Origin of the sequence: Streptomyces sp. SID5469 (assembly GCF_009862865.1) — a bacterium.
GTDB lineage: Bacteria > Actinomycetota > Actinomycetes > Streptomycetales > Streptomycetaceae > Streptomyces > Streptomyces avermitilis.
Genome location: NZ_WWIN01000001.1, coordinates 3,608,043 through 3,665,713 on the forward strand (window position 1 = coordinate 3,608,043; position 57,671 = coordinate 3,665,713).

At 71.2% G+C, this 57,671-nt stretch carries 29 protein-coding genes, 1 tRNA gene and 2 pseudogenes (2 of these 32 cut by a window edge); 6 read left to right on the forward strand and 26 right to left on the reverse strand.

Annotated features, from left to right (window positions below; translation table 11 throughout):
- The 5 genes and pseudogenes from GTY58_RS39610 to GTY58_RS15235 form a co-directional block, all read right to left on the reverse strand.
- A protein-coding gene (locus tag GTY58_RS39610; RefSeq protein WP_193427513.1) for a type I polyketide synthase crosses the window boundary here: on the reverse strand, window positions 1-18,311 show its 5' portion. Its footprint begins 136 nt before the window's first position; 18,311 of the gene's 18,447 nt are visible here — the first part of the coding sequence; the start codon lies at window positions 18,309-18,311; its stop codon lies off the left edge, out of view.
- Between the two features lie 180 nt (window positions 18,312-18,491).
- A pseudogene (locus GTY58_RS15220) lies at window positions 18,492-18,848 on the reverse strand (cytochrome P450); the annotation flags it as partial.
- Window positions 18,849-19,276: 428 nt separating this feature from the next.
- Window positions 19,277-22,177 (reverse strand): LuxR family transcriptional regulator, encoded by a 2,901-nt coding sequence (locus tag GTY58_RS15225; protein ID WP_137865244.1) that lies wholly within the window; start codon window positions 22,175-22,177, stop codon window positions 19,277-19,279.
- A gap of 147 nt (window positions 22,178-22,324) precedes the next feature.
- The gene (locus tag GTY58_RS15230; protein WP_159029021.1) at window positions 22,325-25,123 is read right to left on the reverse strand and encodes a LuxR family transcriptional regulator; all 2,799 of its coding nucleotides are present in this window, start codon (window positions 25,121-25,123) and stop codon (window positions 22,325-22,327) included.
- Between the two features lie 668 nt (window positions 25,124-25,791).
- Window positions 25,792-26,553, reverse strand: a complete 762-nt coding sequence (locus GTY58_RS15235; RefSeq protein WP_037648927.1) for an alpha/beta fold hydrolase — start codon at window positions 26,551-26,553, stop codon at window positions 25,792-25,794.
- A 334-nt stretch (window positions 26,554-26,887) separates the two neighbouring features.
- Between GTY58_RS15235 and GTY58_RS15240 the strand changes: the two genes are divergently transcribed.
- The 3 genes and pseudogenes from GTY58_RS15240 (at window position 26,888) to GTY58_RS41350 (ending at window position 29,762) form a co-directional block, all read left to right on the forward strand.
- Window positions 26,888-27,853: a metallophosphoesterase gene (locus tag GTY58_RS15240; protein ID WP_010984336.1), complete on the forward strand. Its 966-nt coding sequence runs from the start codon at window positions 26,888-26,890 to the stop codon at window positions 27,851-27,853.
- Window positions 27,850-28,329, forward strand: a pseudogene (locus GTY58_RS41345) (4'-phosphopantetheinyl transferase superfamily protein); the annotation flags it as partial. The gene GTY58_RS15240 and the pseudogene GTY58_RS41345, both read left to right, overlap by 4 nt.
- The gene (locus GTY58_RS41350; protein ID WP_255344778.1) at window positions 28,314-29,762 is read left to right on the forward strand and encodes a methylmalonyl-CoA mutase family protein; all 1,449 of its coding nucleotides are present in this window, start codon (window positions 28,314-28,316) and stop codon (window positions 29,760-29,762) included. The pseudogene GTY58_RS41345 and the gene GTY58_RS41350, both read left to right, overlap by 16 nt.
- Window positions 29,763-29,869: 107 nt before the next feature.
- On the opposite strand, the gene GTY58_RS15255 is transcribed toward GTY58_RS41350, so the two are convergent.
- The 15 genes from GTY58_RS15255 to GTY58_RS15325 all read right to left on the reverse strand — a co-directional run bounded on the left by GTY58_RS15255 (window position 29,870) and on the right by GTY58_RS15325 (window position 47,771).
- Window positions 29,870-31,294, reverse strand: coding sequence for an MraY family glycosyltransferase (locus tag GTY58_RS15255; RefSeq protein ID WP_010984339.1), 1,425 nt, complete (start codon window positions 31,292-31,294; stop codon window positions 29,870-29,872).
- A gap of 127 nt (window positions 31,295-31,421) precedes the next feature.
- Window positions 31,422-32,693: a serine hydroxymethyltransferase gene (gene glyA, locus GTY58_RS15260; protein WP_010984340.1), complete on the reverse strand. Its 1,272-nt coding sequence runs from the start codon at window positions 32,691-32,693 to the stop codon at window positions 31,422-31,424.
- Window positions 32,694-32,837: 144 nt separating this feature from the next.
- Window positions 32,838-33,476: a protein-tyrosine-phosphatase gene (locus GTY58_RS15265; RefSeq protein WP_242432320.1), complete on the reverse strand. Its 639-nt coding sequence runs from the start codon at window positions 33,474-33,476 to the stop codon at window positions 32,838-32,840.
- Window positions 33,477-33,499: 23 nt separating this feature from the next.
- The gene (locus tag GTY58_RS15270) at window positions 33,500-34,147 is read right to left on the reverse strand and encodes an L-threonylcarbamoyladenylate synthase (RefSeq protein WP_010984342.1); all 648 of its coding nucleotides are present in this window, start codon (window positions 34,145-34,147) and stop codon (window positions 33,500-33,502) included.
- Between the two features lie 52 nt (window positions 34,148-34,199).
- Window positions 34,200-35,039: a peptide chain release factor N(5)-glutamine methyltransferase gene (gene prmC / locus GTY58_RS15275; RefSeq protein WP_037648928.1), complete on the reverse strand. Its 840-nt coding sequence runs from the start codon at window positions 35,037-35,039 to the stop codon at window positions 34,200-34,202.
- 88 nt (window positions 35,040-35,127) lie between these two features.
- The gene (gene prfA / locus GTY58_RS15280) at window positions 35,128-36,204 is read right to left on the reverse strand and encodes a peptide chain release factor 1 (protein WP_010984344.1); all 1,077 of its coding nucleotides are present in this window, start codon (window positions 36,202-36,204) and stop codon (window positions 35,128-35,130) included.
- Between the two features lie 174 nt (window positions 36,205-36,378).
- The gene (rpmE, locus tag GTY58_RS15285) at window positions 36,379-36,600 is read right to left on the reverse strand and encodes a 50S ribosomal protein L31 (protein WP_010984345.1); all 222 of its coding nucleotides are present in this window, start codon (window positions 36,598-36,600) and stop codon (window positions 36,379-36,381) included.
- A 196-nt stretch (window positions 36,601-36,796) separates the two neighbouring features.
- A complete protein-coding gene (locus GTY58_RS15290; RefSeq protein ID WP_010984346.1) occupies window positions 36,797-37,936 on the reverse strand; it encodes an LCP family protein in 1,140 nt (379 codons plus the stop codon).
- 356 nt (window positions 37,937-38,292) lie between these two features.
- Window positions 38,293-40,359 carry a transcription termination factor Rho gene (rho, locus tag GTY58_RS15295; RefSeq protein ID WP_010984347.1) on the reverse strand — a complete coding sequence of 689 codons (2,067 nt, stop codon included), beginning with the start codon at window positions 40,357-40,359 and terminating at the stop codon, window positions 38,293-38,295.
- Between the two features lie 419 nt (window positions 40,360-40,778).
- Window positions 40,779-41,696: a homoserine kinase gene (gene thrB / locus GTY58_RS15300; protein WP_010984348.1), complete on the reverse strand. Its 918-nt coding sequence runs from the start codon at window positions 41,694-41,696 to the stop codon at window positions 40,779-40,781.
- A gap of 337 nt (window positions 41,697-42,033) precedes the next feature.
- Window positions 42,034-43,092, reverse strand: a complete 1,059-nt coding sequence (thrC, locus tag GTY58_RS15305) for a threonine synthase (RefSeq protein WP_010984349.1) — start codon at window positions 43,090-43,092, stop codon at window positions 42,034-42,036.
- Window positions 43,093-43,098: 6 nt separating this feature from the next.
- Window positions 43,099-44,388 carry a homoserine dehydrogenase gene (locus tag GTY58_RS15310; protein WP_010984350.1) on the reverse strand — a complete coding sequence of 430 codons (1,290 nt, stop codon included), beginning with the start codon at window positions 44,386-44,388 and terminating at the stop codon, window positions 43,099-43,101.
- 156 nt (window positions 44,389-44,544) lie between these two features.
- Window positions 44,545-45,936 carry a diaminopimelate decarboxylase gene (gene lysA, locus GTY58_RS15315; RefSeq protein ID WP_010984351.1) on the reverse strand — a complete coding sequence of 464 codons (1,392 nt, stop codon included), beginning with the start codon at window positions 45,934-45,936 and terminating at the stop codon, window positions 44,545-44,547.
- A 23-nt stretch (window positions 45,937-45,959) separates the two neighbouring features.
- On the reverse strand, window positions 45,960-47,018 hold the full coding sequence (gene nrtL / locus GTY58_RS15320; RefSeq protein ID WP_010984352.1) for an ArgS-related anticodon-binding protein NrtL: 1,059 nt from the start codon (window positions 47,016-47,018) through the stop codon (window positions 45,960-45,962).
- A 159-nt stretch (window positions 47,019-47,177) separates the two neighbouring features.
- Window positions 47,178-47,771 (reverse strand): response regulator, encoded by a 594-nt coding sequence (locus GTY58_RS15325; protein ID WP_010984353.1) that lies wholly within the window; start codon window positions 47,769-47,771, stop codon window positions 47,178-47,180.
- 57 nt (window positions 47,772-47,828) lie between these two features.
- Between GTY58_RS15325 and GTY58_RS15330 the strand changes: the two genes are divergently transcribed.
- Window positions 47,829-47,900: transfer RNA gene (locus GTY58_RS15330), tRNA-Arg, on the forward strand.
- A gap of 387 nt (window positions 47,901-48,287) precedes the next feature.
- Here the strand turns inward: GTY58_RS15330 and GTY58_RS15335 are convergent.
- The gene (locus tag GTY58_RS15335; RefSeq protein WP_010984354.1) at window positions 48,288-49,700 is read right to left on the reverse strand and encodes an FG-GAP and VCBS repeat-containing protein; all 1,413 of its coding nucleotides are present in this window, start codon (window positions 49,698-49,700) and stop codon (window positions 48,288-48,290) included.
- Between the two features lie 67 nt (window positions 49,701-49,767).
- The gene (locus tag GTY58_RS15340) at window positions 49,768-51,195 is read right to left on the reverse strand and encodes an FG-GAP-like repeat-containing protein (RefSeq protein ID WP_037648932.1); all 1,428 of its coding nucleotides are present in this window, start codon (window positions 51,193-51,195) and stop codon (window positions 49,768-49,770) included.
- 181 nt (window positions 51,196-51,376) lie between these two features.
- Between GTY58_RS15340 and GTY58_RS39615 the strand changes: the two genes are divergently transcribed.
- Together GTY58_RS39615 and GTY58_RS15350 are read left to right on the forward strand one after the other, a co-directional pair.
- Complete coding sequence (locus GTY58_RS39615) at window positions 51,377-51,643, forward strand: hypothetical protein (protein WP_010984356.1); 267 nt, start codon at window positions 51,377-51,379, stop codon at window positions 51,641-51,643.
- Window positions 51,644-52,178: 535 nt separating this feature from the next.
- Entirely contained in the window at window positions 52,179-52,748 is a 570-nt protein-coding gene (locus tag GTY58_RS15350; protein WP_137865243.1) for a hypothetical protein, read from the forward strand.
- Between the two features lie 479 nt (window positions 52,749-53,227).
- Here the strand turns inward: GTY58_RS15350 and GTY58_RS15355 are convergent, their stop codons facing one another.
- The 4 genes from GTY58_RS15355 to GTY58_RS15370 form a co-directional block, all read right to left on the reverse strand.
- Window positions 53,228-54,169: an HNH endonuclease signature motif containing protein gene (locus GTY58_RS15355; protein WP_078936670.1), complete on the reverse strand. Its 942-nt coding sequence runs from the start codon at window positions 54,167-54,169 to the stop codon at window positions 53,228-53,230.
- 3 nt (window positions 54,170-54,172) lie between these two features.
- A complete protein-coding gene (locus tag GTY58_RS15360; RefSeq protein WP_137865241.1) occupies window positions 54,173-55,876 on the reverse strand; it encodes a hypothetical protein in 1,704 nt (567 codons plus the stop codon).
- A gap of 294 nt (window positions 55,877-56,170) precedes the next feature.
- The gene (locus GTY58_RS15365; RefSeq protein WP_037648940.1) at window positions 56,171-56,638 is read right to left on the reverse strand and encodes a DNA phosphorothioation-associated protein 4; all 468 of its coding nucleotides are present in this window, start codon (window positions 56,636-56,638) and stop codon (window positions 56,171-56,173) included.
- On the reverse strand, window positions 56,638-57,671 hold the 3' portion of the coding sequence (locus GTY58_RS15370; protein WP_010984358.1) for an AAA family ATPase. It continues 1,021 nt past the right edge of the window; only the last 1,034 of its 2,055 coding nucleotides appear in the window; its start codon lies off the right edge, out of view; its stop codon occupies window positions 56,638-56,640. Before GTY58_RS15370 ends, GTY58_RS15365 begins: the two co-directional genes overlap by 1 nt.

Below are 57,671 nucleotides of genomic sequence, written 5' to 3' on the forward strand. Positions count from 1 at the left end.
GCGACGACTTCGTCGTGGGCGCCGTCGACGGGGCCGAGCGCCTCGACGCCCGCTTCGAGCCGTTCGAGTTCGCCCAGGACCTGGAGCACCGGGTCGTGCTCCGGCGGCGCGGCGAGTTCCAGCAGATGCGCGGTGAGCGCCGCCGGGGTGGGGTGGTCGAAGACCAGGGTCGCGGGGACGGTCAGGGAGGTGGCCGTCCGCAGCCGGTTGCGGAGTTCGACCGCGGTGAGCGAGTCGAAGCCGAGCGTCTTGAACGCCTGGTCGGGGTCGATGTCGTCGGCCGAGCCGTGACCGAGGACGCCCGCGGTGTGCTCGCGCACCAGATCCAGTACGAGCCGGTGCCGCTCGGCGGGGGACAGCGCGGCCAGCCGCTCCGTCAGCGTCCGCGCGTCACCGGGCGTCCCCGTGGTCGGGGCCGTCGTGCCGGTGGCCGCCACGCGCCGCACGCGGACGAGTTCCCGCAGTACGGCCGGGACCGGCTGGTGCGCGGCCCTGGCCCGCAGTCCGGCCAGGTCGAGCCGGGCGGGCGTCAGCGCCGGGATACCGGTGAGCAGCGCGGTGTCGAACAGCGCGAGGCCGTGTGCGGAGTCGAGGGGGGCGACGCCGGCCCGGCTCATCCGCTGCCGGTCGCGTTCCGCGAGGCGCCCGGTCATCCCGCTGGCCTGGTCCCACAGTCCCCAGGCGAGGCTGCTCGCGGGCAGGCCCCGGGCGTGCCGGTGCTCGGCGAGCGCGTCGAGGAAGGCGTTGGCGGCGGCGTAGTTGCCCTGGCCGGCCGCGCCGAGTGTGGCCGAGGCGGAGGAGAACAGGACGAACATCCGGGGCGCCAGGTGCGCGGTGAGCCGGTGCAGGTTCCAGGCGCCGCGCACCTTGGGGTGCAGTACGGCGGACAGCCGCCGCCGGTCGAGCGCGGACACCACCCCGTCGTCGGTGACGCCCGCGGCGTGGACGACTCCGGCCAGGCGGTGGTGCGCGGTGAGCGGTTCCAGGAGCCGTCGTACGGCGTCCTCGTCGCCGGCGTCGCAGGCCTCGACCCGTACCTCCGCGCCCATCTCGGCGAGGTCGGCGCGCAGTTGCCGCACTTCGGGCGTGTCCGTGCCCCGGCGTCCGGCCAGGGTGACATGACGCAGTCCGTGCTCGGTGACGAGGTGCCGGGCCAGCAGGGTGCCCAGGGTGCCGGTGCCGCCGGTGATCAGGACCGTCTCACCGGCCTCGAACGGGACGGACCCGGCGGGGACGGTCAGGACCGCCTTGCCGGTGAGGGTGGCCTGGCTCAGCACACGGAAGGCGTCCGTCGCGTCCCGGATGTCCCAGGTGGTGACGGGCAGCGGGGTGAGCGCGCCGGACTCGAACAGCTCGACGAGATGGGCGAGGATCTCGGCGATGCGGTCCGGGCCCGCCTCCCCCAGGTCGAAGGAGCGGTACCGCACGCCGGGGTGGTCGGCGGCGACGCGTTCGGGGTCGCGGGGGTCGGTCTTGCCCATCTCGACGAACCGGCCGCCGCGCGGCATCGCGCGCAGCGAGGCGTCGGTGAACTCGCCCGCGAGCGAGTTCAGTACGACGTCGACGCCCGCGCCGCCGGTCGTCTCGCGCACCAGGTCCGCGAAGTCGAGCGTCCGTGAGGAGCCGATGTGCGCGCGGTCGAGACCGGTGTCGAGCAGGGTGCTCCACTTCGGTTCGCTCGCGGTGCCGAACACCTCGGCGCCCAGGTGCCGGGCCAGCTGCACGGCGGCCATCCCGACCCCGCCGGCGGCGGCGTGCACGAGCACCGATTCGCCCGCGCCGAGCCCGGCCAGGTCCACCAGGCCGTAGTAGGCGGTCAGGAAGGCGACCGGGGTGGCGGCGGCGGTCTCGAAGGACCAGCCGTCCGGTATCCGCGCCAGCACGCGCCGGTCGGCGACCGCGGTGGGCCCGAACGCCCCGGCGACCATGCCCATCACCCGGTCCCCGGGGGCCAGCCCGGTGACACCGGGTCCCGTCTCCAGGACGACGCCGGCGCACTCGGTGCCGAGGTCCGCCCGGCCGGGATACATGTCGAGGGCGATCAGGACGTCCCGGAAGTTCACCCCGGCGGCGTGTACGGCGATCCGCACCGTGCCCTCGGCCAGGGGCGCCGCGGCGTCCGGGCACGGCACGAGCGCCAGGTGGTCCAGTGAGCCGCGGCCGGTGCTGTCCAGCCGCCACGGGCCGGGGCCGGGCGGCACGGTCAGGGCCCGGCCGGTCTCCGGACGGGTGAGCCTGCGGGCGTACAACGTGCCCTGCCGGACGGCGACTTCCGGCTCGCCGAGGCGTACGGCCGCGGTGAGGTGGGCCGGGTCCGGGGCGGTGGTGTCGAAGTCCACGAGGGTGATGCGGGCGGGGTTCTCGGTCTGGGCGGAACGGACGAGGCCGGCGAGGGTGGACTGGGCGAGCGCGGCAGCGGCGGTGTCGACGGGGGCTTCGTGCCCGGCGTCGACGGGGGCCGCGTCCGCGTCCGTGGCGTCGACGGGGGCCGCGTATGGGGTGGCGACGGGGGCCGCGTGCCGGGTGCCGATCACGAGGTGGCTGTCGGTCAACCGGTCGTCGGCCAGCCACTGCTGGAGCAGGTCGAGGGTCCACTCGGCGGAACGCCGGGCCGCCTCGGCGGGGTCCCCGGTGGTCAGCGGGCAGCGGGCGAGGACCGGGCCCGGCGTCTCCTTGCCGTCCGCGAGGGCCGCCGCGTACGCCGCGAGGTCGGGGTGGGAACGCCAGGCGCCCGCCGACGGCTCGCCGAGCAGCACGCACTCGACGGTGTCCCGCGCCGTGTCGCCCGTGTCGCCCGTGACGTCCAGCGGTATCCAGCGGGTGGCGAACAGCGCGTCGTCGGGTGCCTGGGTACCGGCGCGCAGGCGGTCCGGGGACAGCGGACGCAGGACGAGCGAGCCGATGGAGACCACCGGCCGGCCCGCGGCGTCGGCGGCGTCCAGGGTGACGGTGCCGTCCGCGGCCCGGACCAGCCGGACCCGCAGCAGATCCGCGCCGACGGCGTGCACCCGCACCTCGCCCCAGGAGAACGGCAGCCGGGCCGATCCTGGCTCGTCCGAGGCCTGGGCGGCGGGGCCCAGCGCGTGCAGCGCCGCGTCCAGCAGGGCGGGGTGCACGCCGAACCCGGCGCCGCTCTCGTCGGCGGGCAGGCTCACCTCGGCGAAGACCTCGTCACCGCGCCGCCAGGCCGCCCGCAGTCCCCGGAAGAGGGGCCCGTAGGCGAAACCGGCGTCGGCGAGCCCTTCGTAGAACCCGTCCATGGGAAGGGGTTCGGCGCCCGGCACCGGCCATGCGTCGAGGGCGGGGCCGGGGGGTGCCGCCGGGGTGTCCGACGCGTCGGCCGGGGCCAGCAGGCCCTCGGCGTGCCGGGTCCAGTCCGTTCCCTCGTCCTCGGTGTCCGGCTGCGCGTACACGGCGACCGGACGGCATCCGGTGTCGTCGGGCGCACCGAGCACCACGCGCAGCCGTACCGCCGCGTCCTCGGCGAGTGCCAGTGGCGTGGCCAGGGTCAGCTCCCGTATCCCGCCGCAGCCGACGCGGTCGCCCACCCAGCCGACGAGGTCGACGAACGCGGTGCCCGGTACGAGCACCGTGCCGAGGACCGTGTGGTCGCCGAGCCACGGATGTGTCGCGAGGGACAGCCGGCCGGTGCACAGCACCCCGTCCCCCTCGGGCGACGGGAGCCATGCCGTGAGCAGTGGGTGTCCGGCCTCGGCCAGTCCGGCCGCGGCCAGGTCGCCGGCGCCCGCGCTCGCGGCGGGCCGCGGCCAGAAGCGCCTGCGCTGGAAGGCGTAGGTCGGCAGCTCCGTGGTGCGGGCGCAGGCGAACGGGGTCGTCCAGTCGACGGCCGCACCCGTCACCGACGCGGTGGCCAGCGCGTGCAACAGCGTGGCGTCCTCGGGGCGTTCGGGGTGCAGTACGGGCACGCACACGGCGTCGGCACCGGTGTGGTCGAGGGTCTCCTCGGCCATCGCGGTCAGCGCACCCCGCGGACCCAGCTCGAGGAACCTGTCCACACCCCGCGCCAGCACCGTCGCCACACCATCGGCGAAACGAACGGCCTCCCGCACATGCCGCACCCAGTAGGCGGGAGTGGTGAACTCCGCGCCCGCCATCCCACCCGTCACATTCGACACCACCGGGATACGCGGCGAACGGAACTCCACCGCGGCGAGCGTCTCCGCGAACTCCGCCAGCATCGGCTCCATCCGCGCGGAGTGGAAGGCGTGACTGACCGCCAACTGCTTGGTCCGCCTGCCCTGTTCGGCGAACGTCCGGGCCAGCGCGGTCACCGGCTCCTCATCACCGGACAGCACCAGCGAACGGGGCCCGTTCACCGCAGCCACCGACACACCCTCGGGAAGGTCGGGCAGCTCGTCCTCGGCCGCCTCGACGGCGACCATCGCACCGCCCTCCGGCAGCGCCTGCATCAACCGGCCCCGCGCCGCCACGATCCGGCACGCGTCCGCCAGCGACCACACCCCCGCCACATACGCGGCCGCCAGCTCGCCGATCGAATGCCCCAGCAGCACATCCGCGCGCACACCCCACGAGCTCACCAGCTCGAACAGCGCCACCTCCAACGCGAACAACCCGGCCTGCGTGAACACCGTGCGGTCCAACGCCGGCGCGTCGGTGAAGACGACCTCCTTCACCGGCCGCTCCAGCAACAGATCCAACTGCGCACACACCCCGTCGAACGCAGCCGCGAACACCGGGAAACGCTCGTACAGCTCACGCCCCATACCCAGACGCTGCGCACCCTGACCGGTGAACAGGAACGCCGTCCCGCCCTCCCCGGCCACACCCCGCACCATCCCCGCGGCACTCGCACCCTCCGCCAACGCGGCCAACTGGACCAGGAAGTCCTCCCGCTCCCGCCCCGTCAGAACAGCCCGGTGCTCCAGCCCCGCACGCGTCCCCGCCAGGGAGTAGCCGACATCCGCGACGGTGAGATCCGTGGCTGCCACATGGTCGGCAAGTCGCCGGGCCTGCGCCCGCAACGCCTCCTCCGACCGCGCCGACACCACCCACGGCACCAACAACCCGTCATCCGCAGGCGCGGTCACCGGTTCCTCGACCGAAGGCGCCTGCTCCAAAATCACGTGCGCGTTCGTGCCGCTGATCCCGAACGCCGACACGCCCGCCCGACGCGGCCCGTCCGTCTCCGGCCACTCCCGCCCCTCCGTCAACAGCTCCACCGCACCCGCGGACCAGTCCACCTCCCGCGACGGCTCATCCACATGCAACGTCGCCGGCAGCAGTCCGTTCCGCAGGGCCAGTACGGACTTGATCACACCCGCCACACCCGCGGCCGCCTGCGTATGACCGATGTTCGACTTCACCGAACCCAGCCACAGCGGACGGTCCGCCGGACGGTCCTGACCGTACGTCGCCAGCAACGCCTGTGCCTCGATCGGGTCGCCGAGCGACGTCCCCGTGCCGTGCGCCTCCACCATGTCCACGTCCGCCGCCGACAACCCGGCCGAAGCGAGCGCCTGCCGGATCACCCGCTGCTGCGACGGACCGTTCGGCGCCGTCAGACCGTTCGACGCACCGTCCGAGTTCACCGCCGAACCCCGCACCACCGCCAGCACGTCATGGCCGCGACGCCGCGCCTCGGACAGGCGCGTCAGCACGAGTACGCCGACGCCCTCGCCCCAGCCCGTGCCGTCCGCCCCGTCGGCGAACGCCTTGCACCGGCCGTCCGGGGCCAGGCCCCCCTGCCGCGCGAACGCGTCGAAGGCGTCGGGGGTGGCCATGACCGCCACGCCGCCCGCGAGGGCCACGTCGCATTCGCCGCCCCGCAGTGCCTGCGCCGCCAGGTGGAGCGCCACCAGGGACGACGAGCACGCCGTGTCCACGGTCAGCGCCGGGCCCTCCAGCCCCAGGACGTAGGCGATCCGCCCGGACAGCACGCTGCCGACGGCTCCGGTGAGCGCGTAGTCCTGGCCTCCTTCGAGTGAGGTGAGCAGGGTGCCGTAGTCGTGGGAGCCCGCGCCGACGAAGACGCCGGTGCGGCTGCCGCGCAGCTTCAGCGCGTCCACGCCCGCCCGCTCCAGCGCCTCCCACGACGTCTCCAGCAACAACCGCTGCTGCGGATCCATCGCCAGCGCCTCACGCGGCGAGATCCCGAAGAACCCGGCGTCGAACTCGGCCACGTCCGGGAGGAACCCGCCGGTCTGGGAGAACGCGGCGTCGGCGGCGACGCTCCAGCCGCGGTCGGCGGGGAAGTCCCCGATTCCGTCCTTGCCCGCCGCGATCAGGTCCCAGAGCTTCTCCGGCGAGGTCGCCTCACCGGGGAACCGGCAGGCCATGGCGACGATGACCACCGGATCGTCGGCCTCGGCCGCCGTGGGCGCCACGGACCCCGCGGACGTCGGGAGCGCGTCGCCGCCGAACAGCCGCGTCCGCAACTCGACGGCGGCCGCGAGCGGCGTGGGGTGGTCGAAGACGAGCGTGGCGGGCAGACGTACGCCGGTCGCGGCGGTGAGCCGGTTGCGCAGGTCGACGGCGGTCAGGGAGTCGAAGCCCAGGTCCTTGAAGGGCTTCGACGGGGTGATGGCCTCGGCGCCCCGGTGCCCCAGCGCGAGGGCGGCGGCGGTCCTGACCAGGTCGAGGAGTTCGCGTTCGCGTTCGCCGTCGGTCGACCCGGCCAGCCTGGCGGCCAGTTCGGACTCTCCGGCGGCCGGATCCGTCGTGGCGGCGCGGGCGGCCTCCGGGATGGCGTCGATGAGGGGGCGCGGGCGGGCCGCGGTGAACGTCCCGGCGAAGCGCTCCCAGTCCATGTCGGTGACCGTCAGCGTGGTCTCGTCGTGGTCGAGGGCCTGCTGGAGCGCGCCGATCGCCCGGTCCGGGTCCATCGAGCGCACCCCGCCGCGGGCGAGGTCCCGCGCCAGGTCGTCGTCGACCATCCCGCCGCCGGCCCAGCTGCCCCAGGCCACGGAGGTGGCGGTGAGGCCGCGCCTGCGCCGGTCCGCCGCGAGCGCGTCGGCGTACGCGTTGGCGGCCGCGTACGCGCCCTGGCCCGCGCTGCCCCAGATCGCGGCGCCGGAGGAGAAGAGGACGAACGCGTCGAGGTCGTGACCGGCGAGGAGTTCGTCCAGGTTGCGGGCGCCGGCGGCCTTCGCCGACATGACGTCCGCCAGCTCGGCGAGGGTGGTCCGGTCGAGGGTGGCGGTGCGGTTCACGCCCGCGGTGTGGACCACGGCGGCGACCGGGAACTCGTCCGGCACCGTGTCCAGGGCCGCGGCGAGCTGGGCGCGGTCGGCCACGTCGCAGGCGGCGACCGTGACCCGGGCGCCCAGCGCGCGCAGTTCCGCTACCAGGTCGTCGGCGCCGTCGGCGGCCATACCGCTCCTGCTGGTCAGCAGGAGGTGTCCGGCGCCCGCGTGGGCGAGCCAGCGGGCGACCCGGGCGCCCAGCGCGCCGGTGCCGCCGGTGACGACGACCGTGCCGTCGGGCCGGGGCCGCCAGGAGCGTCGCGCCGCCGTCCCGTCCAGGGGAGCACGGACCAGCCTGCGCACATACAGCCCGGCGGGGCGCAGCGCGTACTCCTGCTCGTCCTCGCCCGCGGCGAGCGCGGCCCGCAGCAGTCCGGCGGCGCGGTCGTCCAGTTCGGCGGGCAGGTCGACGAGTCCGCCCCAGGCGGCGGGGTTCTCCAGGCCGGCGACCCGTCCGAGGCCCCACAGCTGGGCCTGGCCGGGCGCGCGGACCTGGTCGGAGCGTCCGGTGCCGACGGCGCCCCTGGTCAGACCCCACAGCGGCGCGTCGATCCCGGCCTCGCGCAACGCGGACAGCAGGGCCACGGTGTCCGCGACGCCCACCGGTACGACGGGATGGTCCGGGTGCGGCCGGTCGGCCAGTCCCAGCAGGGACACCACGCCTGTCCACGGGCCCGCCGGTATCGGGCCGTCCGGCGAGGTGAGCTGGGCGGTGACGCTCGCGCCGAGCGCCGTACGCGCCCACCGGGCGGCCTCGCCGTCCGGGTCCGCGGTCACCAGCAGCCAGTCGCCGGTCAGGGCGGCCAGGACCGGGGCGGTCACCGGGGTCCAGGAGACGCGGTAGCGCCAGCTGTCGACCAGCGCCGAGTCCTTGCGCCTGCGGCGCCAGCCGGACAGGGCGGGCACCAGGTCGTGCAGGTCGTGCAGCGACTCCCCGTCGGGGAGGGCGAGTTCGGCGGCGACGGCGGCCAGGTCGCCGCGGTCCACGGCCCGCCACAGCGGCGCGTCCTCCTCGGCACCGCCGGTCGTGGCGGCCGCCGTGCGGGGCTCCGGCCAGAACCGGCCGCGCTGGAACGGGTAGGTGGGCAGCTCGACCCGGCGGGCGCCGCTGGTGCCGAGCACGGCCGTCCAGTCCACGGGGGCGCCGCGCACGAACGCCTCGGCCAGGGAGAGCGTGAACCGCTCGGGGCCGCCGTCGTCCCGGCGCAGGCTGCCCACGGCGGCGGCGGTCGTGCCGGTCGCGTCGACGGCGTCCTGCACCGCGGGGACGAGTACCGGGTGCGGGCTCATCTCCAGGAACACGTCGTGGCCCTGGGCGAGGAGTTCCTCGGTGACCGGCCCGAACAGCACGGGCCGGCGCAGATTGCGGTACCAGTAGTCGGCGTCCAGGCCCGTGGTGTCGAGCGGGCCGCCGGTCGTCGTGGAGTGGAAGGGGATGTCCCCCGGGCGCGGTGCGACACCGGCCGCCAGCTCGGTCAGCTGCCGCTCGATCCGCTCCACCTGGGCGGAGTGGGAGGCGTAGTCCACGGGGATGCGGCGGGCCCGTACGCCCTCGGCCTCGCACTCGGCGAGCAGTTCGGCCAGCGCTTCCGGTTCGCCGGACACGACGGTGGAGCGGCGGCTGTTGTTCGCCGCGACACAGATCCCGCCGTTCCAGCGGGCGATGCGTTCGGCCGTGTCGGCGGGGGACAGGGCCACGGACACCATGCCGCCGTGCCCGGACAGTTCCTCGGCGATCAGCCTGCTGCGCAGCGTCACGAGGGCGGCGCCGTCCTCCAGGGACAGTCCGCCCGCCACGCAGGCGGCGGCGATCTCGCCCTGAGAGTGTCCGACCACGGCGGCCGGCTCGACACCGCAGGCACGCCACAGGCCGGCCAGTGACACGCTCACGGCCCAGGACGCGGGCTGCACCACGTCGACCCGGTCCAGTCCGGGTGCGTCCTGCGTCTCATGGATCACCTCGGTCAGCGACCAGTCGGTCAGCCGCGCCAGCACCTCGGCGCAGCGGTCCATCCACTGGGCGAACACCGGCGACGACTCCCACAGCCGCGCGGCCATGCCGGCCCACTGGGCGCCCTGGCCGGGGAACACGAAGACGACCCGGCCGCGGGTGTCGGCGGTGCCGCGCACCACCCGCGGGTCCCCCGCGCCGCCGGCCAGCGCGCCGAGCCCCGCCGCGAAGTGCGGGGAGCCGTCACCGATGAGTACGGCCCGCTCCGGCCAGGTCGCCCTGGTCGTCACGAGGGACCGGCCGACCTCGGCGGGCGCCGCCTCGGGCAGCCGTGCGCTCAGCCGGTCCGCCTGGGCGGCCAGCGCTTCTTCGGACTTGGCGGTCAGCACCCAGGGCACGGAGGGGGAGTTGAGGAGCGGTGGCAGTACGGCGGGCCGGGCCGGCTGCGGTGCGGGTGCCTGTTCGAGGATGACATGGGCGTTGGTGCCGCTGACACCGAAGGCGGACACGCCCGCGCGTCGCGGCCGGGCGCCGGTGGCGGGCCAGGGCCGGGTCTCGGTGAGCAGTTCGACCGCGCCCTCGGTCCAGTCGACCTTCGGGGTCGGCCGGGCGGCGTGCAGGGTGCGCGGCAGCTGTCCGTGCCGCATCGCGGACAGGGTCTTCAGCACTCCGGCCATCCCGGCCGCGGCCTGGGTGTGCCCGATGTTCGACTTCACGGAGCCGAGCCACAGCGGCCGGTCGGCCGGCCGGTCCCGCCCGTACGTCGCCAGCAGCGCCTGCGCCTCGATCGGGTCGCCCAGCCGGGTCCCCGTACCGTGCGCCTCCACGGCGTCCACGTCCGAGGGCACGCAGCCGGCGTCGGCGAGCGCCTGGCGGATGACCCGCTGCTGCGCGGGCCCGTTGGGCGCGCTGAGCCCGTTGGACGCGCCGTCCTGGTTGACCGCGGTGCCGCGCACCACGCCCAGCACGTCGTGTCCCAGCCGGCGGGCGTCGGAGAGCCGCTCCAGGAGTACGGTGCCCACGCCCTCGCCCCAGCCGGTGCCGTCCGCGTCGGGCCCGAACGCCTTGCAGCGCCCGTCCGCGGAGAGGCCGCGCTGCCGGGAGAACTCCACGAAGATCTCCGGGCTGGACATCACGGTCACCCCGGCGGCGAGCGCGAGGTCGCACTCGCCCGCGTTCAGCGCCTGGACGGCGAGGTGCAGTGCGACCAGCGAGGAGGAGCAGGCGGTGTCGACGGTCAGCGCGGGTCCTTCGAGCCCCAGGGTGTAGGCGATACGGCCGGAGAGCACGCTGGACGCCGTACCGGTCAGCACATGCCCCTCGACCTCGGACTCGCCGAGCAGGGTGGCGTAGTCCTGGCCGTTGGAGCCGACGAAGACGCCGGTACGGCTGCCGGCGAGCGAGGCCGGCACGATGCCGGCGCGCTCCAGCGCCTCCCACGAGGTCTCCAGGAGCAGCCGCTGCTGCGGGTCCATGGCCAGCGCCTCGCGCGGCGAGATCCCGAAGAACGCGGCGTCGAAGTCCGCCACGTCGGTCAGGAAGCCGCCCTCACGCACATAACTGGTGCCGGGGTTGCCGGGGTCCGGGTCGTACAGGCGGTCGAGGTCCCAGCCCCGGTCGGCCGGGAAGGGGCCGATGGCGTCGCCGCCGTCGAGGACGAGCTGCCACAGCTCCTCCGGGGTCGTGACGCCGCCGGGGAACCGGCAGGCGGCCGACACGATCACGACCGGGTCGTCGTGGGTACGGGCCGGTGCGACCCGTTCCTCCCCGGCGGTGTTCGGGCCGGTTCCGTCCAGGCCTGCCGCCAGGTGTTCGACGAGCCTGCCGGGGGTCGGGTGGTCGAAGATAAGGCTCGGCGGCAGCCGCCTGCCGGTGGCCGCGGCGAGCCGGTTGCGGAACTCGACACCGATCAGCGAGTCGAACCCGAGCGCCCGGAAGGTCGTGTCCTCCCGCACCCGGTCGGTGGGCGGCAGCCCGAGGACGGCGGCGACCTCGGTGCTCACCAGGTCGGCGAGTGCCTGGCGCAGCGCGTCGCCGGTCAGCCCGCCGAGCCGGTCCGTCTCCGCCGGGGCGCCGGCGCGGCCGGTCTCCCGCTCCTCGATGCGCCGTACTTCGGGGACGCCGGTGAGCAGCGGGCTCGGCCGGCCGGGTCCGAAGCCCGCCGCGAACCGGTCCCAGTCGACGTCGGCGACGGTCACCGCGGTCTCGCCGTCGTCCATGACCTGCCCGAGCGCGGCCAGGGCGGCGTCCGGGGCGAGGGGGACGAGCCCGGTGCGGGCCAGTTGGCGCCGGGCGGCCTCGGTGTCGGCGGCCATTCCGGCGCCGGACCAGGAGCCCCAGGCCACCGCGGTCGCGGGCAGGCCGAGCTGGGCCCGGTGGACGGCCAGCGCGTCCAGGTACGCGTTCGCGGCGGCGTAGTTGGCCTGCCCGGCCAGGCCCACGGTGCCCGCGAAGGACGAGAACAGCACGAACGCCGAGAGGTCCAGGTCCCGGGTGAGCTCGTGCAGGTGCCACGCCCCGGTCACCTTGGGTCCGGCGACGGCGGCGAACCGGTCGGGGGTGAGGGAGTCGAGCACGCCGTCGTCCAGGACGCCCGCGGCGTGTACGACACCGGTCAGCGGCCGGTCGGCGGGCAGCCCGGAGAGCAGCTCCGCCAGGGCGTCCCGGTCGGTCACGTCGCACGCGGCGACCGTCACCTCGGTTCCCGTCTCGCGCAGCCGCGCCGTCAGTTCCGCGGCTCCGTCGGCGTCGGGGCCACGCCTGCTGGTGAGCAGCACATGCGCGGCTCCGGCCGCCGCCAGCCACTGCGCGAGGTGCGCGCCGAGCGCCCCCGTGCCGCCGGTCACGAGCACCGTGCCGTCCGTACGCCAGGGGCTCGGCCCGGCGGGGGCGGCGTCGGCCCGCGTACCGGCCCGGCCCAGCCGCCGCGCGAACAGGCCGGCGGCACGGACGGCGACCTGGTCCTCGCCGCTTCCGCCCGCCAGTACGGCGCACAGCCGGGTCCACGCCCGGTCGTCCGGTACGGCGGGCAGGTCGACGAGCCCGCCCCAGCGCTCCGGGTGTTCCAGCGCCGCGACCCGGCCCATCCCCCACAGCTGCGCCTGCGCCGGCGCGGCCAGCGGGTCGGAGGGGCTCACCGACACCGCGCCCCGGGTCAGACACCACAGCCGGGCGCCGCCGCCGAGATCGGTCCACGCCTGCACCAGCACGGCGGTCGCGGCCACGCCCGAGGAGAGCGAGCCGGCCGTCCCGAGCAACGACACCACTCCCCCGGCGTCCTCGCCGAGCGCCGCGCGCAGGGTGTCCGCGACGTCGGCGCGCTCGGGTCCGGCCGGGTCGACCTCCACCACGACGGGCCGCGCGCCATGGTCACGCAGTGCGGCCGTCACACCGGCCACGATGTCCTCGTACGACCCGGATGCCGGTACGACGACGGCCCAGGTGCCGCTCAGCGAGGGCCGGGGGCCGTCGGGCACGGACGCCCACGCGGTGCGGTAGCGCAGTGGGTTCGCCGGGGGCGCGGACGACGGTGCGACCGGCTCCAGCCAGTAACGGCGGTGCTGGAAGGCGTAGGTGGGCAGCTCGGTTGGGCGGGCACCGTACGGAGCGAAGAAGGCGGGCCAGTCCACGGTCAGCCCGGTGGCGTACAGGCGGCCGACGGCGGTCACCACGGTCCGGGTCTCGGGCTGGTCGCCCCGCAGCGCGGGTACGGCGGCCACGTCGCGGCCGGCGTCGTGGGCGGTGTCGTGGGCGAGTGTGGTCAGGGTGCCGTCCGGACCGAGTTCGAGGTACCGCCGGACGCCTGCGGCGTGGGCCGCGCCGACCCCGTCGGCGAAACGGACGGCTTCCCGGACGTGCCGCACCCAGTAGGCGGGGGTGGTGAACTCGTCGCCCGCCATCTCACCCGTCACATTCGACACGACGGGGATGCGCGGCGGACGGAACTCCACGGCGGCGAGCGTCTCGGCGAACTCCGCCAGCATCGGCTCCATCCGCGCCGAATGGAACGCGTGACTGACCGTCAACTGCTTGGTCCGCCTGCCCTGTTCAGCAAACGCTTGCGCGAGCGCGGTCACCGGCTCCTCATCGCCGGACAGCACCAGCGAACGGGGCCCGTTCACCGCAGCCACCGACACACCCCCGGGAAGGTCGGGCAGCTCGTCCTCGGCCGCCTCGACGGCGACCATCGCACCGCCCTCCGGCAGCGCCTGCATCAACCGGCCCCGCGCCGCCACGATCCGGCACGCGTCCGCCAGCGACCACACCCCCGCCACATACGCGGCAGCCAGCTCGCCGATCGAATGGCCCAACAGCACATCCGCGCGCACACCCCACGAACTCACCAGCTCGAACAGCGCCACCTCCAACGCGAACAACGCGGGTTGGGCCCACTCGGTCCGGTCCAGGCCCGCACCGCCGAACACGACCTCCCGCAGCGCCCCGGGCAGCAGACCGTCGAAGGCGGCGCACACCTCGTCGAAGGCGGCCGCGAACACGGGGTGGGCGGAGTACAGCTCACGGCCCATGCCCGCGCGCTGGGAGCCCTGCCCCGAGAACAGGAACGCCGTCCCGCCCTCCACCACCACACCGGCCGGGGTCCTGCCCTCGGCCAGCGCGTCCAAGTGGGCCAGGAATCCGGCCTCGTCCTCCGCGACCAGCACCGCCCGGTGCTCCAGCCCGGCACGCGTCACCGCCAGCGACAGACCCACGTCGGCCGGCCGAAGTCCACTCTCCCGTACGTGGTCGGCCAGGCGCCGGGCCTGCGCCCGCAACGCCTCCTCCGACCGCGCCGACACCACCCACGGCACCAACAACCCGTCATCCGCAGGCGCGGTCACCGGTTCCTCGACCGACGGCGCCTGCTCCAGAATCACGTGCGCGTTCGTGCCGCTGATCCCGAACGCCGACACGCCCGCCCGACGCGGCCCGTCCGTCTCCGGCCACTCCCGCCCCTCCGTCAGCAGCTCCACCGCGCCCGCGGACCAGTCCACCTCGGGGGTCGGCTCGTCCACGTGCAGGGTCTTGGGCAGCAGTCCGTTCCGCAGGGCCAGTACGGACTTGATCACACCCGCCACACCCGCGGCCGCCTGCGTATGACCGATGTTCGACTTCACCGAACCCAGCCACAGCGGACGGTCGTCCGGACGGTCCTGGCCGTACGTAGCAAGCAGGGCCTGCGCTTCGATCGGGTCGCCGAGCGACGTCCCCGTGCCGTGCGCCTCCACCATGTCCACGTCCGCCGCCGACAACCCGGCCGAAGCGAGCGCCTGCCGGATCACCCGCTGCTGCGACGGACCGTTCGGCGCCGTCAGACCGTTCGACGCACCGTCCGAGTTCACCGCCGAACCCCGCACCACCGCCAGCACCGGACGCCCGTCCCGCACCGCGTCCGACAGCCGCTGCACGGCCAGCATCCCGACACCCTCGCCCCAGCCCGTGCCGTCCGCTCCGTCGGCGAACGCCTTGCACCGGCCGTCCGGGGCCAGGCCCCCCTGCCGCGCGAACTCGGCGAACATGCCCGAGGTCGCCATCACCGTGACACCGCCGGCCAGGGCGAGATCGCACTCGCCGCCCCGCAGTGCCTGGGCCGCCAGATGGAGCGCCACCAGGGACGACGAGCACGCCGTGTCCACCGTCAGCGCCGGGCCCTCCAGCCCCAGCACGTAGGCGATCCGCCCGGACAGCACGCTGGGCGCCGTACCGGTCAGCACATGCCCGTCGGCGTCGGAGGTCTCGTGCAGCCGGGGCCCGTACTCCGAGGGGCTGGCGCCGACGAAGACGCCGGTGCGGCTGCCGCGCAGCTTCAGCGCGTCCACGCCCGCCCGCTCCAGCGCCTCCCACGACGTCTCCAGCAACAACCGCTGCTGCGGATCCATCGCCAGCGCCTCACGCGGAGAGATCCCGAAGAATCCGGCGTCGAACTCGGCCACGTCCGCGAGGAACCCGCCCTCGCCGGGGAAGTCCGCGGCGAACTCCCAGCCGCGGTCGACGGGCAGCGCGGAGATCGCGTCGCCCCCGGCGGCCACGAACCGCCAGAGGTCCTCGGGCGACCGGACGCCGCCGGGCAGCCGGCAGCCCATACCGACGATCACGATGGGGTCGTCGTCGTGCGCGGCGGCGGCCGGCGGGCTCACCGGGCCTGCGTCCGTGCGCTCCGCCCCGTCGGCCTCGAGCCGGCGCGCGAGGGCGTCCGGCGTCGGGTGGTCGAACAGCAGCGTGGTGGGCACCCTGCGGCCGGTCGCCTCGGTGAGGCGTTCACCGAGTTCGGCCAGCATCAGGGAGCTGAAGCCCAGTTCCCTGAACGCCTCGTGCGTCGCGACGTCGTCCGGGGACGCGTGGCCGAGCACCTGGGCCGTGGCGTCACGGACGAGTTCCAGCGTCGTACGGTCGCGGACGAGTTCCGGTGTCGTACGGTCGCGGACCGCGGGGGCGGGCTCGCCATCGTGCCCGGCGTGCCCCGCCTGCCCCGCGCGCCCCGCCTGCCCCGCGTGCCCCGCCTGCCCCGCGTGCCCACCACCGTTCACCACGGGCCGGGACGCGCTCGCCGAGGGCTCCGGCAGCCAGTGCCGCCTCCGCTGGAACGCGTACGTGGGCAGCGGTACCCGCCGTGCGCCCGCCTCGGTGGCCGTCCGCTCCCAGTCCATCGGTACGCCGCGGACGTACAGTCCGGCGAGCGCGGCGAGCAGCGCCTCCGGTTCGGTCCGGTCGCGGCCGCGCAGCAGGGGCACGCACACGGTCCCGGCATCGCGCAGGCAGTCCCGTGCCATGGCCGACAGCACCCCGTCGGGGCCCAGTTCGAGCAGCGTGGTCACGCCCTGGTCCTCGAGGAGGCGCACCCCGTCCAGGAAGCGCACGGCGGCACGGGCGTGCCGTACCCAGTACTCCGGTGAGCGGGCGTCGGCCTCGGTGAGCAGGGTGCCCGTCTCGTTGGAGACGATCGGGATCCGGGGCGCGCCGAAGGTCAGTCCGGCGGCGATCCGGCGGAACTCCGTGAGCATCCCGTCCATGTGCGGGGAGTGGAACGCGTGGCTGACCCGCAGTCGTTTCGTCTTGCGTCCCCGGGCCGCCCAGTGCGCGGCGACGGCCAGTACGGCGTCCTCGTCACCCGCGATCACCGTGGAGGCGGGGCCGTTCAGCGCCGCCAGGGTCACCGACTCGGAGACGAACGGTGCCAGCTCGTCCTCGGTGGCCTGGACCGACACCATCGCGCCGGTCGCCGGCCGGTCCTGCATCAGCCGGCCGCGGGCGGCGACGAGCGTGCAGGCGTCCGCCAGGGAGAGGACTCCGGCGACGTGCGCGGCCGCCAGTTCACCGACCGAGTGACCGAGCAGGAACCGCGGTGTCAGGCCGCAGTGCTCGGCGTACCGGAAGAGGGCGACCTCGACGGCGAACAGGGCGGGCTGGGTGAACTCGGTACGGTCCAGGAGCGCCGCCTCGTCGGAACCTTCCGCCGCGAACAGCACGTCCCGCAGCGGCCGTCGCAGCCACGGGTCCAGGCTCGCGCACACCTCGTCCAGGGCGGCGGCGTACTCCGCGGACGTCCGGTACAGCTCGGCGGTCATGCCGGGGCGCTGGCTGCCCTGCCCGGTGAAGACGAACGCGAGCGCGCCCGGGGAGACCGTGCCGCGCACGAGGTCCGCGCCGGGTGTGCCGTCGGCGAGCCGGGCGAGACCGGCGGACACGTCCTCCCGGTCCGCGGCGAGCAGTACCGCGCGCCGGGCGAGCGGGGCACGGGCGGCGGCCAGCGTGTGGGCGACGTCGCGCAGGGGGAGGCCGGGGTGCGTGTCGAGGTGGTCCCGCAGCTTGCGTGCCTGGGCGCGCAGCGCCTGTTCGTCGCGGCCCGAGACGAGCAGCGGGGCCGGTGTCCCGGCGGGCCTGATCCCGGCCGTGGCCGGCCGAGCGGCGGCGTCGTACCCCGCGGGTTCGGTGAGCACCACGTGGCAGTTGGTGCCGCCCATGCCGAAGGAGCTCACGCCCACGACCAGCGGCCCTGCCTGCTCCGGCCAGGGTGTGAGTGCCGTGTTGACGCCGATGCCGAGCTCCGCCATGGGGATGGCCGGGTTCGGGGACGCGTGGTGCAGGGTCGCCGGGATCTCCCGGTGGCGCACGGCCAGTACGGCCTTGAGGAGGCCGGCGATACCGGCGGCGCCTTCGAGGTGGCCGATGTTCGTCTTGACGGAGCCGACCAGCAGCGGCTGCCCGGCCGGACGCCCGGCGCCGAGAACGGCCCCGACGGCGGCGGCCTCGACGGGATCGCCGGTGGGGGTTCCGGTGCCGTGCAGCTCCACATAGCCGACGGCGGCCGGGGAGATTCCGGCCTGTTCGTACGCGGCGGTCAGCACCGCTTCCTGGCCGGCGCGGTCCGGGACGGTCAGCCCCTCGCCGCCGCCGTCGTTGTTCACCGCGCTGCCCGCGAGGATGCAGTGGATGTCGTCGCCGTCGGCGATCGCGTCGGCGAGCGGCTTGAGTACGACGACGCCACCGCCCTCGCCGCGCACATAGCCGTTGGCCCGCGCGTCGAAGGTGTAGCAGTACCCGTCCGGGGAGAGCGCCCCGAACCGTTCCACGGCGACGGTGGAGTCCTCGGCAAGGATCAGGTTCACCCCGCCCGCCAGGGCCACGGAGCACTCGCCCCGGCGCAGGCTCTCGGCCGCCAGATGCACCGCGACCAGCGACGACGACTGTCCCGAGTCCACGGTGAAGCTCGGTCCGCGCAGGCCCAGCGTGTAGGAGACGCGGTTGGCGATGATGCCCCGGTTCAGACCGGTCGTCGTCTGCGGGGTGGCGGCGTCGGCGCCGGCGGCGCGGGACAGCGTGGCGTAGTCGTCGGCGATGGCGCCCACGAAGACCCCGGCGCCGCTGCCGCCGAGGCGGGCGGGCGGGATCCCGGCGTCCTCGAGCGCCTCCCAGCTCAGCTCAAGGACCAGCCGCTGCTGCGGGTCCATCGCCGCGGCCTCGCGCGGGGAGATCCCGAAGAAGCCGGCGTCGAACTCGTCGACGGAGTCGAGGAATCCGCCCCGCCGTGGCGCGTACCGCCGGTCCCCGGGAGCGGCACCGACGGCGTCCTCGCCATTTCGGAGGAGAGCCAGGAACTCGGCCGGTCCCGCCGCACCCGGCAGCCGGCACGCCATTCCCACCACCGCTATCGGCTGAATGGATCGCGCCCGGAATTCAGCGGCCTCTGCCTCGGACCCACCCGCCATGTGTTTCCCTTACCTCACTAGGAAAATGCGAAGCGCGCTCAAGCGGCGCGATGGCCGCAGTTCATTTCGAATATCCGAGTCCACCGCCCCTAGCCTCAACCACTACCCGACCCCTTAGGGCCGGTCCGGCGGCAGTGCGGGACAGGGGTCCGGCAGCTCCTTGACCCCGTAGAACCCGACCCCGTCCCGGAACCGCAACTCCTCGAAGGAGGCCGCCAGTCGCAGCCCCGGGAGCCTGCGCAGCAGTGTCTCCAGGGCGATCTGCGGTTCGGCGCGGGCCAGCGACTGGCCGATGCACTGATGGATCCCGAACCCGAAGCTCAGGTGGCTGCGGGCGTCGCGCCGCAGGTCCAGCTCATCGGGGTCGGTGAACGCCCCCTCGTCGCGGTTGGCGGTGGACAGCGTGCACAGCACGCCCTCCCCCGCCCTGATCGTCTGCCCGCCGACCTCCACGTCCTCCAGGGCGACCCGCCCCCGCCGTTCCGCACGATGGTGAGCTCGTGCCCGGCGAGCAGCAACAGCAGGCCGGCGCCCGCGACTTCGTCGGCGGGCAGTTCACGCTGGTCAACAGGTGGCTGATGAGCCCCTCGTCCGGTTCCCGCTGCTTCTCGGCCGTGAGCCGGTTCATGTACACCGGGGACACCGGCGAACACCGGCGAAACACCGGTGAACACCGGGGAGGTCGGCGCCGATTCGGCCGACGGAATTCAGGAATGCACGACGCGAAATGCACGACGCGCATTCGGTGCTACGGAAGGGCCGCAGTTCCCACCGAATATCCGAGCGCGCCGCCCCTAGCCTCAACCACTAAACAACCCCTCACAGCCGCCACACGGGTCACCACCGCCCCACAGGGCGACCGCCGCCACACAGGGCGTCCTCAGCCCGCGACAGCGTCCTCAGCCCGCGACGGCCGAGGACGCCATGGCCATGGCCGGTGTCCCGGCGCCGAGGTTCGTCCCGGCGAGCAGATCGCCCAGGTCGGCCCGGTTGCGCACCCCGAGCTTCCGGTAGACGCGGGTGAGGTGCTGCTCGACGGTGCTCTTGGTGATGAACAGCTTGCGCCCGATCTCGCGGTTGGAGTGGCCGAGCGCGGCCAGGGCGGTGACCCGCCGCTCCGCCGCCGTCAGGCTCGCGGAGCCCTGCTCCTCGCCCGTCAGCCCGTCGGGGTCGCCCTCGCGGTCGGGCACCTCGTCCCGGAAGAGCTTGCGGAACAGCGCATCCCCGCCGCAGGCGTCGGCGACGTTCCTGGCGTGCCGGGCCGTCATCCGTGCCTTCGCGGGCGCACCGACGTGGTCCAACGCCTGGCAGCGATCGGCCAGGGCACGGAGGAGTTCCACCTGGTCGCCGCAGCTCTCCAGCAGGTTGACCGACTCGCGCAGCAACGCGGGACGCCGGCCGGGTTCGCCCGTGGCGGCGAGCAGGCGCAGGGCCACTCCGCGGGCCCTCGCCGTACTGCCGCCCGGCCGCCCGAGCTGCTCCCGCACCAGCGCCCGCGCCTGACCGGGGTTGCCGAGGGCGAGCTGCGCCTGCGCCGCGGAGGTCCGCCACGGAAGGAACGTGGGCACGTCCATGCCCCACTCCTTCGCGAGCCCGCCACAGGTCAGGAAGTCGTCGAGGGCGGCGGCCGGGCGGTCGACGGCGAGGTGGTAGTGGCCCCGGGCGTGGGTGTAGAGGAGTCCGTGGCGGGTGCGGAACATACCGTCGGGGACGGCCTGGTTGAGCCAGGCCCCGGCCACCCCGCTCATCCCCGACGCCGTGGTGGAGTGCACCAGTGCGGCCAGCGGGGAGCCGACGGCCACCCCCCAGCCGGGCAGCGAGATGGCCGAGAGGGCGCTGCGCGCGTACTGTTCCACGGCGGGCAGCGCGCCCTGCCTGAGCGCGATCTCCGCCCGGATGCCGGAGAGGATCGCCACCGACGTGCCCGTCGAGCGGGTTCCGGCCTGCTGGAGCAGCCCGTCGCACCAGAACGCCGCGCGGTCCGGACGCCCCGCGTAGACCAGGGCCAGGAGCGCCGCCTCCAGGGCCTCGACGACCGTCTCGCTGTACCGGCAGCCCCGCAGGATCTCCTCCGCCATGGCGACGGTGTGGTCGTCGGGGCCCTCGGTGAGGACCTTGCCGAGCACCTCGCCGGCGTAGGAGGCCGGGCTCACCCGGCGCAGGCGGGGCGTGCGCGGCCTCGTGGGGTTCGAGGGGCCCGGGACGCTCGCCTCCAACGGCGGACAGGAGTGGCGCAACCAGTGCCGTACGAAGTGGAGTTCGGCCTCCACGCCGGGTTCGCCGGCATCGCCGGCCGCGGCCAGCGTCGAGAGGCTCTCCACGGCCTCAGGGAAACGGTCCTGCCAGGCGAGGTGCTTGACGATCCAGGCGGCGTCCCCGCTCCTGAGGTCGCCCCGCCTGAGCGCGGCGACGAGTTCGTCGAGCCACGGGCTCACCAGCCGGGGGTCGATCTCCCAGCCGATCTTCACCCGGGCCATGACGACGGCGGCGCGTTCCTGTTCGGTCGTCGCGCTCTGTCCGGCCAGTCGCAGGCAGTCGAGGCTGAGTTCCTCCCGCCCTTCCTGCATGGCCTTCTCCGCGGCGGCGAGCAGGGTGCGGCCCGCCCAGGGCTCGGCGACCGGGGCGGCGAGGAGATGCCGCGCGACGACGGTCGCCGGCGCTCCGTCGCCATGGAGCAGCCGGGCGGCGCGGCGGCGCAGTTCCGCCCTGGTCTCCACGTCCACGTGCTCCAGCAGGGCCTTGCCGACGAGGGCGCTGCGGAAGGTGCCGCCCGCCAGCAGGCCCGCCGTGTCCAGCGCCGTCATGACCTGGTCGACGGCGTCGGCCCCCCGGTCGACCAGACAGGCCACCCGGGCGGGGGTCGCCGACTCGCCGAGTACGGCGAAGCCGCAGGCGACGTCGAAGAGCACGGGCTCGTCGCGGTAGGCCCAGGCGAGGGCCGCCTTGGCGAAGGCGGCACTGGCGGCGGGCGCGGCGGACACGGCGGACGCAGCGGACGCAGCGGACGAGGCAGACGCAGCTGACGAGGCAGAGGAAACAGAGGGGACAGTAGGGACAGAGGGGACAGGTGAGAGCCGGTGCGCTGCCCGGTGGTCCGCCAGCAGCGCGTGGACGAGGAGCGGGTTGCCCCCGCTGATGGCGTGGAAGTCCGCCGCGAGGCGCGGTACCCGGTCGCTGCCCACCTGGGCCGAGACCACCTGGGTGACACCGTCCCGGGACAGGGGCAGCAGTCCGAGGCGGCGGCACTGCGGATGGCGCAGGAGTTCGGCCTGGAAGGACGGCGGCAGCGCGTCGGGCCCGGTGGGTTCGGTGAGCACCATCATGACCGGGGCCGTCCGCAGCCGTCGTACGAGGTACCGCAGGAACCGCAGCGAGGCCGCGTCGGCGAGCTGCGCGTCGTCGACGGCGATCACCGTCGGCCGGCGCCGGAGCTCCTGGCACAGCGCGTCGAAGAGCCGGTCCGCGTCGAGCCCGGGACCGGCGTCGCGGCTCCCGATCGCCCGGGCCAATCGGAATCCGGCGCCCAGCGGACCGGTCGGCGGGAAAAGCTGGCCGACGACGCCGAACTCGGCCTCGGTCTCGGCGGACGAGCCCGCGGCGGCGCACACCCGGGCGCCGGATTCGGTGGCCTTCCGCAGGAACGCGTCGAGCAGTGCCGTTCTGCCGACTCCCGGCCCCGCGTTGACGAGGACCACACCGCCTTCGCCCTGTCCGGCACTCGCCAGCACATGCGCGAGCCGCGCCATTTCCTCGGTACGCTCGAATATTTCCAAAAGGTCGCCGGAATCCGCCAGTTCCACTCGTTCTCCCCGCGTTGGCACAGAATCTGGGATTGCTTTTCTCAACCGCTCCAGTAATGCTGTTTCAGCCGTTTCGACACTATCCGGCGCCACCCCGGGGACCAACCCCTAGGTTTTCCCACCCCCCTAACCTCACCCCCGGCGGTTTCAGACCTGCACACCCGCGCGGGCTTCGGCCAGCAATTCCTCACGTCCGTTTATCTTTAGCTTTCGGTAAACTCGGGTAAGGTGTTGCTCCACCGTACTCATGGTTATGTAGAGTCTTACCGAGATCTCACGGTTCGTATATCCGCTGGCGGCCAGGCCGGCGACCCGGCGTTCGGACTCGCTGAGATGTCCCCAGTCGGCGTTCCGTTCGGGTCCCTCGCCGAAGAGTTCCCCCGACGCCCCCGCGGCGTCGGGCGAACCGATCCGGTCCCGGGGCGGCTGCGCCCCGCAGCTCTTCGCCAGTTGCCGCGCCCGGCGCAGGACCATCGCCGCCTGCCGGGTCTGCCGGGTCTCCCGGTGGGCGTCGGCCAGGTCGAACAGGGTGCGCGAGAGCTCCAGCCGGTCGTCCGCGCGGCTCAGCTCCACGACGGCCCGGTTGAGCAGCCCGAGCCGGGCGGCGGGCTCCGACGCGAGCCCCTGGAGGCGCAGTGAGATGCCCTTGATGCGCGGGGCGCCGTCCTGCACCATGGCCAGCTGCTCGGTGGCCAGCCGCAGCCCCTGCTCCCGCTCCCCGAGGCGCAGCAGCGCCTCGGCCGTGTCCGTGCGCCAGGGCAGCAGGGCGGGCCAGTCCGTGCCCCACCGCTCGGCGAGGCGGCCCACCTCGTGGAAGTCACGCAGCGCCGAGTGGTACTGCCGGGTGGCCATGTAGTAGAGCCCGCGGGCCCGCAGATAGTCGAGCCAGTGGATGGTGTCGGGCAGCGAGTCCGCCATGGGCCGGCTCAACTGCCGTGCCGCGTCCTCGTACTTGCCCCGCGCGATCTGGACCGTCACCAGGTACGAGACCGCGCTGCCCTCCAGGGCCGACCGGTGCCGTTCCGGCAGGACCGCGAAACAGCGGCGGGCGTCCCGCTCCGCCTCGGCCAGATTGCCGCCGCGCAGGGCCCCCTCGGCGCGTACGGCCGCGAAGACCGCCTCCCAGCCCGGCGCGTCGCGCCGCTTCGCCTCTCGCAGGAACGTGTCGCACCAGTGCAGGGCCCGCTCGACGGCGCCGAGCGCGAGCAGCGTCCAGACCGCGTTGAGTACCAGGTCGAACGTGGCGTCGGTCAGGTGTGTGATCTCCAGCAGGCCCTCGGTGCCCGCGATGCGCTGGGCCAGCAGCGCGGCGTGCGACCCACTGAGCCAGGCGCGCAGGCCGGTGCCCGCCCGGCCCGTCGACGGCCGCCCGGCGGGGTTCTCGTGCCAGGCGGCCCGGGTGCCCGCGCACCACGCGCCCCGGTTCAGCACGCTGTCGCGGATCTCGGCGAGCTGTCGCCGCGCGGCTGTGCGGTCGGCGTCGCCGTCGCCCGGCCGCCGTCCCTGCTCCAGCACCGAGCGCGCCTGTTCCAGCCGTCCGTGGGCCAGCAGCAGCGCGGCGAGGCCGCCCGTGTCCGACGGGGTGAGCAGGCCGGCCCCGAACCCCCGCAGCGCGTCGTCCACATGGCGTTCGGCGTCGGCCGCGCTGACCCGGCGCGTGACGGAGCCGAGCCTGATCTTGATCTCGGTACGGCCCCGCGGGTCCGCGCTCGCGGCGTGGGCGAGTTCGAGGTACGACACGGCCCGCCGTGCCTCGTCCGCCAGCAGGGCCTGTTCGGCGGCCTGCTGGAGCACGCCCACCGCCCAGGCGCCGTCGGCCTGTCCGGCCTCGTGGAGGTGTTCGGCCGCCAGGGCCGCCGGTGCGCCGGAGGCGTGCAGCAACGCCGCGGACCGCTGGTGCAGCCGGAGGCGGTGCGACGGCTCCAGGGAGTCCAGGACCGCGGCCTTGGCCGCCGGGTGCTGGAAGGACGTGCCGACCACGATGCCGGCGGCCCGCAGCGCGCGCAGGTTCTCGGTGAGCGCCGCGGCGGAGATGTCGAGTAAGCGGGAGAGCAGTTCATGGGTGAACGCCCCGCCCAGCACGGCGAGTCCGGCGGCGACCTCGTGTGCCTTCTCTCCGCCGCGGTCCAGACAGGCGAGGACCGCGCGGCCGTACGCCTGCCCGGCCCGGGGCCCCACGTCCTGGGCGTCGACGGTGTCGTCGGGCTCGAGGCGGGCGTCCTCCAGGAGGGCTCGCAGCAGCAGCGGATTGCCGCCGCTGACCGCGAAGTAGCGCTCCACCGTGCCCTGACCGGCGTCCGCGCGTCCCTGCTCGGCCAGCATGTCGGCGATGTCCTGACGACAGAACCTCGGCAGCCGTATGTGTTCGAGGTTCGGCTGCCTCAGCAGTTCCGCGCCGAAGGTCCGGTCCGCCGGACCGCCGGCGAGCGACTGCGTGAACGTCAGCAGCACCGGCACGTTGCGGCAGTGCCGGGCCAGATGGAGCAGCTGGCGAAGGGAGTCGGCGTCCCCGTGGTGGATGTCGTCGACGGCCACCACCAGGGGCGCCCGCTGGGCGAGGGCGCGGACCTCGGTACAGAAGGTCCGCATCAGTTCGTACCAGGCGGCGTCGCGGCGTGCCTTGTCCCGGCCCTCCGTGGAAATCATCCGGGCCGCCGCGTCGCTCATCGTGTGAAAGCGCCGCACGAGGTCGTCCGGGAAAGGAGCCCCGTTGACCAGACTCCGGAGCACACTCAGCGGGGTGTTTCGTTCCTCGGCGATCGCCGTGGCGCGCAGAGCGATCAGGCCGAGCGATTCCACATGCCGTACGAGATCCTCCAGGATCTCGCTCTTGCCGCACCCGGCCGCCGACTCGACGAGTACGGCCCGTGATCTACCGGTGGAACGAACTGAAGAATAGGCCGCGCGCAGTCGATCTATTTCTTGACCTCGCCCAATCAGCACCATGAATCGCGAAACACCCCGCATCGATCCGACCTAAAACCAGAAGTTGCAGCGTGCAGCAGGAGACGGGAGGCACCGAAAGGCTCCGGAAATACCATTTGCCACTCCCCCGCTTTCACCCTCCAAACACTCAAAACCTGAACGAGTCAAACATCAGTGAGCAACTACTGTCAATGTGTGAAAAAATTCAGCCACTCAACGGTCAAAAATCGGCCAACACCGCAACCGCGCAGGCCGGAGCCCACACCTGTGCAGGTCGGGAGGGTGCGGACGGGTGCGGGGCCCACAGGGTTCACCGAGAAATGTCACAGCCTTCGACCGATGCGCCACCGTTCCGCAATGAGCCCGGAATCCCGCCCGAAAGGAAAGGAAACAAAAAGGCACGGAATACAGGAAGCGCACCGAATGCGCGCTCGGCCGGCCGGTCGTGTGGAATCCCGAAAAGGCGCCCGGGCATGGGCCCGACGTGACGGGGCGCGCCACCGCGTCCTCGCGGGGGCGTGACGCCGGACTCCCGGATGTACCGTTCCCCGATTCAGGAGCAACTCGTGCCGGGCCGGCTCGCACCGGCGGCACACCGCCCGCCGCTCGACACTGAACGGGGACCACCTGGGCCCGGACCGGGCCCTGCGCGGAGACCGTGGTGCGGCCCGAGCCGCACCCGGCGAGTGCTACGAAGCGACGGACGAACTGACCCGGGCGATCTCCTCGATGACGCGTGGAGCCTGGTCATTGAGGTAGAAGTGGCCGCCCGGATGGCTCCGGAGCTCGAAGTGACCGGTCGTGTGGTCCGCCCAGGCCTGCGCCTCATCGAGGCTGACCCGCGGATCCTCCACCCCGAAATGCGCGTGGATCGGCGCCGTGAGCCGCGCCCCGCCGGCGTACCGATAGGTCTCGGCCGCCTTGTAGTCGCTGCGGATGGCGGGCAGCACCATGCGCAGGATCTCCTCGTCCCCGAGCACCTCGGACCGCGTCCCGCTCAGCGTCTTCAGCTCGGCGATGATCTCGTCGTCGCCGCGCAGATGCACGCTCTCGTCACGGTGGCGCGAAGGAGCCCGCCGGCCCGAGGCGAACAGCGCGAGGGGCACGATGCCCTTCCGCTCCAGCCGCAGGGCCACCTCGAACGCGAGGGTGGCCCCCATGCTGTGGCCGAACAGCACCAGCGGCCGGTCGGCCAGGGGCTCCAGTACGGCCGTCACGGCGTCGGCCAGCTCGGCGATGTTGTCGATGCACTTCTCGTGGCGCCGGTCCTGCCGCCCCGGGTACTGGATGGCGAGTACGTCGACGCCGGGAGCCAGCGCCTTCGAAACGGGCAGGAAGTACGAGGCGGATCCACCAGCGTGTGGGAGGCAGACGAGCTTTGTGGCCGCGGTCGGCGCCGGGTGGAACTGGCGGACCCACAGGTTCCCGTCAACGCGGTTGGCACTCACCATAGAACCTTTCGTGCTACAGGTGGCCCATGGGCTGTGACCCGTCGGCCGTGCTGTCTCGCAGCACCATGCTTCGCGGCCCCTGGGTCCCCCCACAACCCCTAATCGAACGCGCATCCCCCCTACCGCCTTTTATCCATGAACAACATGGCCAGAATCCCCTCATTCCTCGGGGAACGGACAGCAAGGCCCGGAGTCGGGGGGCGAATTAGGGGTTCCACCGGGCGCAGCGGTGGATCAGGCTGTGAGGGGTACGGCCGCCGCGACCCGGCGGCCCGCATCCGGCACAGGTCCGGTGCGGGGTACGCAGGTCCGGTCAGGGACATAGGGGGCACCGGTGAGCCAGGACAGGCACGACGGCTCCACCGCCGCTCTCGGCGGCCCCTCCCACGGCGGCCGGCTCCTGGCCGTCAGCGACATCCACGTACGCCACCGACAGAACCGGGACATCGTCCAGGACCTGCACCCGGGCTGTGCCGAGGACTGGCTCATCGTCGCCGGAGACGTGGCCGAGAGCGTGGCCGACATCACCTGGGCGCTCTCCCTGCTCCGGGACCGGTTCGCCAAGGTGATCTGGGCGCCCGGCAACCACGAGCTGTGGACCGCGCCCGGCGACCCCGACGAACTGCGCGGCGAGCGCAAGTACCGGCACCTGGTGGACCTCTGCCGCGCCCTGGGAGTCGTCACCCCAGAGGACCCCTACCCCGTCTGGCACGGCGCGGGCGGTCCCGTGGCCGTCGCACCGCTCTTCCTCCTCTACGACTACAGCTTCCTGCCCCCGGGAGCCTGGTCGAAGAGCCACGCGCTGCGCCTGGCCGACGACGCCGGCGTGATCTGCACCGACGAGTTCCTGCTCCACCCGGACCCCTACCCGAGCCGTGAGGCCTGGTGCCGGGCCAGGGTGAGGGCCACCCGGGCCAGGCTCGACGCCCTGCCGGACGACCTGCCCACCGTCCTGGTCAACCACTTCCCGCTGGTCCGGGAGCCCACCCGCGTCCTCCGGCACCCCGAGTTCGCCCTGTGGTGCGGCACCACGGCGACGGCGGACTGGCACCTCCGGTACCGGGCGGCCGCGGTCGTCCACGGGCATCTGCACATTCCCCGGACGATCCGCTGCGACGACGTACCGCACCACGAGGTGTCCCTCGGCTACCCGCGGGAGTGGCAGCGGTACGGCCGGCGCCCGGACTGGCCGGTCCAGATCCTGACACCGGCACCGGCACCGGCACCGGCACCCGTGCCCGTACCCGTACCGGCACCGCCGGGCCACCGGACCGCGTCACCCGCGGACCGACGGCCATGATCGAGCAGCTGCTGCCGCCGCGCGTGCGGGCGCACGAGGTCTTCGCCGACGTCCCGGTCTCCTCGCTGCACCCCCGGGAGGCCGCCCTCGTCCAGGACGCCGTGGAGAGCCGCCGCCGGGAGTTCGCGACCGGCCGGCACTGCGCACGCCGGGCACTGGCCTCGCTCGGCGTCCCGCCCGGCCCGCTGCTCGCCACCCCGAGGGGCGCACCCCGCTGGCCCGCCGGTGTGTGCGGAGCGATCACCCACTGCGCCGGGTACCGCGCCGCCGCCGTCGCCCGCGCCCCCGGCATCAGGGCCGTCGGCATCGACGCGGAGCCCGACCGGCCGCTTCCGGAGGGAGTCCTGGAGGCCGTCGCGCTGCCCGCGGAGCAGTTCCAGGTCAAGGAGCACACGGCCCGGCACCCCGGTGTCGTCTGGGGAAAGCTGCTGTTCAGCGCGAAGGAGAGCGTCTACAAGGCGTGGTTCCCGGCGACCGGGCGGCCCCTGGGCTTCGAGGAGGCCCTGATCGACCTCGACCCCGTCAGCAGCACCTTCCGCGTACGGGTGCTCCCCACCGCCCTGCGCGCGGCCGAGCCGGAGCTGCGGGACCTTCACGGCCGCTGGCTCGTCCGGCACGGGATCATCGTCACGGCGGTCGTGGTGGACGGCCCCGGCCGGGACACACCGCACGCCCCGTCGCCGTACGACCGTACGAAGCACTCCGCGCCCACCGGCCGTTCCGCCGACCGGCCCGGCGGCCGGCCCACCGACCGCGCCACCGACCGCCCCACCGCATGACCGGCTACAGCACCGCCGCGGACGCCAACGCACGGTTCCGGCAGCTGGTCGGCAGCGGCACCCGGGCCGTACCGGTCGTCTTCGACCTGCCGACGCGCGCCGGACTCGACTCCGACGCGCCGGCGGCGCGCGGACTGGTCGGCCGGCGCGGGGTGGCCGTCGACTCGATCGACGACATGCGGGTGCTCTTCGGCGGGCTCCGCCTGGACCGGGTCGTCCCGTCGCTGGCCGTCGACGCCCCGGCGGCCCCCCTCCTCGTCCTCTACCAGCTGGTCGCCGAGGAGCACGGGGCACCGGCCCAGCGGCTGGCGGGGGCGGTCCGGGGCGACGTCTTCAAGGAGTTCCTCGCCCGCGGGCCCGGCGTCTTCCCGCTGCGGCCGTCCCTCCGTCTTGCCATGAACGTGTTCGCCTACTGCCAGGCCGAGCTGCCGCGCTGGCAGTGCCTGTCCGTGTGCGGCCACCATCTGGCCGGGACCGGCGCGGACCCGGCGCTGGAGGTCGCCTTCACCGTCGCCGGCGGCATCGAGTACCTGCGCGCGGCCGTGACGGCGGGCCTGGACGTGCGGACCGTCGCACCGCGCCTGACGCTCTGCCTCGTCGGCGGCACCACCGGCCGCGAGAACCGGGCCAAGCTACGGGCGACGCGCCGGGTGTGGACCAGGACGGCGAACGAGCGCTTCGGTTCGGGCCGGACCGCACCGCGCCTGTACGTCCGGACCCCCCGGGACGGCTTGGCCACCCTGGCGTGCACGGAGGACATCGAGGCCGGGGCGACCGCTCTGGTGGACCGGATCGAACGGCTCGGCGGGACGCTCACGGTCCTCGAACACGGCCTGGCCGGCCAACTGCTCGGCCGGCCCCACGGCGACCGGCCCGCCACGCCCCGGCCGCACCCGCCGCACCAGGACTCCCTCGACCTCCAGGCCCGGCAGACGGAGCGGCTGGCCAAGCTGCGCGCGTGGCGCGTCCAGCCCGCCGTCGACGAGGCCCTGCTACGGCTGCGGAAGGCCGCACAGGGCGACGACAACGTTCTCTACCCCATGCGGGAGGCGCTGGCGGCCAGGGCCACGGTGGGCGAGGTCTGCGACGCCCTGCGCTCGACGTGGGGGACGGGCCCCAGCGCCACCTGACTCCGACGCGGGCTCCTCAAGGGCCGCACGCCCCTCGGAGTCCGCAAGCCCGCCTCCGCAGAGGCCGCACGCCCCGCAGGAGCCGCACGCCCCTCTCGGGCCGCCCCTCACTTACGTCCCGTACCGCCCGACAGGCCGTGCGCCCGCTCGCGCTCGTGGGTCCGCTCGTGCGCCCGCTCGCGCTCGTGGGTCCGTGGGCTCGACGACAGCTCGGACAGCGCGGTGCTGCCGTGCAGCCCGAGGGCGCTCGGCTCGCGCGCCTCGGCGGCAGCGGCAGGCGCCGTCGCCGCACGGTCGCCGTGATCGCCGTCGACGGAAGCCTGAAGGCCGTCGAGGGCCGGCGCGGAGCCCGTCCTCGCCGCCCTCCGGCGCCGGTAGCGCGGCGGCACGACGTGCTCGGCCCAGCGCGGGGCGCGCGGCGTGAACCGCGGCAGCAGGAGCAGACCGAGCCCGAGGGCGCTGAGCGCGGCGATGCCCAGCACGATCCACATGGACGCCGAGTTGACGGAGTAGGCGAGCGCCCCGAAGGCGATCAGCGCCGACCAGAAGTACATGATCAGCACCGCGCGGCTGTGCGAGTGGCCGATTTCCAGCAGCCGGTGGTGCAGATGCCCGCGGTCCGCCGCGAACGGCGACTGACCGCGCCAGGTGCGCCGCACGATCGCCGACACCAGGTCGGCGGCCGGCACCGCGATGATCGTCAGCGGCAGCAGCAGCGGGATGTAGACGGGGACGGTCTGGTGGACCGTGTTGCGCTCGGAACCGGAGAACAGGTTCATCGCGTCGGGGTCGATCTGCCCGGTGATCGAGATGGCGCCCGCGGCGAGCACGAGCCCGATCAGCATCGAGCCCGAGTCACCCATGAAGATCCGCGCGGGATGCATGTTGTGCGGCAGGAAACCGAGGCACATGCCCATCAGGATCGCCGCGAAGAGGGTCGCCGGGGCGGCGGCCTCCAGTCCGTAGCCGTACCAGATCCGGTAGGCGTACATGAAGAACGCGGCGGACGCGATGCACACCATGCCGGCGGCGAGGCCGTCGAGCCCGTCGACGAAGTTCACGGCGTTGATGGTGATCACGACGAGCGCCACCGTCAGCAGGGTGCCCTGCCACTGGGTCAGGGCGAACAGCCCGAAGCCCGGGATGGGCAGCCACAGGATCGTCAGACCCTGCATGACCATGACGCCGGCGGCGATCATCTGGCCGCCCAGCTTGATCAGGGCGTCGATCTCGAACTTGTCGTCCAGGACGCCGATCAGCCAGATCAGCGCCGCTCCGGAGAGCAGCGCCCGGGGCTCGTTCGAGTCGGCGAAGACCTCGTTGAGGTTCTCCAGGTGGTCGGCGACCAGCAGACCGGCGCACAGACCGAAGAACATCGCGATCCCGCCGAGCCGGGGCGTGGGTTCCCGGTGCACGTCGCGCGCCCGGATTTCCGGCATGGCTCCGGCCACGATCGCGAACTTCCGTACCGGCCCTGTCAGCAGATACGTCACCGCGGCCGTGATGCAGAGCGTCAGCAGGTATTCACGCACAGGCTTCCCCACAGGTCTCGCTGGCCATCCTCAGCCCCACACCCTAGCTTCGCGTGCATATGGTTGAGGACTTCCGGGTAGCGACGATGGTTGCACGAGTGGCTGTGTACCAGGTCCCGTCCACCGTTCACCGGCCGGGATACGGCGGAAATCCACCAGCCAGCTCCCGCACTTCTTCACGTGCCGTCTTGCTGTCGGTCTCGTCCCGCAGCACGCCCGCGAACAGCTTGGCGACGCGGGCCATCTCGGTCTCGCCCATCCCCTGGGTGGTCAGCGCGGCCGTGCCGAGGCGCAGACCGCGGGCGTCGCCGTGAGGAAGGGCACAGGTGTCGAGGACCATGCCCGCGGCGGCCAACCGGCCGCGGGCGGTGCGGCCCTCCACGCCGAGCGGCGCGGGATCGACGGTCAGCAGGTGGGTGTCCGTGCCGCCGGTGGTGATCGCGAGCCCCTCGGCGGCCAGCCTCTCGGCGAGCACGCGCGCGTTGGCGACCACCTGACGGGCGTACGCGGCGAAAGCCGGGGTCGCCGCCTCGCCGAACGCGACGGCCTTGGCGGCGATGGTGTGCATCTGCGCGCCGCCCTGCGTGAACGGGAAGACGGCCCGGTCGATGCGCTCGGCCAGTTCACCGCCGCAGAGGATCATGCCGCCGCGGGGGCCGCGCAGCACCTTGTGGGTGGTGGCGCAGACGACATCGGCGTACGGCACCGGATTGGGCGCCGCTCCCCCGGCGACGAGCCCGATGGGGTGGGCGGCGTCGGCGATGAGATGGGCGCCCACCTCATCGGCGATCTCGCGGAACGCCGCGTAGTCGATGTGCCGGGGATAGGAGATGGATCCGCAGACGATGGCCTTCGGGCGGTGCGACCGTGCGAGGGTGCGCACCTGCTCGTAGTCGATGAGCCCGGTCTCGGCGTCCACCCCGTAGCCGACGAAGTCGAACCAGCGGCCGGAGAAGTTGGCGGGCGAGCCGTGCGTGAGATGGCCGCCGAACGGCAGGCCCATCGCGAGGACGGTGTCCCCGGGCCGCAGCAGCGCGGCGTACGCGGCGAGCACCGCGGACGAGCCGGAGTGCGACTGCACATTGGCGTGCGCGGCGCCGAACAGGGCCGTCGCCCGGTCGACGGCCAGGCGCTCGGCGACATCGACGAACTCGCAGCCGCCGTGGTACCGGGCACCGGGGTACCCCTCGGCGTACTTGTTGGCGAGCGGTGAGCCGAGGGCGGCGAGCACGGCCGGCGAGGTGAAGTTCTCGGCGGCGATCAGCTGCAACGTGGTCGACTGCCGGTCGAGCTCCCCGATGAGGATCTCGGCCAGCTCGGGATCCTGCCGACGAAGGGCCTCGAAGTCGGCCCCGGCGACGGCGGGCCGTACGGCTTCCGGTACATGCGTGACCGACATGGTGGGCTCCGGGCCTGAGCGGGGGTGAGCTACGTCCAATGTAGGCCCGGGGTGTGGGGTACGCCCGGTGTCTCACCCGCACGGGCGCACCCGACGGACGCGGGCGCACCCGAAAGAACCGGGCCGCCCCCGCGCACGCTCCCGTCACATCCGCGCGGGCACCCCCGTCAGCGCCGTCACCACCGGATCCAGCGCCTGATGTATCTCGTCCCCCACCGACCGGAAAAACGGCAACGGCGCACCGTACGGGTCATACACCTCGTCCGCCTCCGCCGTCGGCGCCAGCAACCACCCCCGCAACGCCGCCGCGGCCCGCACCAACGCCCGCGCGCGCTCCACCACACCGTCCTCCAGCGGAGGCAGCGTCGCCGGATCGATCGCCCGGACCAGGCGGGTGAACTCCTTCAGGGTGAAGGTGCGCAGGCCCGCCGAGTGGCCCATGGAGATGACCTGGGCGCGGTGGTCGCGGGTCGCCGTCAGGACCAGGTCGGCCCTGATGACGTGGTCGTCGAGGAGTTCGCGGCCCACGAAGCCGGAGGCGTCCGCGCCGAAGTCCGCGAGGACCGCCTCCGCGTTGGCCTCCATGGGCGCGCCCTCGTGGCCCCAGGTCCCCGCGCTCTCCACGATCAGCCCGCCCCACAGGGGGTCCCCGAGCCGGTCCGCCAGGGCATGACGGGTCAGCCGCTCGGTGATCGGCGAGCGGCACACGTTGCCGGTGCTGACGTGGAGGATGCGGAAGGAACCCCCAGAGAACCCATCGGCCCCTGTGATTCCCGTGCCTATGCCACGCCCCGCGTCAGGGGCTGTCAATTCGCCACCTCGAGGTCGGGTACGACCTTGCGCAGCTCCTCCGCCGACAGGGCCCCCTCGCGCAGCAGCAGCGGAATCTTGCCGCTCACGTCGACGATCGAGGAGGGAACGATGCCGGGGGTCGGGCCGCCGTCGAGGTAGACGGAGATGGAGTCGCCGAGCATCTCCTGCGCGGCGTCACAGTCCTCCGGCGCGGGGTGGCCCGTGAGGTTCGCGGAGGAGACCGCCATCGGGCCGACCTCCGACAGCAGTTCGAGCGCGACGGGGTGCAGCGGCATGCGCACGGCAACCGTGCCACGGGTGTCCCCCAGATCCCACTGGAGGGACGGCTGGTGCTTGGCGACGAGCGTGAGCGCGCCCGGCCAGAAGGCGTCGACCAGCTCCCAGGCCATCTCGGAGAAGTCCGTGACGAGCCCGTGCAGCGTGTTCGGGGAGCCGATGAGGACGGGGGTGGGCATGTTGCGGCCCCGGCCCTTGGACTGGAGGAGGTCGGCGACGGCCTCCGACGAGAACGCGTCGGCGCCCACGCCGTACACCGTGTCCGTCGGGAGCACCACGAGCTCGCCACGGCGGACGGCGGACGCGGCCTCGCGCAGACCGGTCGCGCGGTCGGTCGCGTCGTTGGTGTCGTATCGCCGAGCCATTAGCGGGCCTCCTCGTACACGTACTGCCGGCTTGAAGAAACGTCGGGCGTGCTCACGGCATCGCCCTGCGGGCCGTCGCGAAGCGCGGCCGGTTGTTGAGGTCCGGGTGGTCGGCCGCGTCGGCCCAGCCCCGCTCCTCGGTGAAGATCCACGGCACCTGGCCGCCCTGCGTGTCGGCGTGCTCGATGACGACGACGCCGCCGGGCCGCAGCAGTCGGTGCGCGGTGCGCTCGATGCCGCGGATGAGGTCGAGCCCGTCCTCTCCGGAGAACAGGGCGAGTTCGGGATCGTGGTCCCGCGCCTCGGGGGCGACGTACTCCCATTCGGTGAGCGGGATGTACGGCGGGTTGGAGATGACGAGGTCGACCTGGCCGTCGAGGTCGGGGAAGGCCTCCAGGGCGTCTCCCTGGCGCAGGTCGACCCTGGACCCCTCGACGTTCTTGCGGGTCCACCGGAGGGCGTCCTCGGACAGCTCCACGGCGTGCACGCGGGAGCGCGGCACCTCCTGCGCGAGGGCGAGCGCGATGGCGCCGGAGCCCGTACACAGGTCGACGATCAGCGGCTCGACGACATCCATGGCGCGTACGGCGTCTATGGCCCAGCCGACGACGGATTCGGTCTCCGGGCGTGGGACGAACACCCCCGGCCCCACCTGGAGTTCGAGGTAGCGGAAGTAGGCCAGCCCGGTGATGTGCTGGAGCGGCTCGCGGGCCTCGCGGCGCGCGATCATCTCCCAGTAGCGGGCGTCGAAGTCCGCGTCCTTGACGAGGTGCAGCTGGCCCCGCTTGACGCCGTGCACGAAGGCGGCGAGCTCCTCCGCGTCATTGCGCGGAGAGGGCACGCCGGCGTCGGCCAGCCGCTGGGTGGCCTGGGCCACTTCCGCGAGCAGCACGCTGCGGGGGTTTGGGGGTCGACCCCCAAAATGTTGCTGCACGCTGGTCCTCCGGGGCTGAGCTGTTGTCGTGTGCTGGGTACCGCTGTTACGCGGCGGCGAGCTTCGCGGCCGAGTCCGCGTCGACGCAGGCCTGGATCATCGCGTCGAGGTCCCCGTCGAGCACCTGGTCCAAGTTGTACGCCTTGAAGCCGACGCGGTGGTCCGAGATGCGATTCTCCGGGAAGTTGTACGTACGGATCTTCTCGGAGCGGTCGACGGTGCGGACCTGGCTGCGGCGGGCGTCCGCGGCCTCCCGCTCCGCTTCCTCCTGGGCCGCCGCGAGGAGCCTGGAGCGCAGGATACGCATCGCCTGCTCCTTGTTCTGCAACTGGCTCTTCTCGTTCTGGCAGGAGGCGACCACACCGGTGGGCAGGTGCGTGATGCGCACCGCGGAGTCGGTGGTGTTGACGGACTGGCCGCCGGGGCCCGACGAGCGGTAGACGTCGATCCGCAGGTCGTTCGCGTGGATCTCGACGTCGACCTCCTCGGCCTCGGGCGTGACCAGCACACCGGCGGCGGAGGTGTGGATACGGCCCTGCGACTCGGTCGACGGCACCCGCTGCACGCGGTGCACACCGCCCTCGTACTTCATCCGCGCCCACACGCCCTGGCCGGGCTCGGTGGCACCCTGGCCGCCCTTGGTCTTCACGGCGACCTGGACGTCCTTGTAGCCGCCGAGCTCGGACTCGGTGGAGTCGATGATCTCGGTCTTCCAGCCGACGCGCTCGGCGTAGCGCAGGTACATGCGCAGCAGATCGCCGGCGAAGAGGGCCGACTCGTCGCCGCCCGCGCCCGCCTTGATCTCGAGGATGACGTCCTTGTCGTCGCTGGGGTCACGCGGGACCAGCAGCAGCCGGAGCTTCTCGGTGAGCTCCTCGCGCTGCTTCTCCAGGTCCTTGACCTCGGCGGCGAAGTCGGGGTCGTCGGCGACGAACTCCTTCGCCGTCTCGATGTCGTCCCCGGTCTGCTTCCAGGAGCGGTACGTCGCGACGATCGGGGTCAGCTCGGCGTAGCGCTTGTTGAGCTTGCGCGCGTTGGCCTGGTCGGCGTGCACCGACGGGTCAGCGAGCTTCTTCTCCAGGTCGGCGTGCTCGCCGATGAGTTCCTCGACCGCCTCGAACATCTCCGGCTCCAATGGGCTGTCCCCCGCTCCGGTACGGGCGTGGGACGTAGGTACGGCATGGGGGTTCCCCCCGCTCGAGCGAAGTCGAGAACCTGGGGGAGGGTGGCTGCACCGCAAAGCGCCGGTCCCGATGCCCCCGGTACGGAGGCACCGGAGACCGGCGCTGTGGGCTCGCTACTTCTTGGCAGCGGCAGCCTTGCCGAAGCGGGCCTCGAAGCGGGCCACACGGCCACCGGTGTCGAGGATCTTCTGCTTGCCCGTGTAGAACGGGTGGCACTCGGAGCAGACCTCGGCGCGGACGGTGCCGCTGGAGATCGTGCTACGGGTGGTGAACGACGCGCCACAGGTGCAGCTGACCTGCGTCTCGACGTACTCGGGGTGGATGTCGCGCTTCAAGGTGTCTCCTAGTTTCGGGAGGGCGCCGGGTCGCCGCCGCGGGATGCGGGGGGCGTGAACCGGAGCCGACGTACCAGTCTGCCAGGACTGGGCGCATCCCCCAAAACCGGGGTGGGGGACGATCTATTCCCGAGGGCTTTTCGTGGCCTGTTCCCAAGGGTTTCGTGCGGCCTCCCAAGGGTTTTCGTGCGACCGGTCAGCCGGACGTCACGACACCCTTGGCGGAGCCGGTGGCCGTGCCGTGGGTGGCCGCCTTCGGGATGGCCCGGTCGTCCTTGAGTGCCTTCCAGATCAGCTGGGCCTTGGCCTTATCGACGAGGACGCGGTTGGCGTTCGCCGCGTCGTAGTGGACCGGCATCGTCACCATGTTCATGTGGGACGAGCTGATGCCCTTGAGTCCGCCGGCGAAAGACGCGAGGTCCTTGACGGAGGCCAGTTCGGAATCGGTGGTGACGGTCTTGGTCGCGGTGTCGGCGAGGTCGTACAGCTTCGTCGGGCTGGTCAGGACGCCGATGTGCTTGACCTGGTTGACCAGGGCCTTGATGAACGCCTGCTGGAGCTGGATGCGGCCGAGGTCGGAGCCGTCGCCGACGCCGTGCCGGGTGCGGACCAGGCCGAGCGCCTGCCGGCCGTCGAGCGTGTGAGTGCCGGCCTTCAGGTCGAGGTGGCTGTCCTTGTCGGCGATGTCCTTGGTGGTGGTCACCCGGACGCCACCGAGGTCGTCGATGAGGTCCTGGAAGCCGGAGAAGTCGACCTCGAGGTAGTGGTCCATGCGGATGCCGGTCATCGACTCGACGGTCTTCACCGCGCAGGCGGCGCCGCCGGTGGAGTACGCGGAGTTGAACATCGCGCTCGACGAGCCCGGGTACACGGTGCCCTTGCGGCCGGTGCACCGGGGGCGCTCGACGAGGGTGTCGCGCGGGATGGAGACCACGCTGGCCTTCTTGTGACCCCGGTAGATGTGCACGATCATCGCGGTGTCCGAGCGGGCGCTGCCGTCGTCGGTGCCGCCGCCCAGCTTCTTGTTGCTGCCGGAGCGCGTGTCCGAGCCGAGGACCAGGATGTTCTCGGAGCCGTCGTCGACCTTCAGCGGCCGGTCGGTGCCGAGGGCCTGGTTGATGTCGACGCTCTTGATGTTGCCGTTGAGCTTGAAGTAGAGGTAGCCGGCGCCGGTCCCCCCGAGGACGACGACGCCCGCGGCCGCCCAGGCCGTGATGAGCAGGGCCTTGCGGCGCGTGCCGGGGGGCTTTCTGCGGCGCCCCTTGGCGCGGCGGCGCGGGCCCTCGGTGCCGGTGCTCCCCGGTATGCCGGGTTCCGGCGTGCTCTCGGCAGACATGTGCTCCTCAGTCCTGTGTCGGTCGGTTATCCCCTGCTTTCAGGGCCAGGCCCGGTCTGTCGTGACGCGTACCGCTTCGTGGTCACTCCGTACGGTCAGACGGGGAAACTCGGGAAAGGGTTGCACAACGCAGTGTGTCCAGTGTGTGCGGATTTAGTGACGCCCAGTGACTGTGCGAGTCGGCGATACGGGGCTCACCTGCGGTTTCGCGGGAGTTTGCGGAGCGGTGCGAAGGCCCCGGCGGACGGGCCGCCTGTGGCAAAGGTCTCCGCGGGACGTACGCACGTGCAACGGAAAAGGGCCGCCCCCGGCACCGGTCGGTCGGTGTCGGGGGCGGCCCCTCTGAAGCAGACGCGTCAGTCGTTGCCGTTGCCCGGCATCGGCGTCGTCTTCTGAATCTGGAGCAGGAACTCGGCGTTCGACTTCGTCTGCTTCATCTTGTCGAGCAGCAGCTCGATCGCCTGCTGCTGGTCGAGCGCGTGCAGCACGCGACGCAGCTTCCAGGTGATGGCGAGCTCGTCGCTGCCGAGCAGGATCTCTTCCTTACGGGTGCCGGACGCATCGACGTCCACCGCCGGGAAGATGCGCTTGTCGGCGAGCTTCCGGTCGAGCTTGAGCTCCGCGTTGCCGGTGCCCTTGAACTCCTCGAAGATCACCTCGTCCATGCGCGAGCCGGTGTCGACGAGCGCGGTGGCCAGGATGGTCAGCGAGCCGCCGTCCTCGATGTTGCGCGCGGCACCGAAGAAGCGCTTCGGCGGGTACAGCGCGGTCGAGTCGACACCACCGGACAGGATGCGGCCGGAGGCGGGCGCGGCGAGGTTGTACGCACGGCCCAGACGCGTGATCGAGTCGAGCAGGACGACCACGTCGTGGCCCAGCTCCACCAGCCGCTTGGCGCGCTCGATGGCGAGCTCGGCGACCGTGGTGTGGTCCTCGGCCGGGCGGTCGAAGGTCGAGGAGATGACCTCGCCCTTCACCGACCGCTGCATGTCGGTGACCTCTTCCGGACGCTCGTCGACCAGGACGACCATCAGGTGGCACTCGGGGTTGTTGGTCGTGATCGCGTTGGCGATCGCCTGCATGATCATGGTCTTGCCGGTCTTCGGCGGGGCCACGATCAGACCGCGCTGGCCCTTACCGATCGGCGCGACGAGGTCGATGATGCGGGTCGTCAGCACGCCCGGGTCGGTCTCCAGGCGGAGCCGGTCCTGCGGGTAAAGGGGCGTCAGCTTGTTGAACTCCGGTCGCCCGCGCCCGGATTCGGGCGCCATGCCGTTGACCGAGTCGAGGCGGACGAGCGCGTTGAACTTCTCGCGCCGCTCGCCGTCCTTGGGCTGACGGACCGCGCCGGTGACGTGGTCGCCCTTGCGCAGGCCGTTCTTGCGGACCTGGGCGAGGGAGACGTACACGTCGTTCGGACCCGGCAGGTAGCCGGACGTCCGGATGAACGCGTAGTTGTCGAGGATGTCCAGGATGCCCGCGACGGGGATCAGGACGTCGTCGTCGGCGACCTGCGGCTCGTTGGCGCCGAACTCGTCGCGGCCACGGCGGCCACGGCGGTCCCGGTAACGACCGCGGCGACCGCGGCGGCCACCCTCGAAGTCGTCGTCGTCCTGCGGGCCGTTGTCACGCTGACGGTCCTGGCGGTCCTGGCGGCCGGTGGCCTGCTGCTGGCCGCCGCCGCGCTGCTGGCCGCCCTGGCCCTGCTGCTCGTCGCCCTTGTTGCCACGGCGGTCGCGGTCCCGGCCGCGGTCCCCGCGGTCGCCCCGCTCTCCACGGTCTCCACGGTCGCCCCGCTCTCCACGGTCTCCGCGGTCGCCACGGTCACGGCGGTCGCGGCGGCCCTGACGGCCCTCGCCGCCGTCGGCGGCGTCGCCCTTGGCCTCGCCGGCGGGCGTCTCGGCCTTCGGCTCGCTCTTCGCCTCGGCGGCGACCGTCTCGGGGCTGCCGGCCTCGGCGGTGGCACGGCGCCGGCGGCGCTCGGCCGGGGCGTCCTCGCTGGCGGGCTGGCCGGGGATCTCGATCTGCTGCTGCGCCACGGCCTTCTCGGCGGCGGGCTTCGCGGCCCGCTCCGCCTTCTCGGCGGGGGCGGCGTCGTCGCCCGTACGAGCCTTGGAGGTGGCACGGCGCTTGGGCTTGGTCTCGGTGGCGTCCGCGGCGGACGCTGCCGCCTTGGCCGGGGCGCCGCCGCCCGCCTGCGCCTCCTTGATGACCTCGATCAGCTGGCTCTTGCGCATCCGCGCGGTGCCCCTGATGCCGAGGCCGGATGCGACCTGCTGCAGCTCGGCCAGCACCATGCCCTCGAGGCCGGTACCGCGGCGCCGCCGGGAGCCGGCACCGGTGGCAGGCGCGGAGGCGTCCGTGGCGGGCGCGGCAGCGGTCTCCTCGACACGTGCGCCCATCAGATCGGTGGTGTCGCTCACGAAGGGTCCTTCCCTGGAGCGGACGTCGGCCTGTCTGGCTCGGCGACCGGTTGTGCTGTCCGGCTTTGGTCCTGTCTGTGTGGACCGTGCCGGGGCGGTGGACCGCCAAAGTGGCGGAAGAGAATTTCTGGTGATGGCGCTTTCCCGGGCCGTGGCACTGGAGTGTCGGTGTCACGCGGCTGGGTCACGCCGATTCCGGAGCGTGCTCGACAAACCGCTCAGCGTCCGCGTACGACGTACGCGATGACGTACGGAACACAATGCGGCTTGGGAGGCTCCCGGAAGAATGGTTGTCCCGGACGGGGACACGAAGCACCTCGCCATGGCGGGGTCGGGTGCAGACTTGAGGTTAACACTACCGGATCCAACAAACATTCCCCCTCTCCAAACCCGGCAACCGTATGCAGTTCGGCAGGTCTCTAGGCGGCAAGCGGCAGCACGCTCGCTCCCCGGGCGTCGAGGCTCAGCCGGTTGGCGGCCCAGCCCTCGCCCGCCAGACGGGCGACCTTGTCGGCCGACGCCTCGTCGGCCAGCGCCAGGACCGTGGGTCCGGCCCCGGAGATCACCGCGGGGATGCCGTCGGCCCGCAGCCGCTCCACCAGCGCCATGCTCTCCGGCATGGCCGGGGCGCGGTACTCCTGGTGCAGCCGGTCCTCCGTGGCGGGCAGCAGCAGCTCGGGGCGCCTGGTCAGGGCCTCGACGAGCAGTGCGGCACGGCCCGCGTTGGCGGCGGCGTCGACATGCGGGACGCTGCGCGGGAGCAGTCCGCGCGCGGTCTCGGTCAGGACCGCCTTTCCGGGCACGAAAACCACCGGAACGATGGAATCGGCAGGCTCCATCCTGATGGCGCGCGCGGCGCCGCCCTCCATCCAGGAGAGCGTGAAACCACCGAGGAGACAGGCCGCGACATTGTCGGGGTGTCCCTCGATCTCGGTGGCGAGCTCGAGCAGGGCGGTGTCGTCCAACTTCCCGTCCCCGCCTATGGTCACGGCTCGCGCGGCGACGATGCCGGCGCAGATGGCGGCCGACGAGGAGCCGAGGCCACGGCCGTGTGGAATGCGGTTGGCGCAAACGATCTCAAGGCCGCGCGGCTGGCCGCCCAGCAGATCGAAGGCGGTGCGCAGGGAGCGGGCGAGGAGATGCCTCTCGTCGCGCGGGAGCGTCTCGCTGCCCTCACCCGCGATGTCGATGTGCAGCCCGGAGTCGGCCACCCGGACGACCACGTCGTCGTACAGACCCAGCGACAGGCCCAGGGCGTCGAAGCCCGGACCGAGGTTGGCGCTGGTGGCGGGGACGCGCACCCGGACGGCGGCGGCACGGAACGCTGGACCGGCCATCGCTCGATGACTCTCCTTGAGCTGCGGGATTGTCGAATGACATTCGCTACGACATTGGATACGTACACGGAGACCCTGAGGCCGCAATGACGGCGCGGCACCGCGGCATATGCGGCGGGCGGGTTCAGTACAGCCTATCGAAGGAAGGTTCTGTGGCGACATAGGGCGCACGGGAGGCGCACGATGCGTGTCGTAAGCCCCCCGTGCACCCCTCATGGGGTGCAGCATGGGGTTACCGGGGGTTACCCCCCAAAACCCCTGCCTGTACCGCCCACCCCTACCGCCCGGGCGAACCGTTCGAGCCGCCTGAACCGCTCGAACCGCCCGGGCGAACCGTTTACGCGAGCCCGAGCCGCTCGGCCGCCGTGGCCGCGTCGACCGGGACCGTGACCGGCTGCGGAGCGCCCGCGACGGCCCAGTCGGGGTCCTTGAGGCCGTTGCCGGTGACCGTGCAGACGATGGTCTGGCCCGGGTCGACCTTGCCCTGCTCGGCGGCCTTCAGCAGACCGGCGACGGACGCGGCGGACGCGGGCTCGACGAAGACGCCCTCCTGCGCGGCCAACAGCCGGTAGGCGCGCAGAATCTCACGGTCCGTCACCTCGTCGATGAAACCGCCGGATTCGTCCTTCGCCGCCAGCGCGAACTTCCAGGACGCCGGGTTGCCGATACGGATCGCGGTGGCGATGGTCGACGGGTCCTTGACGACCTCGCCACGCACGATCGGGGCGGAGCCGGATGCCTGGAAGCCCCACATACGGGGCTTGTGGCGGGCGATGCCGTCGGCGGCGTACTCCTGATAGCCCTTCCAGTACGCGGTGATGTTGCCCGCGTTGCCGACCGGGAGGACGTGGATGTCGGGCGCGTCACCGAGCATGTCGACGATCTCGAACGCCGCGGTCTTCTGCCCCTCGATACGCACCGGGTTGACCGAATTGACCAGCGCCACCGGGTAGTTGTCGGACAGGTTGCGCGCGAGGGTGAGGCAGTCGTCGAAGTTGCCATCGACCTGGAGGATCTTCGCGCCGTGCACGAGGGCCTGGCCCATCTTGCCGAGGGCGATCTTGCCCTGCGGGACGAGCACGGCGCAGACCATGCCCGCGCGTACGGCGTACGCGGCGGCGGAGGCCGACGTGTTGCCGGTGGAGGCGCAGATGACCGCCTTCGCGCCCTCCTCCTTGGCCCGCGTGATGGCCATGGTCATGCCGCGGTCCTTGAAGGACCCGGTGGGGTTGGCGCCCTCCACCTTGAGGTGGACCTCGCAGCCCGTGCGCTCGGAGAGCACCTGCGCGGGCACGAGCGGCGTCCCGCCCTCACGGAGCGTCACGACCGGCGTACTGTCGGAGACGGGCAGCCGGTCCCGGTACTCCTCGATGATTCCGCGCCACTGGTGGGTCATTGCTCGTTACTCTCCTTCAACCCGCATGATGCTGGCGACACCCCGCACGGTGTCGAGGCTGCGCAGTGCCTCGACGGTCCCGCTCAGGGACGCGTCGGACGCACGGTGGGTGACGACGACGAGGGAGGCCTCGCCGTCCTTGCCCTGCTGACGCACGGTATCGATCGACACCCCGTGCTCGGCGAAGACGGTGGCAACCTGGGCGAGAACACCCGGTTTGTCGGCCACGTCAAGGCTGATGTGGTAGCGCGTGACGACCTCGCCCATGGGCGACACGGGCAGGGCGGCGTACGCGGACTCGCCGGGCCCGGTCGTGCCGCTGAGCTTGTTGCGACACACGGCGACCAGGTCGCCGAGCACGGCGGAGGCGGTCGGCGAGCCGCCCGCACCCGGCCCGTAGAACATGAGCTGCCCGGACGCGTCCGACTCGACGAAGACGGCGTTGTACGCGCCGCGCACGGAGGCGAGCGGGTGGGTGAGCGGAATCATCGCGGGGTGCACGCGCGCGGTGACGGAACCCCCGTCCGCGGCCCGCTCACAGATGGCGAGCAGCTTGATGGTGCAGCCCATGTTCTTCGCCGAGGCGAAGTCGGCGGCGGTGACCTCGGCCATGCCCTCGCGGTAGACGTCGTCGAGACGCACGCGCGTGTGGAAGGCGATTCCGGCGAGGATGGCGGCCTTGGCGGCGGCGTCGAACCCCTCGACGTCGGCGGTCGGGTCGGCCTCGGCGTACCCGAGCGCGGTGGCCTCGTCGAGGGCTTCCTGGTAGCCGGCGCCCGTCGAGTCCATCTTGTCGAGGATGAAGTTGGTGGTGCCGTTGACGATGCCGAGCACACGGTTGACCTTGTCGCCGGCGAGGGACTCGCGCAGCGGCCGGATCAGCGGGATGGCACCGGCGACGGCGGCCTCGTAGTAGAGGTCGCGGCCGTGCTCCTCGGCGACGGCGTGCAGGGCGGCGCCGTCCTGGGCGAGGAGCGCCTTGTTGGCGGAGACGACGGACGCGCCGTGCTCGAAGGCCGTGGTGATCAGGGCACGGGCGGGCTCGATACCGCCGATGACCTCGACGACGACGTCGATGTCGCCCCGTTTGACGAGGGCGGTGGCGTCGGTGGTGACCAGTGCGGGGTCGATGCCCTCACGCACCTTGGAGGGCCGGCGGACGGCCACGCCCGCGAGTTCCACCGGGGCCCCGATCCTGGCGGCGAGATCGTCGGCGTGCGTCGTCATGATGCGCGCCACCTCTGAGCCGACAACCCCACAGCCCAGCAGCGCCACCTTCAGCGGACGCGTACGCATCATCCGACCTCGTTTCCTCATACCGTCTACGGTTGGACCAGTCTCACTCACCGAACGGGACTTTCCGGCCTTTGTCCGGATCGTGAGACGTCTATTTCATTTTCCCGGCGGCGGAAATCAGGAGATCTTCCGCCGCCGTACAGCTGCTGCCGTCCGTCATCCGACGTCGAGACGCAGGATGTCCTCTTCCGTCTCGCGGCGGACGATCACCCGGGCCTCACCGTCGTGCACGGCGACGACCGGCGGGCGCAGGGCGTGGTTGTAGTTGCTGGCCATGGAGCGGCAGTACGCGCCGGTGGCGGGGACCGCGATGAGGTCGCCGGGTGCCAGGTCGGCGGGCAGGAAGGCGTCCTTCACGACGATGTCGCCGCTCTCGCAGTGCTTGCCGACGACGCGGACGAGCATCGGCTCGGCGTCGGACGCGCGGGAGACGAGAGCGACGCTGTACTCGGCGTCGTAGAGGGCGGTCCGGATGTTGTCGGACATGCCGCCGTCGACGGAGACGTAGGTACGCAGTCCGTCGAGGGGCTTGATGGTGCCGACTTCGTAGAGGGTGAAGGCGGTCGGCCCGACGATGGCGCGCCCGGGCTCGACGGAGATACGCGGAGTCCGCAGCTTCGCGGCCTCGCACTCACGCGTGACGATCTCACTGAGCGCCTTGGCGATCTCGTGCGGCTCGCGCGGGTCGTCCTCACTCGTGTACGCGATGCCGAGACCGCCGCCGAGGTCGATCTCGGGCAGCTCGACGCCGTGCTCGTCACGGACCTCGGCGAGCAGCTTCACGACCCGGCGCGCGGCGACCTCGAACCCGGCCATGTCGAAGATCTGCGACCCGATGTGGCTGTGGATTCCGACGAGTTCGAGCCCGTCGAGCGCGAGCGCACGCCGTACGGCCTCCGCCGCCTGCCCGTCGGCGAGGCCGATCCCGAACTTCTGGTCCTCGTGGGCGGTGGCGATGAACTCGTGGGTGTGGGCCTCGACGCCGACCGTCACCCGGATCTGCGCGCGCTGCCGCTTGCCGAGGGACTGGGCGATGTGCGCGACACGCACGATCTCCTGGAAGGAGTCGAGAACGATGCGTCCGACGCCGGCCTCGACGGCCGTGCGGATCTCTTCCTCGGACTTGTTGTTGCCGTGGAAGGCGATGCGGTCGGCGGGCATCCCGGCGGAGAGGGCGGTGGCGAGCTCTCCCCCGGAGCACACGTCCAGGTTGAGCCCCTCTTCGTGCAGCCAGCGGACAACGGCCCGCGACAGGAAGGCCTTCCCGGCGTAGAAGACGTCGGCGTCGTGCCCGAAGGCGGTGCGCCAGGCGCGGGCACGCTCGCGGAAGTCGGCCTCGTCGAGGAAGTAGCCGGGGGTGCCGAACTCCTCGGCGAGCTGCTTGACGTCGATGCCGCCGACGCGCACCACCCCGTCGTCGCCGCGGCTGACGGTGTGGGACCAGACCTTCGGGTCAAGGGCGTTGAGATCTGCGGCCGGGGCGCTGTAGTGGCCCTCGGGGAGGACGTCGGCGTGACGGGGCCCGGCGGGGTGTGCGGAACGGCTCATGGTCTGTGTGGCTCTCTCAGGTGTCAGAGGTAGTCGGGTGCGCTGATGCCGAGGAGGGACAGGCCACCGGCCAGCACCGTCCCGGCGGCTTCGGCGAGGGCGAGCCGGGCACGGTGGGCGGCCGAGGGTTTCTCGTCGCCGAGCGGCAGCACGGTGTGCTGGAAGGCGAGGAACGCGTCGGCGGTGGCGACGAGGTGCCGGGCGAGCCGGTCGGGGGCGTGCTGGGCCGCGGCGGCGCTCAGGGCGTGCGGGTACCCGGCGAGCTCCCGGACGAGAACCTCTGCGCCGGGTACGTCAACGGGTACGTCACCGGGTTCGCCGTGGAACCCCAGCCGGGCGGCGCAACGGGTGAGCGCACGGGCACGCGCGTGGGCGTACCGGATCCGGAAGAGGGGGTTGCTCTCGCGCTGCGCGAGGTGGTCGGCGGTGATGCGGGGCCGGTCGTGGGCGGCGGGGTGCAACAGCGCCCAGCGGGCGGCGTCGGCACCGAGGGGGGCGGGGTCCTCGGGCGCGGGCACGGGCCGCAGGGTGACAGCCTCCCCCGCCCGCACATGATCGACCTCGGCGCGACCGCCCTGGCTGGCGACGATACGGACGAGGCTGTCGGCGACGACTTCGGCGCGGATGTCGTACGGGATGCGGAGGGGGATGACTTGGCCGGTGAGGGTGGGGGTGTGGCCGTAGGGGGTGCCGTGACTGTCATGGCCACTGTCGATTGCATGCCCGATTGCGTGCCCGTTGGCGTGCCCGTTCGCGTGCCCGTCGAGGATCTCGCGTACGAGGGCGATGGTGGCGGTGGCCGCTTCGAGATGGATGTTGAGGAAGCCGGGGCCGGTGATCTCGACACCGGCGACACCGGCGGTACGGCTGAGGTGGGGGCGCAGGATCTCGGCGACCTGGCGGGGCGGGCGTCCGGCGGGGCGGGCCAGCTGGAGCGCGATGTTGGTGGCGTAGTCCCCACAGCCGCCGGGCCCGGGCGGCGTGACCACGGCCCGTACGGGAACGGCCACGCTCAGCTCACCCTCGTCCACGGCACAACGCACCGCGCGCAGCACGGTGCGGGAGAGCTCGACGGGGGTCACGGGACAAGCGTAGGGGAGGAGGGGGGTGGGAATGCGAGTCGGTTTACTCGGGGGTCCGGGATATGGACGGGGCGGGGTGGGCACTGGGGGACGATCAGCCGCAACGCGGCGCACCGTTCTCCGCCCCGCTTCTCCCCGCCGCGTCTCCGCACGTCTTCGTCAGGTGCCGGCGCGGTCACCCGCCCGCTCGGCCCCACCGGCCCCACCGGCGCCGCAGGGACTGCCGAGGGAGGCCGGGTCACCGTCGCCTCCCCCGCTTCCCCCTCCCTCACTGTCTCGCTCCATCAACTGCCGTACGAGCCGCACGAGTTCGGCGGGCTCGAACGGCTTGGCGAGGAAGGCGTCGACGCCGACACCGAGCCCGGCCTCGACCTCGTACTGCGTACAGGCACTCACGATCGCGAGGGGCAGATCACGGGTCCGCGGATCGGCACGGAGGCGGGCGGCGGTCCGCAGCCCGTCGAGCCGGGGCATGACGACATCAAGGGTGACGACATCGGGGCGTACCTGATGAACGACATCCAGACACTCGGCACCGTCAGCCGCGGTCACGACCTCGAGACCCTCCAGCTCGAGGTTGACCCTGATCAGCTGCCGGATGACCTTGTTGTCGTCCACAACAAGCACCCGGCCGGACGCGCCTGGCACAACTCGAGAGTAGGTCGGCACCCACGACCGCGTCCGGCTTTTCCCCACTTCCCCCTCGTCCGGGGCCGCGACACCGCTCCCCCGCCACCCCCAAAACCTGTTCATGGGGACCCTGAAAGAGCTGGTAGGGTTCTACCCGTCGCAGCGCAACGCGCCAGACACGCCCCCGTAGCTCAGGGGATAGAGCAACGGCCTCCGGAGCCGTGTGCGCAGGTTCGAATCCTGCCGGGGGCACTCGCCTACAACCAGCACAGTTCATGCGCTGACCAGGGCGGATGCCATGAACAAAGAGTCGGACTCAGTCTCACTGAGTCCGACTCTTTGTCGTTGTCTGTCACTGAGTGGCGAGTGAGGCCACAACGGCCCGGTCGCCGCCCGCCATATGGCGAACGGGTATCTGGGGGAGAAACCCGGCGTGGCGGAGGTCAGCCATCAGGAAGATCAAAGCGCCCCTGGCCGCTCGGCTGACTTCCCAGCCAGCCGAGCAAGGTCTGCGTATACACGGTCGTAACGTCAGTCCCTCATACGGCGCCGATGCCGGCGTTCGTGACCCACTTGGCAGTGGGGGCCTCGTGCCCTACGACTCGTCACCGGCGCCCGGGGCTGTCCCGAAGGGACGGGTCAGCGCGCCAGCCACGAGCCGAACATGACGCCCTTCTCCAGCGCGCCGAGCGCCTTGGGGCCGAACGACGTGATGCCGGTGACCGTCAGGCCGCCGGCCGCGCCCCGCAGGTGCCAGGCGGCGCCGGAGTCGGCGTAGGTGCCGTCCTCCAGGGGCGCGGTCGCCGTCAGGTCGGCCTTGCCGTCCTTGTTGGTGTCCGACAGCAGGACCTGGCTGCCGAACTTGTCCTCCTTCTCGGAGGCGCCGGGCACGCCGGTCGTGGACTGCTGGAAGGCCTGCGCGCCCGTGCCGGTCAGACCGGTGCGGGAGCCCTTGAGCAGCACCGTGCTCCCCGCGTCCGCGACCGACTCGATGTCCTCGCCGGGGATGCCGACCGCGACGTCCGCGTAGCCGTCGCCGTTCACGTCGCCCGCGCTGATCGAGGAGCCGAACTCGTCGCCCTCCTCGCCGACCCCGGGCACGCCCGCCGTGTCCTGCGTGATCTTCGCGGTGCGGGTCGTCGAAGGCCCGTCCGCGGTGCCGTACTTGATGAGGATCGTGCCCTTCTGGTACGGCATGTCCTCGAAGTTGTTGCCGATGTCGCGGACGATCAGGTCGCCGTAGCCGTCCTTGTCGACGTCCGCGATCGCCCCGCCGACGGAGGCCGCGAGTGGCTTCGGGGTGGTGTTCACACCGTCCTTGCCGCCGGCCCAGAACTTGCTGCCGTACGCCATCTCCTCGAAGCCGTGGTTGGAGACGATGTCGTCGGCGCCGTCGCCCGTGATGTCGCCCGTGACGAAGCCGCCGGGGCCGAAGGTCCGGCTGGTGGCGACCGCCTGGGTGCTCGCGGCCTTGCCTTCGCGCGTGAAGGGGCCGTAGGAGATGAGCATGCCCTGGTCGTCGTTGTCGGGGTCGTCGCTGCGCGGGAAGTCCACCGTGACCAGGTCGCGCTTGCCGTCGCCGTTGAAGTCGCCGGCGGTGACGTGCCCGCCGTTCCAGGGCAGCTCGGCGCTGCCCTGGCCGGACAGGCCGGCGGCGGAGCCCCACAGGACCACGGCCTTGCCGTCGTAGCCGTTGACGACGAGGTCGGTGTACCGGTCGCCGTCGAGGTCGGCGGCGGCCGTCTCCTGGCCGAAGCGTCCGCCGCTCTCCGGGTCGCCGGGCACGCCAGGGGTGGCGCGGCCGAAGGTCTTGGCGTGCGCGGTGTCGGGGCCCGACGCGGAGCCGTAGACGACCGTCACCTGGCCGGGCGTCGTGCCCTCGTAGCCGCCGACCGCGGAGAACACGAGGTCGGCGTACCCGTCGTGGTTGAAGTCGACGAGCGGCGTGCGCGGCGGCACTGGCGCGGCCGAGGCCGGGCCGGCGGCGGCGACGAGCACGAGGGGAGTGGCGAGCGTGGTGACCGCGAGGGCGGCCGTGAGGGAGCGTCGCACTGATCCTCCAGAAGAGAGAAAGACAGAGAAAGACAGGAAAAACAGAAGGCGAGAGAGGGGGAGGGGGTCAGCCGCCGAGCGTGTGGCCGAACTTGGCGTCCTTCTCGGGGGCGCCGAGCTTCACGGGGCTGAGCGTGCCGGCGCCCGTCGTGGTCAGGCCGCTCGCGGAGCCGTAGAGGTTCCACAGGGCGCCCGAGTCGGCGAAGGCACCGTCCTCGCCGGGGGCCGTCGCGGTCAGGTCCGCCTTGCCGTCCTTGTTCAGGTCGGAGAGGCTCACCTGGCGGCCGAAGTCGTCGCCCGACTCGGAGACGCCGGGCACGCCCGCAGTGGACTGGTTGTAGGCGATCGCACCCTTGCCGGTCATGCCGCCGACGGCCTTGGACGCGCCCTTGAGCAGGATCACCGCGCCGGTACCGGTGGCGGCGTCGAGGCTCTCGCCGGGAACGCCGACCGCGACCTCCGCCTTGCCGTCGCCGTTCACGTCACCGGCGCTGAGGGACGCGCCGAAGGCGTCGTTCGCCTCGCTCGCCCCGGGAACCCCCGCGGTGGCCTGGGTGATGACCTTCTTGCGCGTGTTGCTCGGCCCGGTGGAGCCGCCGTACTGGATGGTGATGCTGCCCGGGGCGGAGTCGATGACCTCGGTGACGGAGCCGATGTCGCGGGTGATCAGGTCGCCGTAGCCGTCGCCGTCGACATCGCCGACGGTGCCGCTGTACGCCGTGCCGAGGGCCTTGGAGGTGTGGCCGACGCCGGTCCTCGACCCCTTCCAGAAGCGGGCCTCGTGCTGCATCTCCTCGAAGCCGTGCGTGGTGACGATGTCGTCGACACCGTCGCCCGTGAGGTCACCGGTGATGAAGGAGCGCAGACCCGAGGGGCCGTCGTCCGTGGTGATGCTGTCCTGGGTGCGCGTCTTGCCGTCGCGGGTGAACGGGCCGTACTGGATCGTCATCCCGGAGACGTCCGGGTCGTCGCTCGGGTCGGAGTTCACGACGAGGTCGCGCTTGCCGTCGCCGTTGAAGTCACCGAGGGCGAACTCGGAGTACCGGTACGGCAGAACGGTGTTCTGGCCGGTAAGGCCGTCCTTGGAGCCCCAGAGCACGGTCGGCTCGCCGTCGTCGCCGCCGCTCGCCACGAGCAGGTCGGTGTACGAGTCGCCGTCGAGGTCACCGGGGAGCGTCTGGACACCGAAGGCGAACGTGCCCTGGAGGTCGCCGGGGACGCCGGGCGTGGCCCGGCTGATCATCTGGTGGCGCGCCGTTCCGGGCCCGGAGGCGGTGCCGTACACGACCGAGATGTAACCGGCCTTCTCCACACCGCCGACGGTGCCGAAGGGCGCCGCGACCGCGAGGTCGGCGTGTCCGTCGTGGTTGAAGTCGGTCATCGGCGTGCGGGGCGGCACGGGCGCGGCCGACGCCGTGCCGGAGGTGGCGAAGAGCGCGAGGGGGGTCGCGAGCGCGGTGACGGCGATCGCGGCGGTGAGAGTGCGGCGGGGCACTGTGCCTCCTGTGCGGAACGTGTGTGACGTACCGGGAGACGGACCACTTCGAGTGAAGGTTGTACACCGCAGGAACTCCGTTGCGAGATGCGGACGTTCCATCGAGTACGGCGGCCGTTCACCTCGCGACCGCCCAGGCGCGCGACACTGGCCCGCGGAGCGAGGCCAGGGGAGGGACGGGATGGCGCGGGCGAGGATGTCGATGCAGGAGCTGATCCGGCGCAGGCGGCGGGCGGGCTTCGTGGGCAGACGCGAGGAGCTGCGGGCGTTCCGGGAGAACTTCGACCTGCCCGTGGACGACGACCGCCACCGGTTCCTGTTCCACGTGCACGGCCCGGCGGGCGTCGGCAAGGCCCAGGTCGTGGAAGATCGTCCAGCCCTCGCCGATCAACACCTCGACCAGCTCCTGATTGCAGCGCTGTCGACACTTCGTGTGAGTGGCGTATGAGATTCACCCACACACGATCAGGCGAAGCCGTTTCCACAGGTCAGGTGGGCAATGATCGTACGAGGGGCAGTGCCCTCCGCAGCCGTGTACGCAGGTTCGAATCCTGCCGGGGGCACCTTGAATTAGGTGCCCAAGGACCCGTCACCAGCGGAAACGCTGAGGCCGGGGTCTTCGCGTATGTGCAGGAGGATGCAGCCCGAAGCCGCTCCATGTCAGGGTCTATGGACGAGGCGTGGACGGGATCTTGAAGCATCGTCGCAGGTCACTCGCCCTCCCTGGGGTGATCGCGACTCCATCCCAGAACAACAGCACTGACAACATGCCCCCGCCGCGCCGTCACGCCACCCGCGGCTTCTTGAGTCTTCGGCATGACAGCCTGGCCTCGACTCCACCATGCCTACAGCAGCGCTTTACTCGCTGTGCGAATCGCAGTATCCAGCCGGCGCTGCCGCCGACGGCTGGGGACCCTGGGAGTCGTATGACGCACCACCAGTACGCTTCCAGCCCTCGACTCACGAGCAACGAGGGGGTAGACGTGATCGTTGATCACGAACACGACGAGGACGACCGCGAGAGCGTCGATAGCTTGTACCAGAAGTGGGAAATCATGCACTCCCGGTTGCGCAGAACCGGTGATGAGGTCCGCGCTCTCCATACGCGCACAACCTTCTGGCACGGCTCAGAGCCGCGATACGCAGCCGACTGGGCCTGGATCATGCAGGCATTCGCCCGAGAAGTGACTACCGCCAAGCGGAGCGACTTCCAGGACTTGATCCTCCAGACAACAGAGCTGCACCATCGCGGAACAGGGGTTCTCAGTGAAGATCACGGCCCTGAACCAATTCCATCGCCGTTCGTGCGACGCCTGCCTCCGAACCAGAACGAGATCGAGGCGAAACGCCGCCAGCGCCAAGTCCGTCACGTACTTGCTTACCAAGAGCACATCCGACACTGCCTCAAACACTTTGTCACCGCTTGGACGGCCCTCATCGACGGCTGCTTGATCTGCGACTGGGAAATGATCGATGACGAGTTCCCAAAGCTCGCGCAGTTGCTAGAAGAAGCCCAGCGCGCCTTCGACATCTGGGTTTCCCTCGATCAGTAGCAAGAAGACTGTGCTCGTTTCGATTGCGTCGAGGGCTCCATCAAGGCGGCTCGCTCCGCTCACCGCGCGCGGCCAGGCTTGCGCTCCTGTCTCCGCCCCGCTCCAGCCCGGCCGACGCCCGTGCCGCGCAGAGCAACCAGCCGCCTACCGTCAGAGAATCAGTACGTCGTGGCTGAGGCGGTCGGCTCCACAGCTTTACGGAGCCACTTTGGCGCGAGCCTCGAAGATCATGGCCCCAACGTCGTGCTTTAGCGGTCAGGTCCACAGACTACCCGACACGCCGGAAGCTTACGGGGCCATGATCACTCGCGCCAAAGCAGCACCACCCCAAATCCGCTCCGCCGACCTCGTGGGGCCAAGACCGACAAGTTGCATTGCGACCTAGCCCGTCGCCGTCCATCAACGCCCCGCATGCGATGCTCTACATACCTGCGAGCTTGCGCCGTGTTTGTGTTTCCAGGCAGCGTTGATCTCTACTTCTACCCCGGGAGCAATCGTGGGCTGACGAGGCGATGACCAGCCCACAGATCGTGTTCCCGACAGACCACCATAAGGTTGGTGGGTGTTAGGGCTCCGGCGATATTGCGTGGCGCGGCAAAGAGTTCGTGGCTGGTCAACCGTGCACCGCAACCTACTGGAGCTTCGCAGCGTGCCCGTGTGGCAACTACACGCAGTGTCCAGAACGGTTGCGGGACCGATATAACCCCCAGTGACGGATGATTAATGACGCCGCTCGACCACGCTTTGGCGTCATAGACGCTCCACAAGCTGCTCTTAACCACGTTGCACCAGCCACATGCCAGTTTGAGATTGTCCTCGTCGGTGGCGCCACCCTCGGCTACCGGGATAACGTGGTCCAGTTCGACTCTTAGGTGTCTGGACTTGATGCCACGCGGCCGCGTGAAGTCAACCAATTTGTGCGGTTCGATCGGATCCTTCGTTCGACGTAGGAAAAGATCCCGCGCCTGTGGGCAAAACTTATACCCGCACAAATAACAACGTTGCACGGGATCGTTCTTGAACCAGACAGCATTACGCAAGCCGTTATCGATACGCTCGCGCCCCGCGGCTCTCCTTGCCTTGATATCACGCCACGCGAAGGATGTGAGCCGACGAGCTATCTGGTTCAGTTCATCCTGCGGAGCTTGCGGATCCATTTCCTGCAAGCGTTGGCATATTTCACGGAACAGATAGCCAATACTCTCCGTATTGCGAGCATATCTGCCGAGATCGACGAGCCCTTCTATAAACCAGCGACCCACCGTCATCGAGTAGTCAGCGCGCAGAATCCATTCGTTTCTTCCCAGAAGCCCCGAAGGGGCAGTCAGTTCAGCAACTTCCCTGAGGTGACTCTCCGACCATCTACGACTAAGCGCGCCGTCGAGCACCTTGTAGAAATTCTCAATCGGTTGAGTATCCATCGGCTACGGCTTGAACTTCCGCGGAAGACCGTTGGCCGGCACTTTCCGATACTCATGCCAGTTTTGAGACCACAGACGCTTCACGATCAATTGGTCTTTTTTCGTTTTTTCGAGACGCCAGTCACGATTGAAGTAGGAGGGGCTTACACGGCCGTCCTTCAGCCACCTCTGCAAGGTGCGATCAAAGTCATCCGTGGTCTCGAGGGCTTCGCCTTGAGTGTAGATGAAGTCAAAATAGTCGCACGCCAGGATGGTAAGTGAAATTTTATTGAAGAGGTTACTATTCCCAGTGCTACCCCATGCGTTGTAGGTATCTAGATCCTGCGTGTCGCCAAAATAGTCGCGCACGTGGACATAGAAACGAACAAAGATCTCTCTCCACGGTCCGTCTGGGCGTGACCAGTCTGCGAGTTTCTCGTCGAGCGTGTCACCCGAAGCCAGTCCGCAGTTAGGGAAGTACTCCAACCGCCAAGCTCGAGCGTAATCCGTCCTCTCGTGGTAGGGGCGGCCACCCTGCAGTTTGCGGAAAATAGTGACCAGGCTCTGCAGCACGCTCCATTTGAGCAGGTCCGGCCGGTCCCCGTCGACACCGGTCTGCACAAGCCCGCGAAACGGGCTGTCCTCAGCGCGAGTTAGATAAGCAATGGCCTGGGAGTCCTCGAGCTGAATGCCGGCTCCCTTAAGCCGCTCCCGAACTGATTGCAATTCTTCTCGACCGAGACTGGTCGAGATGATCGTTCCCAGCAGGGCTGACCCCATGAGTACTGCTTTCTGGTTTACGATCACGAATTGAAACACATGCTCGCTCGGACTGCTGTCCATCAGCAGTGAGACGGGAAGGTGGCGGCTCTTTTTCAGCAGTACCTGCTTCTCCGCCTCGCCAGGATCCAGTCCTGCTTGAACTGATTCCATGACTGCTTCCTCAGCTGCCGGGGTGTCCGCCAGTTGCTCAGCAGAGAGGACGGCCCCTCTGAGCCTGTGTTGTCCGTCGACGAGGACGACGGGCTTAAGGTATCCCAATAGCGCAGCTTTGGTGAAACCTTGGATCTCGTCGGCGTCGTCAACCCCTAGATGCTGCAAAACACGCATCCGCGCTTTCAGTTCGACATAGAAGTCCACTAGGTGCGTTTCTTCAGCGAGCAGTGCCGTGTTTACATCTCCGCCTTCATTGTCCGCAATGACCTCGTCCCTATCGTCGTTGGAAACCTCTTCTATCTGTTCGTCCTCTGCGAGACCGGACGGCTCTGCCCGCTCAGATTCTCGCTCGAGCAACAGAGCAACTTTCCTCTCGTCAACGATGCTGTCATTAAGTGCGCCGACGCGCTCTTCAAGTCTTTCAGTCAGTCTCTGCAGCAAGTCACGGAGTGGCACTTTCGAGTAGTCTTCATACTCGATCTCTAGGCGTCCGAAGGGGGAGCCAGGGGTCTTCTCTTTAAAATGCACCTTCGTTGCGTCTTGCAAGGCTCCCAAGAGCGGATTTTGGGCTACGTTACGGTCATCCTTGAAGAATTTTGCTAGTTCTCGGACCCTGGCGGGGTCTTGTTCACGCTGGAACCCTGCGGTTTCCTCTCCGGCGAGGCGTCGCCGTTCGGGAACACCCGACCACTTCTCGATCTCCACGGCAGGAGCAGAGAAGAGAATCAACGGCTTGCTGTCTGAAGTCTGAAACGTGCGAAAAGCGTCGTACGCGCGACGAATCGTCACCACGGCGTTTCCTCCCCCTTGCGGATCAACAGCTGCAGGACTCCTGATACATCGTCGGGTAAGCGAAGTTCGTTTCGGCCTACTGGATAGCCATCCTGGATGATGCAATTCACGCCAAAGAGGCTGTAGGCCACCTGCACTCCGCTTCCTGACGGGACGTCATTCTATCGGTTCAGCGATCACGCCGGAACTGTCTGAACGCATGGACCAGGGAATTTTGGACAAGGGGACGGATTCGGCCAGGAGGAGACGCCCGGCACAGCAGCGTCAGCGCCGTGCCGGGATCCTCTGTTGCTGTTACCAGTCCAGGTCCGCGGCTTGCATCAGCTCGGAGACGTCGTTTTGCCGCTCGTCGGGCGCGGTGAGGGCTTCCATGACCAGCGTGCTAATGATGGAGACGTAGTCGTGCCCACCGCTGGCGTTGATCTCGCCTTGGATATAATTCAGTCCGCCGTTAGCATACTCTTCAAAGATCTTGACCCGGTCGGGCTGGCGCTCATCGGCGAGGATCTTCGGATCGTCTGGTTCATCGGCCACTGCGATCATGTCGACGAGTACATCGCCGTATTGGCGGCCTTCGATCAGCGCCAGACGAATGGGCTCGCCAGGTTTATCAAAGGAATCTCGCTTGCCCTTGTTACGGCCTAGCACGGCAGCGAACATGAGCACGTCCACCATGGCGTTGAAAGGGCCCTCTTTGCCGGACAATGCCGAGACAAGGTCCTCATGAGCGGCTGGCCTGCGGAAACGGTCTTCGTATGCCATCAGAAGGCCACCTCTTCCAAGATGGTGTGCTCGAAATCGCCGTGCGTGACGTAGGCGACGGCCCGGTTGTTGATCTCGATGGTCTCTTGCGCGGCGTTGGTGTTGGGGGTGACCGTGCGCAGCACGTACATGCGGGTGGCTGCCCCTTGCAGGTTTTCCATCACTTTGCCACTCGCCTGGGAGTTTGAGAGCAGGGTGACGATCTGTGAGGTGAGCTTCGGCAGTGCTTGCGAGATTTCTTCTTGATACGTGAAGTCCAGGCTGCCGAAGGGGGCATCCATGACGACGGGGTAGATGCCTCCCTCGCCGATGATGTCTTCGCTGTCTTTGGCCTTGCGCTGGTGGATCTGCTTGGCAATCTCCGAGACTGCGCCGACGAAAGACAAGCCCAGGACCTGGTTTTCGCCCGTGCTGCGGATAGCAATGCCGGCGGGTGACTTCAGCAACAGCTCGAAGGAGTCCGTCAGTTTGGGCTCGTAGGACTTGATGAAGATCCTTGAGAAGACCTCCTTGAGCTTCGCATCGAGCTGTTCGCGGACCTCTTCGGTCTTCAGTTCCAGTGCCTCGCGGAAGGTGTCCAGCACCTCGTTGACGAGATTGACCTGTCGCTGCACCTTTCGGGATGCATCGTCCGCTGCCTGCGCGGACTTGAAGAGTCTCTTCATCTTGTCGATCTCGGCTTCGAACTCTACTCGGCGCTCTTCCAGTCGACGATGCTCTGCGAGTCCGTCGATGCGTTTTTCGTCGTATTCCTTGCGCCGCTGCTCGAGGCGCTGTACGTCTTCGATGTTGACGCCTTGCAGCTGGCGGTCGACCTCGCTCTTTTCTTCCTCCAGGCTCTTGATCTCGTCCTGGCAGTTTTGAATCTCGAATGTGGCCTGCCGCAGGTCGTCGAGGAGATTTTGACGTGCCTCGCTGAGGTGCTTCATCTGTCCACTGACATACATCCAGCGGGCTTCCACATCGGCAAGACCGGCGTTGTAGCGACGTTTATCCAACTCTTGATATGCCGAGCTCCCTTGGGGAACGGGAG

Excerpts from the sequence above, each read along its gene's own strand:
- GTY58_RS15310 (WP_010984350.1), bottom strand. The coding sequence starts at position 44,388 with ATGCGTACGCGTCCGCTGAAGGTGGCGCTGCTGGGCTGTGGGGTTGTC.
- GTY58_RS15235 (WP_037648927.1), bottom strand. The coding sequence starts at position 26,553 with ATGGTGAGTGCCAACCGCGTTGACGGGAACCTGTGGGTCCGCCAGTTC.
- glyA (WP_010984340.1), bottom strand. The coding sequence starts at position 32,693 with ATGTCGGTCACGCATGTACCGGAAGCCGTACGGCCCGCCGTCGCCGGG.
- thrC (WP_010984349.1), bottom strand. The coding sequence starts at position 43,092 with ATGACCCACCAGTGGCGCGGAATCATCGAGGAGTACCGGGACCGGCTG.
- GTY58_RS39615 (WP_010984356.1), top strand. The coding sequence starts at position 51,377 with ATGGCGCGGGCGAGGATGTCGATGCAGGAGCTGATCCGGCGCAGGCGG.
- lysA (WP_010984351.1), bottom strand. The coding sequence starts at position 45,936 with ATGAGCCGTTCCGCACACCCCGCCGGGCCCCGTCACGCCGACGTCCTC.
- GTY58_RS15290 (WP_010984346.1), bottom strand. The coding sequence starts at position 37,936 with ATGTCTGCCGAGAGCACGCCGGAACCCGGCATACCGGGGAGCACCGGC.
- prfA (WP_010984344.1), bottom strand. The coding sequence starts at position 36,204 with ATGTTCGAGGCGGTCGAGGAACTCATCGGCGAGCACGCCGACCTGGAG.
- GTY58_RS15355 (WP_078936670.1), bottom strand. The coding sequence starts at position 54,169 with ATGGATACTCAACCGATTGAGAATTTCTACAAGGTGCTCGACGGCGCG.
- GTY58_RS15325 (WP_010984353.1), bottom strand. The coding sequence starts at position 47,771 with ATGAACAGGTTTTGGGGGTGGCGGGGGAGCGGTGTCGCGGCCCCGGAC.
- GTY58_RS15365 (WP_037648940.1), bottom strand. The coding sequence starts at position 56,638 with ATGGCATACGAAGACCGTTTCCGCAGGCCAGCCGCTCATGAGGACCTT.
- GTY58_RS15230 (WP_159029021.1), bottom strand. The coding sequence starts at position 25,123 with ATGGTGCTGATTGGGCGAGGTCAAGAAATAGATCGACTGCGCGCGGCC.
- GTY58_RS15270 (WP_010984342.1), bottom strand. The coding sequence starts at position 34,147 with ATGGCTCGGCGATACGACACCAACGACGCGACCGACCGCGCGACCGGT.
- thrB (WP_010984348.1), bottom strand. The coding sequence starts at position 41,696 with ATGGCCGGTCCAGCGTTCCGTGCCGCCGCCGTCCGGGTGCGCGTCCCC.